This is a genomic window from Candidatus Eisenbacteria bacterium (assembly GCA_016235265.1).
Lineage (GTDB): Bacteria > Eisenbacteria > RBG-16-71-46 > RBG-16-71-46 > JACRLI01 > JACRLI01.
The window spans coordinates 1-49,430 of sequence record JACRLI010000025.1; the positions used below are offsets into that span (position 1 = coordinate 1).

Annotated in this window: 42 protein-coding genes and 1 tRNA gene; 5 read left to right on the forward strand and 38 right to left on the reverse strand. The window is 71.5% G+C overall.

The genetic code is table 11. The annotated features are described in order from the left end of the window. Window positions 1-320: 320 nt before the first annotated feature. The 37 genes from HZB25_13685 to gcvT form a co-directional block, all read right to left on the reverse strand. On the reverse strand, window positions 321-2,132 hold the full coding sequence (locus tag HZB25_13685; GenBank protein MBI5838285.1) for a 30S ribosomal protein S1: 1,812 nt from the start codon (window positions 2,130-2,132) through the stop codon (window positions 321-323). 15 nt (window positions 2,133-2,147) lie between these two features. After that, entirely contained in the window at window positions 2,148-2,840 is a 693-nt protein-coding gene (locus HZB25_13690; protein ID MBI5838286.1) for a 1-acyl-sn-glycerol-3-phosphate acyltransferase, read from the reverse strand. After that, a complete protein-coding gene (locus HZB25_13695; protein ID MBI5838287.1) occupies window positions 2,837-3,532 on the reverse strand; it encodes a (d)CMP kinase in 696 nt (231 codons plus the stop codon). Before HZB25_13695 ends, HZB25_13690 begins: the two co-directional genes overlap by 4 nt. A gap of 14 nt (window positions 3,533-3,546) precedes the next feature. Next, window positions 3,547-4,824 carry a 3-phosphoshikimate 1-carboxyvinyltransferase gene (aroA, locus tag HZB25_13700; protein MBI5838288.1) on the reverse strand — a complete coding sequence of 426 codons (1,278 nt, stop codon included), beginning with the start codon at window positions 4,822-4,824 and terminating at the stop codon, window positions 3,547-3,549. Window positions 4,825-4,832: 8 nt separating this feature from the next. Continuing rightward, window positions 4,833-5,675 (reverse strand): prephenate dehydrogenase/arogenate dehydrogenase family protein, encoded by an 843-nt coding sequence (locus HZB25_13705; GenBank protein MBI5838289.1) that lies wholly within the window; start codon window positions 5,673-5,675, stop codon window positions 4,833-4,835. 25 nt (window positions 5,676-5,700) lie between these two features. Further along, on the reverse strand, window positions 5,701-6,819 hold the full coding sequence (gene hisC, locus HZB25_13710; protein ID MBI5838290.1) for a histidinol-phosphate transaminase: 1,119 nt from the start codon (window positions 6,817-6,819) through the stop codon (window positions 5,701-5,703). A gap of 106 nt (window positions 6,820-6,925) precedes the next feature. Further along, entirely contained in the window at window positions 6,926-7,993 is a 1,068-nt protein-coding gene (locus tag HZB25_13715) for a chorismate mutase (GenBank protein ID MBI5838291.1), read from the reverse strand. Further along, on the reverse strand, window positions 7,977-8,732 hold the full coding sequence (locus HZB25_13720) for an rRNA pseudouridine synthase (protein ID MBI5838292.1): 756 nt from the start codon (window positions 8,730-8,732) through the stop codon (window positions 7,977-7,979). Before HZB25_13720 ends, HZB25_13715 begins: the two co-directional genes overlap by 17 nt. Continuing rightward, window positions 8,713-9,432 carry an SMC-Scp complex subunit ScpB gene (gene scpB, locus HZB25_13725; protein MBI5838293.1) on the reverse strand — a complete coding sequence of 240 codons (720 nt, stop codon included), beginning with the start codon at window positions 9,430-9,432 and terminating at the stop codon, window positions 8,713-8,715. Before scpB ends, HZB25_13720 begins: the two co-directional genes overlap by 20 nt. A gap of 10 nt (window positions 9,433-9,442) precedes the next feature. After that, window positions 9,443-10,159 carry a segregation/condensation protein A gene (locus HZB25_13730; GenBank protein ID MBI5838294.1) on the reverse strand — a complete coding sequence of 239 codons (717 nt, stop codon included), beginning with the start codon at window positions 10,157-10,159 and terminating at the stop codon, window positions 9,443-9,445. A gap of 188 nt (window positions 10,160-10,347) precedes the next feature. After that, on the reverse strand, window positions 10,348-11,391 hold the full coding sequence (trpS, locus tag HZB25_13735; GenBank protein MBI5838295.1) for a tryptophan--tRNA ligase: 1,044 nt from the start codon (window positions 11,389-11,391) through the stop codon (window positions 10,348-10,350). After that, entirely contained in the window at window positions 11,388-12,050 is a 663-nt protein-coding gene (locus HZB25_13740) for a site-2 protease family protein (GenBank protein MBI5838296.1), read from the reverse strand. The genes trpS and HZB25_13740 overlap by 4 nt, the downstream gene beginning before the upstream one ends. A gap of 165 nt (window positions 12,051-12,215) precedes the next feature. Then, complete coding sequence (locus HZB25_13745; GenBank protein MBI5838297.1) at window positions 12,216-14,762, reverse strand: S8 family serine peptidase; 2,547 nt, start codon at window positions 14,760-14,762, stop codon at window positions 12,216-12,218. A gap of 336 nt (window positions 14,763-15,098) precedes the next feature. Beyond that, window positions 15,099-15,174, reverse strand: a tRNA-Ala gene (locus HZB25_13750). A gap of 39 nt (window positions 15,175-15,213) precedes the next feature. Further along, window positions 15,214-15,618 carry a PilZ domain-containing protein gene (locus HZB25_13755; GenBank protein MBI5838298.1) on the reverse strand — a complete coding sequence of 135 codons (405 nt, stop codon included), beginning with the start codon at window positions 15,616-15,618 and terminating at the stop codon, window positions 15,214-15,216. A gap of 33 nt (window positions 15,619-15,651) precedes the next feature. Continuing rightward, window positions 15,652-17,526 carry a VacB/RNase II family 3'-5' exoribonuclease gene (locus HZB25_13760; GenBank protein ID MBI5838299.1) on the reverse strand — a complete coding sequence of 625 codons (1,875 nt, stop codon included), beginning with the start codon at window positions 17,524-17,526 and terminating at the stop codon, window positions 15,652-15,654. A 331-nt stretch (window positions 17,527-17,857) separates the two neighbouring features. Next, complete coding sequence (locus tag HZB25_13765; GenBank protein ID MBI5838300.1) at window positions 17,858-18,148, reverse strand: integration host factor subunit beta; 291 nt, start codon at window positions 18,146-18,148, stop codon at window positions 17,858-17,860. 104 nt (window positions 18,149-18,252) lie between these two features. Beyond that, window positions 18,253-19,173, reverse strand: a complete 921-nt coding sequence (gene sppA / locus HZB25_13770) for a signal peptide peptidase SppA (protein MBI5838301.1) — start codon at window positions 19,171-19,173, stop codon at window positions 18,253-18,255. Next, window positions 19,170-19,439, reverse strand: a complete 270-nt coding sequence (locus HZB25_13775; GenBank protein MBI5838302.1) for a EutN/CcmL family microcompartment protein — start codon at window positions 19,437-19,439, stop codon at window positions 19,170-19,172. Before HZB25_13775 ends, sppA begins: the two co-directional genes overlap by 4 nt. Beyond that, window positions 19,436-20,008 carry a BMC domain-containing protein gene (locus HZB25_13780; protein ID MBI5838303.1) on the reverse strand — a complete coding sequence of 191 codons (573 nt, stop codon included), beginning with the start codon at window positions 20,006-20,008 and terminating at the stop codon, window positions 19,436-19,438. The genes HZB25_13775 and HZB25_13780 overlap by 4 nt, the downstream gene beginning before the upstream one ends. Then, entirely contained in the window at window positions 20,005-21,438 is a 1,434-nt protein-coding gene (locus HZB25_13785) for an aldehyde dehydrogenase EutE (protein ID MBI5838304.1), read from the reverse strand. The genes HZB25_13780 and HZB25_13785 overlap by 4 nt, the downstream gene beginning before the upstream one ends. Before the next feature lie 6 nt (window positions 21,439-21,444). Beyond that, entirely contained in the window at window positions 21,445-21,747 is a 303-nt protein-coding gene (locus HZB25_13790) for a EutN/CcmL family microcompartment protein (GenBank protein MBI5838305.1), read from the reverse strand. Window positions 21,748-21,751: 4 nt separating this feature from the next. After that, window positions 21,752-22,054, reverse strand: coding sequence for an ethanolamine utilization microcompartment protein EutM (gene eutM, locus HZB25_13795; protein MBI5838306.1), 303 nt, complete (start codon window positions 22,052-22,054; stop codon window positions 21,752-21,754). A 47-nt stretch (window positions 22,055-22,101) separates the two neighbouring features. Beyond that, window positions 22,102-22,377 carry a BMC domain-containing protein gene (locus HZB25_13800; GenBank protein ID MBI5838307.1) on the reverse strand — a complete coding sequence of 92 codons (276 nt, stop codon included), beginning with the start codon at window positions 22,375-22,377 and terminating at the stop codon, window positions 22,102-22,104. A 595-nt stretch (window positions 22,378-22,972) separates the two neighbouring features. Then, complete coding sequence (locus tag HZB25_13805) at window positions 22,973-23,815, reverse strand: sugar phosphate isomerase/epimerase (protein ID MBI5838308.1); 843 nt, start codon at window positions 23,813-23,815, stop codon at window positions 22,973-22,975. Further along, a complete protein-coding gene (locus HZB25_13810) occupies window positions 23,812-25,719 on the reverse strand; it encodes a heavy metal translocating P-type ATPase (protein ID MBI5838309.1) in 1,908 nt (635 codons plus the stop codon). The genes HZB25_13805 and HZB25_13810 overlap by 4 nt, the downstream gene beginning before the upstream one ends. Beyond that, window positions 25,716-26,708 carry an ABC transporter ATP-binding protein gene (locus HZB25_13815; GenBank protein MBI5838310.1) on the reverse strand — a complete coding sequence of 331 codons (993 nt, stop codon included), beginning with the start codon at window positions 26,706-26,708 and terminating at the stop codon, window positions 25,716-25,718. Before HZB25_13815 ends, HZB25_13810 begins: the two co-directional genes overlap by 4 nt. Then, entirely contained in the window at window positions 26,705-27,859 is a 1,155-nt protein-coding gene (locus HZB25_13820; GenBank protein ID MBI5838311.1) for an ABC transporter ATP-binding protein, read from the reverse strand. The genes HZB25_13815 and HZB25_13820 overlap by 4 nt, the downstream gene beginning before the upstream one ends. After that, the gene (locus HZB25_13825; GenBank protein ID MBI5838312.1) at window positions 27,856-28,938 is read right to left on the reverse strand and encodes an ABC transporter permease; all 1,083 of its coding nucleotides are present in this window, start codon (window positions 28,936-28,938) and stop codon (window positions 27,856-27,858) included. The genes HZB25_13820 and HZB25_13825 overlap by 4 nt, the downstream gene beginning before the upstream one ends. Beyond that, window positions 28,935-29,903 carry an ABC transporter permease gene (locus tag HZB25_13830; GenBank protein MBI5838313.1) on the reverse strand — a complete coding sequence of 323 codons (969 nt, stop codon included), beginning with the start codon at window positions 29,901-29,903 and terminating at the stop codon, window positions 28,935-28,937. The genes HZB25_13825 and HZB25_13830 overlap by 4 nt, the downstream gene beginning before the upstream one ends. A 25-nt stretch (window positions 29,904-29,928) precedes the next feature. Next, a complete protein-coding gene (locus HZB25_13835) occupies window positions 29,929-31,707 on the reverse strand; it encodes an ABC transporter substrate-binding protein (protein ID MBI5838314.1) in 1,779 nt (592 codons plus the stop codon). A gap of 133 nt (window positions 31,708-31,840) precedes the next feature. Then, window positions 31,841-33,043 carry a DUF4388 domain-containing protein gene (locus HZB25_13840; protein MBI5838315.1) on the reverse strand — a complete coding sequence of 401 codons (1,203 nt, stop codon included), beginning with the start codon at window positions 33,041-33,043 and terminating at the stop codon, window positions 31,841-31,843. Between the two features lies 1 nt (window position 33,044). Continuing rightward, window positions 33,045-34,145 (reverse strand): type IV pilus twitching motility protein PilT, encoded by a 1,101-nt coding sequence (locus HZB25_13845; GenBank protein ID MBI5838316.1) that lies wholly within the window; start codon window positions 34,143-34,145, stop codon window positions 33,045-33,047. A gap of 216 nt (window positions 34,146-34,361) precedes the next feature. Beyond that, window positions 34,362-35,909: an aminomethyl-transferring glycine dehydrogenase subunit GcvPB gene (gene gcvPB, locus HZB25_13850; GenBank protein ID MBI5838317.1), complete on the reverse strand. Its 1,548-nt coding sequence runs from the start codon at window positions 35,907-35,909 to the stop codon at window positions 34,362-34,364. Further along, window positions 35,906-37,222 (reverse strand): aminomethyl-transferring glycine dehydrogenase subunit GcvPA, encoded by a 1,317-nt coding sequence (gene gcvPA / locus HZB25_13855; GenBank protein ID MBI5838318.1) that lies wholly within the window; start codon window positions 37,220-37,222, stop codon window positions 35,906-35,908. Before gcvPA ends, gcvPB begins: the two co-directional genes overlap by 4 nt. Before the next feature lie 35 nt (window positions 37,223-37,257). Then, complete coding sequence (gene gcvH / locus HZB25_13860; protein ID MBI5838319.1) at window positions 37,258-37,647, reverse strand: glycine cleavage system protein GcvH; 390 nt, start codon at window positions 37,645-37,647, stop codon at window positions 37,258-37,260. Window positions 37,648-37,697: 50 nt separating this feature from the next. Next, a complete protein-coding gene (gene gcvT, locus HZB25_13865; GenBank protein ID MBI5838320.1) occupies window positions 37,698-38,795 on the reverse strand; it encodes a glycine cleavage system aminomethyltransferase GcvT in 1,098 nt (365 codons plus the stop codon). 295 nt (window positions 38,796-39,090) lie between these two features. Here gcvT and tdh point away from each other — a divergent pair, with 295 nt between their 5' ends. From tdh to HZB25_13880, 3 genes are all read left to right on the forward strand, one after another. Then, a complete protein-coding gene (gene tdh / locus HZB25_13870) occupies window positions 39,091-40,164 on the forward strand; it encodes an L-threonine 3-dehydrogenase (GenBank protein ID MBI5838321.1) in 1,074 nt (357 codons plus the stop codon). Further along, entirely contained in the window at window positions 40,161-41,372 is a 1,212-nt protein-coding gene (locus HZB25_13875; protein ID MBI5838322.1) for a glycine C-acetyltransferase, read from the forward strand. Before tdh ends, HZB25_13875 begins: the two co-directional genes overlap by 4 nt. A 101-nt stretch (window positions 41,373-41,473) precedes the next feature. After that, window positions 41,474-42,772, forward strand: coding sequence for a hypothetical protein (locus tag HZB25_13880; GenBank protein ID MBI5838323.1), 1,299 nt, complete (start codon window positions 41,474-41,476; stop codon window positions 42,770-42,772). Between the two features lie 75 nt (window positions 42,773-42,847). Here HZB25_13880 and uvrA read toward each other — a convergent pair whose 3' ends face one another. Beyond that, window positions 42,848-45,685: an excinuclease ABC subunit UvrA gene (gene uvrA / locus HZB25_13885; protein ID MBI5838324.1), complete on the reverse strand. Its 2,838-nt coding sequence runs from the start codon at window positions 45,683-45,685 to the stop codon at window positions 42,848-42,850. A gap of 215 nt (window positions 45,686-45,900) precedes the next feature. On the opposite strand from uvrA, the gene HZB25_13890 reads away from it, so the two are divergent. Together HZB25_13890 and HZB25_13895 are read left to right on the forward strand one after the other, a co-directional pair. Then, complete coding sequence (locus HZB25_13890) at window positions 45,901-47,538, forward strand: glycosyltransferase family 39 protein (GenBank protein MBI5838325.1); 1,638 nt, start codon at window positions 45,901-45,903, stop codon at window positions 47,536-47,538. Between the two features lie 53 nt (window positions 47,539-47,591). Continuing rightward, window positions 47,592-49,277 carry a hypothetical protein gene (locus HZB25_13895; GenBank protein MBI5838326.1) on the forward strand — a complete coding sequence of 562 codons (1,686 nt, stop codon included), beginning with the start codon at window positions 47,592-47,594 and terminating at the stop codon, window positions 49,275-49,277. The last annotated feature ends 153 nt before the right edge of the window (window positions 49,278-49,430 follow it).

Genomic DNA, 49,430 nt, shown 5'->3' on the forward strand with positions numbered 1-49,430 from the left:
AGCGCTCAACGGGGCTGCCCCCACCCCCACACCTGCCGGGCTCGCCACCTGACCCTGGCAAAAACTGCGTTCCGAGCCTCACCAGGCCAACAACAAGCCTCGCCACCACTACTCCAACTGGCTTATCGACGGATTACGGGGAAGAGGCCCGGGGATTCGGGGCTCAGGGTGCCTCCCCGGGTGCGTCCCACCGCCCGCATGAAGCGGGACGCGGGCGCAAGAGGCCCGGCGCGGCGCCACGGGACATGCAGTCGGGGGCCGCAGCCTCGCGGCCACGGCCCCCACCGGTGCGTCGGAATGCGGCCCTGATGGACCCCCGCCTACTCTGCCGGCAGGTCCTCGCCGCCCTCGCTGACCACCACCGTCTCCGGAGAGCCGTCGGCGCTGTTCGAGGGGTTGGGCGTGTGGTCCTTCATGAACTGGTCCACCTCGGCCTTGTCCGCGTCCTGGAGATAGGCCTTCGCCGACAGGATGATCCGGCGGCTGGCCACGTCCACGCGGGTGACCTTCAGGCTGAGCGGGTCGCCCGGCTTGAAGGCGTCCGAGGGCTTCTTGAGGTTCTCCACTCCCAGCTGGCCCGAGGGCACGAAGCCCTCGATGTTCTCCCCGAGGTCCACGATCACGCCGCGATCCAGGATGCGGGTGACGTTGCCCTTGAGGATCTGGCCGGGCAGGTACTTGTCCGACAGGTTCGGCCACGGGTCTTCCTCGAGCTGCTTGATGCCCAGGGAGACCCGGCGGTTCTCCTTGTCGATGTTCAGGACCATCACGTCCACCTTGTCGCCCTTCTTGAGCATCTCGGACGGGTGGTTGACGCGGCGGGTCCAGGACATGTCGGAGACGTGCACCAGGCCGTCAATGCCCTCCTCCAGCTCCACGAAGGCGCCGAAGTTGGTCAGGTTCCGGACCTTGCCCGACACGCTCGAGCGCACCGGGTACTTGAGGTCCAGCGTCTGCCACGGATCGGGCTCGATCTGCTTGAGGCCCAGCGAGATCTTCTCGTTCTCCTTGTCCACCTTGAGCACCACGGCCTCGATGATGTCGCCCTGCGAGACCACCTTGCTCGGGTGCCGCACGTGGCGCGTCCAGCTCATCTCGGACACGTGCATCAGGCCCTCGACGCCCTTCTCCAGCTCCACGAAGGCGCCGTAGTCGGTGATCGAGACCACGCGGCCCTTGACCCGCTGCTGGACACTGTACTTCTTGTCCACTTCCTCCCACGGGTACGGCGTGAGCTGCTTGAGGCCGAGCGAGATGCGCTCCTTCTCGGGGTCGAACGAGAGCACCTTGACCTGGATCTTCTGGCCGATCTGCACCACCTCGGAGGGGTGGCCGACGCGGCCCCAGCTCATGTCGGTGATGTGGAGCAGGCCGTCGATGCCGCCGAGGTCCACGAACGCGCCGAAGTCGGTGATGTTCTTCACCACGCCCTCGCGCACCTGGTCCTTCGCCAGCTCGGTGATGATCGCGCTCTTCTGCGCGGCGCGCTCCTCTTCCAGCACGGCGCGGCGGCTCACCACGATGTTCCGGCGGCGCTTGTTCAGCTTGATGATCTTGAACCGGAGCGTCTGGTTCATCAGCTCGTCGATGTTCTGCACCTGCCGCAGGGCGATCTGCGAGCCGGGCAGGAACGCCTCGACGCCGAAGAGGTCCACCACCACGCCGCCCTTGATCTTGCGGATGATGCGGCCCTCGACGACCTCGCCGCGGTCGGCCGCGTCCTTGACGCGATCCCAGACCCGCACGAAGTCGGCGCGCTGCTTGGACAGCACGACCAGGCCTTCCTGGTTCTCCATCTTCTCAAGGTAGACTTCGATGACGTCGCCCACGTTGATCAGGCTGCGGTCCGGGAACTCGTCGATGGAGATGACGCCCTCGGACTTGAATCCGACGTCTACCAGAACTTCCTTCTCGTCCACGCGAAGCACGGTGCCGCGTACGATCTCCCCCTCGTCGATGTCCTTGAGGGATTCCTCGTACAGGCCCATCATCCGGGCCTGCTCCTCGGCCAGGCCTTCGCGGGTGTCGTCGTCATCCACCGCTTCCATCATGCGTACGTGGACGCGCCGGGGACGCTCGCGCGGTGTCTCGTCGCGTTCCTCGGGCTGTAGGGTCTGGGTCTCTTCGACCATGATCGGGTTGCCTCCTCAAGGGTGAACAGGCCCCGGCCTGCCTGGGCCGGGGGCGGAATCTGCTTTTGGCGTCGCCCCGTCCGTGCCGGTTTCGAGGGCCAGCACCTGCTGCTCCAGAAGGGCAATCTGGTCCATTACCGCGCGGCCGATCCGGCGGTGGGCCTCCTTGCGCTCCAGGTTGAGCAACTCGGGATCCGGTTCCAGCGGCGGGCCAAAAGCGACCGTTATCTTACTCCTTCGCAGGGTGCAATTCAACATCCGATTCGAATTCCGCACATACGCCGGCACGATGGGAACCCCGCTCCCCAGAGCGAGATAGCCGATCCCCCCCTTGGGCGGCTTGAGCCGGCCGGTCCGATTGCGGCCGCCCTCGGGAAAGATCACGAGGCTGCCCCCGGCCCGCAAAACCTCCAGCGCCCCGTTGAGACCGGTCAGATCGGTGCTCCCGCGGTTGATGGGCACGGCGTTGACGCTGCGGATCAGCCGCCCGAAGACCGGGATCTCGAACAGCTTCTGCTTGGCGAAGTAATGCAACTCGATGTGCGAGGCCACCCCCAGGATCGGCGGCTCAAAGAACGAGAAGTGATTGCTGGCCATGATGAAGTTGCGCCCCCGCGGCAGGTGCTCGCGGCCGATCACCCGCATCGGGCCGATGCCCCGCAGGATCCAGCGGGCCAGCGCCAGGATGAACCGGTACCAGGGCCTCACGGGCCCTTCCCCTCCCCGCCGGGCCAGGGTCCCCACGCATCCGGCCAGCGCGCGCGCACGGCCGCGAGCACCCGCTGCACCTGGGCGTCGAAGCTCAGGCCGGTGGTGTCGATGCGCGCGGCGTCGTCGGCGGCGCGCAGCGGGCCGTCGGCGCGGCCCTCGTCCGAGGCGTCCCGCTCGGCGATGGCGCACTTCACCTTTTCCAGCTCGGCGGGCGTGGGCACCAGGCCCTGCTGCCGGATGCGACGCCGGGCCCGCTCGGCCAGGTCGGCGTCCAGGAACACCTTGATGGGCGTGTCGGGGCACACCACGGTGCCGATGTCGCGGCCTTCCATGACCACCGAGCCGGAGCCTTCCGCCAGGCGGCGCTGGGCGCCGACCATGCGGGTGCGCACCCGGCCGTGCGAGGCCACCACGGAGGCGGCCCTCGAGGCCTCGGGGCTGCGGATGTCCACGCTGACGTCCTCCCCGTCCAGCAGCAGCCGGCCCGCGGGGTCGAAGCGCAGGCTCACCCTCTCGAGCAGCTCCACCAGGCCGGGTTCCGATTCCAGCGGCACCCCGGCACGCGCGGCGGCCACCGCCAGCGCGCGGTACATTGCGCCGGTGTCCACGTAGGCGAACCCGAGCCGTTCCGCCACGGCGCGCGCGGTGGAGCTCTTGCCGGCCCCGGCCGGGCCGTCAATGGCCAGCACGCGCTGCGGGCCGTTCACGGCTGCCACTCCCGCAGCGTGCCGAGGAAGGTGGGATCCGAGGTAAGGACCGCCCCGATGTCCTCGATGCACACGTCGCCCCCGGCCGCCAGCCCCGCCACCGCGAAGCTCATCACGATCCTGTGGTCGCCGTGGCTCTCCACGGAGCCCCCGCCGAAGGGGCGGCCGCCGTTGCCGCGCACGGTCCAGCCGTCCGCCCGGGTCTCCACGTGCGTGCCCAGCGCGCGCAGTCCCGCCGCGGTGGTCTCGATCCGGTCGCTCTCCTTGACCCGGAGCTCCTCCGCGCCGCGCACCGTGGATTCGCCCCATGCGGCCGCCTGGGCCACCCCGAGCGCCGGCAGCTCGTCGAGCAGCGCGGGCACCTCGGGGGGCTCGATGTCCGCGGCGCGCAGCGCCGAAGCGCGCACCCGCACGCAGCCGCGGGGCTCGCCGTCCCCGGCGTCCACCTCGATTTCCAGGTCCGCCCCCATGCGCTCCAGCACGCGCAACGCGCCGATGCGGGTGGGATTGAGGCACACGTCCTCGATCTCGATCTCCGCGCCCGGCACGATCAGCGCGGCCACCACCCAGAAGAGCGCCGCGGAGGGGTCCCGCGGGACGCGGAACCGCGCGCCGGCCAGGCGCGCGCCGCCCCTCACCGCGGACACCAGGCCATGGCGTTCCACGGGCACTCCCCAGTGCGGCAGCATCCGCTCGGTGTGGTCGCGCGACAGCGCCGGTTCGGTGACGCGCGTCACTCCCTGCGCGCGCAGACCCGCCAGCAGCACGCAGGACTTCACCTGGGCGCTGGCCACCGGGGACGTGTACTCGATGCCGGCCAGGCCGCCGCCTTCCACGACCAGGGGCGGCAGGCGGTCGCCGTCGCGCGCCGAGACGCGCGCCCCCATGCGCCGCAGCGGTTCCACCACGCGGGCCACCGGTCGGCGCGAGAGCGAGGCGTCGCCGGAGTACTCCGCGCGGATGGGAAAACCGGCGAACGCGCCGGCCAGCACGCGCATCGTGGTGCCGGAGTTCCCGCAGTCCACGCGCAGGTCGAGCCCGGAGGGATCCTTCTCGATCCCGGTCACCAGCCAGCCATCCTCGGAGCGCTCGTAGCGCGCCCCCAGCTGCTCCAGGGCGGTGCGCGTGCGGGCGCAGTCCTCGCCGGGATTCACCCCGGAGAGGCGGCTCTGGCCCGCGGCGAGCCCGGCCAGCAGGAACGCGCGGTGCGAGATGGACTTGTCCCCGGGCGGATGCACCGTCCCTCGGAACGGTCTTCCCGGGTGGACGCGCAGGCGATCGGTCACGGGCAGAGGTCCTCCAGCGCACGCAGCGCTCGTTCCGGGTCCGGGTCATCGAAGCAGTCGGCGAGCGCGGCGGCGCCGCCCGCCACGCGCCGCAGCGCCGCGGCCACGTGGTCGCGGTTCGCGGTCAGGATGTCGGCCCACAGACCGGGAGAGCTGCGGGCCAGGCGGGCCAGCTCGCGGGCCACCGGGCCGCCCTGCGCGGGCACCAGGCCTTCGCGGCCCCAGTCGTTCCGGAGCAGCCAGGCCAGCAGCTGCGGGAGATGGCTGAGGGAAGCGGCCATGCGGTCGTGGGCGTCCGGATCCGCGCGGAACGTCACGGCCCCCAGCGCGTCCACCAGGGGCTCGAGTTCCGGCAGCGGTCCGGCCGGGGCGCACAGGTACCACGGCGCGCCGGCGAAGAGGTCCGCGCGTGCCGCGGCCGGGCCGCTGGACTCGGAGCCGGCCATGGGATGGCCGCCCACGAAGCGCGCCCCGCCGCGGGCGGCGAACAGCCGCGCGCCGGTCGCGCAGATGGCCCGCTTCACGCTGCCGGTGTCGGTGATCAGGAGCGTGGCGGGCGCGCCGGCCAGATCCTCCAGCATCCGGACGTTGGCGGACGGCGGCGCGGCGAGGAACAGCACGTCCACCGAGGCGGAGAGCTCGCGCGGCCCGTCGCACAGCCGGTCGGCGGCCCCGCGGTCCCGGGCCACGGAGCGCGCGACGTCGTCGGGATCAAAGCCCAGCACCCGCACCCCGGCCTGGCGCAGCCCCAGGCCGATCGAGGCTCCGATCAGGCCGAGGCCGGCCACGCCCACGCGGAGGTCCTGGATGGGGCGCGCGGCGAGGCGGGGATCGCTCATCACCGGGCTCCGCCGAGAACCAAGGTCAGCGCGCCGCGACGGGCCGCAGCACGTCGCGGAACGCGCTCACCAGGCGTTCCGTCTCTTCCATCGTGCCGCTGGTGACGCGCAGGTATTCGGGGGACAGGCCGAACGCCACCATGTTGCGGACGATAATCCCGCGCCGCTCCAGCTCCGCCTGGACGGGCCGTGAATCCGCCGGCAGCTTTACCAGCACGAAGTTCGCCTGCGTGGGAGTGACCTCCACCCCCAGGGACTCCATGCACTCCACGATCCGGGTCAGGGAAGCCTGGTTCAGCGCCACGGCGCGGCGCACGTGGTCCTGGTCGCGCAGGGCCGCCGTCGCGGCCGCCTGCGCGGGCGTGTTCACGTTGAAGGGCAGACGGGCGCGGTTGTAGTAGTCCACCAGCGCCGGCGGGGCGATCATGTAGGAGGCTCGGAATCCCGCCAGCGAGTAGGCCTTCGAAAAGGTGCGCAACTCGGCCACCGGCCGGCCGGCCCGCACGTACTTCAGAATGTCGGGGAAGTCGGGCCGGGTGGCGTACTCGGCGTAGGCGTGGTCGAACACCACCAGCACGTCCTCGCCGATGCCTTCCATGAAGCGGTCCACCTCGTCATGGCCCAGGGACGTGCCCGTGGGATTGTCGGGATTGCAGATGAACACCAGCCGGGTGCGCGGGGTCATGGCCGCGCGCATCGCCCGGAGGTCGTGACCCAGGTTGCGCGGCGGGACCGCGACCGGGGTGGCGCCCACCGAAAGCGCGGACATCCGGTACAGCAGGAACGACGGCGGGTGCGTGAACACCACCTCGTGCCCCTCGCCGCAGGTGAGCATCGCCGAGAGGTAGATGCTCTCCGAGGAGCCGTTGAAGGCCGCGAAGTGGCTCTCCGGCAGTCCCCAGTGCCGGGCCAGTTCGCGGCGCAGGTAGTAGCAGCCGGCATCCCCGTAGCGGTTGGCCGAGCGCATGCAGTCGCGCACGGCCTGGAGGGCCAGCGGTGAGGGGCCCGCGGGGTTCTCGTTCGACGCGAACTTGAGGGCGCCCTCGATCCCGAGCTCGCGCTCGAGCTCCTCGATGGGCTTGCCCGGGGTGTATGGCTGGATGGCCCGGATCCCCGGGCGGATCAGCTGGTCGAAGGCAGGCATTTCCCCTCCTCGTCCTCTCCGGTGTCTGCGACCGAAGTCCCAAGCTACCACGGCCGAGCGGGGCCGTCAAAACGGCCCTGGACCGCGGCTGGGGGCCGTCGTCCCTTCAGCGGGTGACGGAACGGGGAAAGGAACCGAGGACCTTGAAGAAGGCGGTGCCGCGCTGCACCGCGGTGAGCGCGGTCTTGAGCGGCTCCTCCTGGTGGTGGCCGTCGGCTTCGAGGTAGAAGAGGTGGTCCCACGACCAGCGCGCGTTGGCGCGGTTTTCGAGCCACACCAGGTTGATCCCGGTGGATGCGAAGCAGCCCAGCAGCCCGTGCAGGAAGCCGGGGCGGTTGTCGAGGGCCACCAGCAGCGCGGTCTTCTCCTCCGCGGCCCGCTTGGCGGGCTCGATGCCCAGGATCAGGTAGCGGCGCGCGGCTCCGGGCACGTCGTCCAGCGCCTCGGCGATGACCTCCAGCCCGGCCAGCTCGCCCAGGATGCGGGTGCCGACCGCCGCGGCGCCCGGGCTGCGGGCCGCCAGCCGCGCCGCCTCCAGGCCGTTGCGCACCGCCACGCGCTCCACTCCCGGGTGCATCAGGTCGAGGTGGCGGCGGCAGTGGGTGAAGGAGTAGGGGTCCCCGATCAGGCGCGCCACCGGCCCCGCCGAGCCGGCCAGCAGGCAGTGGCTGTTCTCCACCAGGAACTCGCCCACCACCGGGAACGGGGAATTGAGCAGCAGGTCGAAGGCTTCGAAGCCGGGGTCTTCGCCGGACGGCGTGATCGGGAAACAGCCGAAGTCCGCGGAGCGGGCCTGCAGGGTGCCGAGCAGGGCGTCGGCGTCGGTCATGGGGGCGCAGAAGGCGGAGCTGCCGAAGCGCGACGCGGCGGCCTCGTGGCCGAACCCGCCCTCCTCCCCCAGGAAGGCGACCCGCGTGGGCGCTTCGAGCGCGCGGGACGCGGAGATGATCTCCCGGAAGATGGCTTCGAGCGAGCGGGCGGGGAGGCGGCCCGCGCCGAGCGCCACGGCACGGGAGATCACCGTCTCCTCGCGGCCCGGGTCGAACACCGCCGAGCCCTCGGCCGCCTTCAGCGCCCCGATGCGGCCGGCCACGTCGGCGCGCTGCGCCAGCAGCGAGACCAGGTCGCGGTCAATGCGGTCGATCTGCGCGCGGAGGTCAGTGAGCTCGTCCATGGGTCCCCTGTCTCGGGCCGCGGCGCGGGCGCGCCGGCTCGCGTTGCATCAAACGTTCGAGGTCCAGGGGGCCCAGCTCGCGCCACTCCCCGGGCTGCAGCCGGCCCAGCAGCAGCCCGCCGATGCGCACCCGCTTGAGGCGTTCCACCGGCAGGCCCACGGCCGCGCACATCTCGCGGATCTCCCGCTTGCGGCCCTCGAGCAGCACCACCGAGAGCCGCCGCGGCCCGGTCTGCTCCACGCGCTCCGGTCGCACCGGCCCCAGGGCCTGCGTGCGCACGCCGCGTCGGAGGCGGTCCACCGCGACCTCTTCCACGTCCGCGCCCACGGTGACGCGGTACTCTTTTTCCACGCGGTTTCGCGGATGGGTGAGCCGCAGCGCCAGGTCGCCGTCGTTGGTGAGCAGCAGCAGCCCTTCGCTGAGCAGGTCCAGGCGGCCCACTGGAAACAGGCGCTCGCGCCGGTTCGGGAGCAGGTCGAGCACCGTCTCGCGACCTTCGGGATCGTCCACCGTGGAGACGTAGCCCGGCGGCTTGTACACCATCACAGTCACCTTGGAGGCGGGCCGGCGCAGCGCGCGCCCGTCCACCGTGACCCGGTCGCGGGCCGGGTCCACCTTCTGCCCCAGTTCCGCCGGCCGGCCGTTCACCTGCACCCGGCCTTCGCGGATCAGCTCGTCGGCCTTGCGCCGGGCGGCGACGCCGCACTCGGCGAGGTACTTACCGAGCCTTGTCTCCATCGGAGCCGCCCCCCGGGGCGCCGCTGGGCTCCTCCCAGGCGGCCTCCAGTTCGTCGAGTTCGGCCGCAGTCATGCCCTCGGCGTCGCCGGACGAAGGCGGCCCGGACGCCGCCGAGGTCCCGGGGGTGTCCGCCGCGGCTTCCGCCTCCAATCCGTCGAACAGGCCCGCTTCGAGCCCCTCGCGGTCCTTCAGGAGTTCGGCCAGTTCCTCGGGCTTGGGCAGATCGGTGAGGTCGTTGATGCCGAAATAGACCAGGAACTCCTGGGTGGTCCCGTACAGGAGCGGGCGGCCCACGGTGTGGGCCCGGCCGCGAATGCCCACGAGATTGCGCTCCAGCAGGTGTGCCAGCACTCCCGAGGAGTCCACACCGCGGATACCCTCGATGTCGGCCTTGGTCACCGGCTGGCGGTACGCCACGATGGCCAGCGTCTCCAGTGCGGCGCGCGAGAGGCGCGCCTTGCGCCGCCCGCGGAGCATGCGCTGCACGTACGGCGCGTACTCCGGGCGCGACACGATCTGCCAGCCGCCGGCGACCTGCACCAGGGTCACGCCACGGCCCGCGCCCTCCAGCTCCGCGCGGAGCTGCTCGAGGAGCCCCCCCACCTCGGGGGCGGCGAGCGGCGCCAGGGCCTCGGCCAGCGCCTCGAGCGTGAGCGGCTGAGGCGCCGCGAACAGCAGCGCTTCCAGGGCGGGCAGCAGCCCGGAAGGCTCATCCCCCCGCGGGCTGGGGTCCCGCGGCTCGTGCGGGTTGGATCCAGATGTCGCCAAACGATTCCTCCTGCTCGGCCATGATCTCGCCGAGCTTCATCAATTCCAGGAGCGCCATGAAGGTCACGATCATCTCCAGCCTGCGCCGGCAGCGGGCCAGCAGCTCGGTGAAGCGAATCCGCCCCCGGCCGGTGATCTCCTGCCGGATGCGCTCCATGCAGTCCTCGATGTAGATCGCCGGCGCCTGCACTTCGTAGACCGCCGCCTCCACCGACGCGCGCAGCTGCACCTGCCGGAATACGTCCAGCAGGTCGAACAGGCTCACCGGGCGCAGCGGCAGCGGCTCGCTGCGATCCAGGCTCTCGGGCAGCCCCCGCTCGTAGAGGCAGCGGCGCTCCTCCTCGCGCTCCCGGAGCCGGCCGGCCACCTCCTTGTACTTGCGGTACTCGAGCAGTTGTTGCACCAGCGCTTCGCGAGGGTCGCCCTCCTCCTCCTCCTCGAGCGGCGTGACCGGGAGCAGCATCTTCACCTTGATGCGCATCAGCGTCGCCGCCATGACCAGGAACTCGCCGGCCACGTCGAGGTTGAGCGCGCGCATCAGGTCCAGGTATCGAAGGTACTGCTCGGTGATGCGCGCGATCGGAATGTCATAGATGTCCACCTCGTCGCGCTTGATGAGGTGGAGCAGCAGGTCGAGCGGGCCCTCGAAGCCCTGGATCCGGACCTGGTAGCCGGCCTGCTCGGGCGCGCCGGCGCCGGCCGGCGTGGATGCGCCGGTCCCGGGCGATCCGGGCGCGGTGGCCCCGGGCGATCCGGGCGCGGAGGTCCCGCGAGCTTCGGGCGAAGAGGTCCCGGGCGCCTCGGGGGCGTCAGGCGCGGCGGAGGGAAGGTCGTTCACGGGATCGCTCATGGCAGGTGCATCGCTTCCCGCACCTCGGCCAGGGTGGCCTCGGCCACCCGGCGGGCGCGCGCCTCTCCGTCCTGCAGCACGTCCTCGACGTATCCCGGGCGGGCCATGATGGCCGCGTGGCGCTCGCGGATGGGTGCCAGGGCCTCCGCCAGCTTTCCGGCCAGGTACTTCTTGTCCTTCACGCAGCCCAGCGCGCCCGCGCGGCACTGCGTGGCGATGCTCTCCGCCTCCGCGGAGTTGAACTTGCGATGGTACTCCCACACCACGCAGCCCCGGTGCAGCGGACGGCCTTCGCTGTCCAGTTCCGAGGGATCCTCCTCGGGACGGCCGGGATCGGTGAGCCGGGCCTTCCGGGGGTCGGTGTAGGCCATCTTCATCCTGGCCTCGATCTCCTCCGGGGAGTCGGTGAGGTGGATGGTGTTGCCCACCGACTTGCTCATGCGATTGCCCTCCAGCCCCCGCAGTCGCGCGAACGCGGTCAGCTTGGCCTCGGGCTCCGGAAAGATGGGCTCCCGCCCCGCGCAGTAGACGTGGTTGAAGCGGCGGGCGATCTCGCGGGTGAGCTCCACGTGCGGCACCTGGTCCTCGCCCACCGGCACCACGTTGGCCTTGTAGATGAGGATGTCCGCAGCCTGCAGCACCGGGTAGCCGAGGTGGCCGTAGCTGATCACCTGGTCGTCGATGTGCAGGTCCCGCGCCTGCTCCTTGAGCGAGGGGTTGCGCTCGAGCCGCGCCTTGGTCACCAGCATCGAGAACAGCAGGTGAAGCTCCGCGTGCTCCTTGATCTTCGACTGGCGGAACACCGGCGTCTGCACGGGATCAATGCCCGCGGCCAGCCAGTCGGCCACCATGGCGTGCGTGTCCGCGGCCAGCCTGGATGTGTCCTCGTATCCGGTGGTGAGCATGTGCCAGTCGGCCACCATGTGAAAGTTCTCGTACTGGCCCTGGAGCGCCACCCAGTTCTCGAGCGCGCCCACGTAATTGCCCAGGTGCATGCGGCCCGTGGGGCGCATACCGGAGAGGATGCGCCCGCGGCTCACGAGAGCCTCCAGTTGCCGGAGGGATCGGCCCACCGGAGCAGCGAGCCGCCCAGCACCCGCGTGGGGAAGGCGATGAGCCAGGTGCGGACCTGCGGAACGGCCATGATCAACGCGAGCACCCCGAATTGAATGTAGATGTTTTCGTGCAGCAGGGCGTCCCGCAGCGGCGGCGCCAGGAACGCCAGCACCTTCGAGCCGTCCAGGGCCGGCAGCGGGAGGAAATTGAACACCATCAGCATGCTGTTCACCAGCACGCCGTAGGCGAGCATGAACCGCGCCCGCCGCGCCCACCGTCCCAGGCCCAGCACCGGGGACACCACGCGCATGAGCCCGGCGCACGCCACGGCCAGCGCCAGGTTGGTGAGCGGCCCCGCGATCGCGACCACCATCATCACGAACGGCGTAAGCGCCGGGCTCACCTCGACGGGCTTCGCCCAGGCGATGAAGAACGGCGAGCGGATCAGGATCAGGAACGTCGGGATCAGCACCGAGCCCCACAGGTCGATGTGCGGAAACGGGTTCAGCGTCAGCCGGCCGGCGTCGAGCGCGGTCGGGTCCCCGTACACCAGGGCCATGTAGCCGTGCATGATCTCGTGGAGGATCACGGAATACAAAAGAACCGGCCCCACCAGGAGCCAGCGTCGAAGCGCGTCCTTCAATGATCCTCCGAGGGGCCCCGGGCCCGTGCCCGAGGCGCCGTCACTATACGGGCCTGCGCGCGCGCGTTCAAGCAGCGAATGAACCGGGGCGCATGCGACGGGCGCGGCCGCACGTGGCAGCCGCGCCCGAAGACTCACGCCGGCGGCGCCACGGCGCCGCGGAAATCAGTGCACCAGCACCAGGCGGCGCTCGGCGGACTGCGAACCCGCGCGCAGGCGGTAGAAGTACACGCCCGAGGCGGCGCCGCGGCCGTCCCAGGTGGCCTCGTGGGCGCCGGCGCTCATGCGGCCCTGGGCCAGCGTGGCCACGCGGCGACCGGCCAGGTCGAACACCGCCAGGTCCACCGGCCCGGCGGCCGGCAGGATGAACCGGATGCTGGCGCGCCCCGGAGTGGGATTCGGCCGGCTGCGGCCCAGCGCGAAGGCCGCGCTCCCTCCCGCTTCCACGTCCACGATGTGGGCGTTGGAGTCCGAGATGTCGGCGGCGAAGTTCTTCGCGGTGTCCCACGCGGTGACCCGGGCGCGCACCTGGCCGTGGGCGGTGACCGGCACGGTCCAGGGCTGCGAGCCGGTGTTGGCCACGCCGTGCGCCAGGGTGGTCCAGCTTCCGCCGCCGTCCTCGGACACCTCGATCTTCACGGTGTCCACCTGGATGCTGTCCACGGCCGTCCACGTGATGTTGTGCGACGAGCCGCCGACCCAGTTCTCCCCGCCCACCGGCGAGGTGACGTTCACCACCGGGGGCGTGTGGTCCAGCGATGCGAACACGTCCAGCTTGCCCCAGCCCCAGATGGAATTCGGCACCGCGCCGGTGAAGCCGTCGCGGCGGGTGTGGGGCTCGAACGACGCCTTGATCAGGCTGGGCGTGACGCCGGTGCGGTACTCCAGGAACAGCGCCACCGCCCCGGCCACCAGCGGGCTGGAGAAGCTGGTGCCCTGGTTGATCTCGTGCACGCCGTCGTCCACGTCCCCGCACACGCCGATGGCGCCCGACTGGTCGGAGTGCGTGGTCGCGATCCCGAAGCCCGGCGCGCTGATCTCGGGCTTGAGCACCCCGTCCCGGCGCGGCCCGTTGCTCGAGAACGAGGCGATGGCGTTCATCGGCGGGCTGGAGGTGTAGGCGCAGGTGCCGCCCTGGGCGCACGAGAACCACGACGGCTTGGTGGTGTGCGCCGCCACGGTGAAGACGCTGTCGGCGTCGCCGGGGCCGCCGACGAGCGTGCTGTTGTCCAGCCCGGTGACCACCTGGGGCGCCGCGCCGAGGCTGCCCAGCGAGTACACGTACATCCAGATATCCACGCGGGAGGCCAGCGGGCTGCCGGTGTTGGTGACCACGTCGATCTCCCAGGTGCCGTTCTTGGGCGGCCGCGCGGCGAGGGAGTCATACAGTTGGATCTCGAACTGGCGGTCCCGGGAGGTCCCGCCGAAGCCCTGGTTGGCCACCTGGTTGACCACGAAGATCTTGCCGTCGACGGTGTTGCTCTCCTTCATCTGCCCCAGGCCCACGGACACGGTGTCGGTGGCCGCCGGGCCTTTCACGCGGATGGTCAGCGACACCGTGGGGTCGTACCAGCCGGCGATCAGGATGTAGTCGTTGAACGTGCCGCCGCGCGCGGTGTAGGCGGGCACGCTGACGGTGAACTTGTCCACGCCCACGGTGTTGGAGGTGGTGGTGAGCTTGCCGTGGATCTTGCTGTTGTTGCTGTTGCCCGCGGACGCGACGATGATCTTGTTCACTCCGGAGAGGGCGCCCACGCCCGTGGAGAATGCGTCGGAACCGTCGTGGGGGCCGGAGTGGCCGCCCAGCGAGAGGTTGCACACCGCCGGCCGGCCCAGCGCCGCGGCCTTCTGGAACACGTAGTTGACGCCGTCGATGATCCCGGTGTCGGTGAAGTTCGTCTTCACCTGGATGATGCTCGCCTCGGGGGCCATGCCCACGTAGCGGTACCCGGGCTGGGAGCAGCCGGTCTCGCTGCCGTTGCCGGCGGCCGTGCCGCACACGTTGGTGCCGTGGCCGTCCAGGTCCATTTGGCGGATGGAACCGGGGGTGTTGTCGATGTCGTTCTTGGTCCACTCGCTGCCGTAGGTGAAGGTCGAGGGGTTGGGGCCGACCAGGTCCGTCTGGTCCCAGATGTAGAGAATGCGCGTCTTGCCGGTCACCGGGTCCTGAAAGTCCGGCTTGTTGAAGTCGATGCCCGAGTCCACGTCGCCGATGATCACGTTCCTGCCGGTGTGGCCGGGGTAGACCGGCGGGCTGCCGCTGGGGGTGCCGTGCTCGAGATCGCCGCGGGTGTCGGTCATCGCGGCGTTGAGGTGCGGCTCCATGTAGCGCTCCAGCCGGGCGTTGCGGAGGCCGGAGACCAGCATGAGGTTCCTCACCTCGTCGGGGCGCACGCGCGCCGTGAACAGGTGACCCACCTGGGTGTTGACGCGGATCCCGCTGGCTTCCAGTTCGGAGCGGGAGCCGTCGAACTCGAACAGGACGCCGAACTCGGTGGGGCGCACGTAGTCCGGAGTCACGCGCGGCCCCTTGAGGCCCAGCGTGGCGACGGGCGCGGGCAGCGGGCGGTTGGCCAGCGGGATTTCTCCGCCCTCGGCGACCGCGCGCAACCCGGGCTCGAGGTCGGAGAGCTTGCGCACCTGCGCCTGGGAGCTGACGGGCTGGACGAGCAGGGCGGCGAAGGTGAGGAATAGAATGGACCGCAGTCGCATGGGTAGGCCTCCGGCTGGGCGGCTCCCGGGACAGCCCCGGTCGCCAATCCTCGATGGTGGTTCCGCGCGTTGTTCCCAAGCCGGGCGCTTCCTGCCGCAGGGGGGTTCAGCTGCGCGGGAAGGCGACGGCTTCACATTAGCATAACTATATACCAAAACGCGACTTCTGTCAATCCCGATGGGCCTCGGAGGGCTCAATCCCGGCCTTCCCCGCACTCTTCGATGGGGATGGGCGCCCCGGGGATCCCGCCCGCAAATGAAAAAGCGCCCGGCTGGGCCGGGCGCTGCGGGGCGCGGGCCGCGAAACGCGGCATGGTCATCCGCACGAAAATAAAATGGTGGAGCTGAGGAGGATCGAACTCCTGACCTCATGACTGCCAGTCATGCGCTCTCCCAACTGAGCTACAGCCCCACGACAGTCCGGAATTCTAGTCCGGGCGGACCCTCCGCGTCAACCGTTGCCGGTGGTTCCCGGCCGCAGCAGCTTCCACAGCACGTACTCGTTGACCATTCCCTGGGTCTCGTCGTCCAGGTTCTGGAACGCGCACGCCAGGTCGTAGACCACCGCCCCCCGCGCGGGCTTGGCCGACTTCTCGCAGCGCACCACCACCGCCTCGCAGTGCAGCACCTGCGTGGCCTTGTTGGCGCCGAACTTGGGCAGCTGGATGCTCAGGTCGAGCACGGTCAGCACCGGGAGCGCCGCCTTGACCAGGCAGTACACGCCGCCGGTGCTGATGTTCAAGCTCTCGGCCACCTGCGGGCCGCCCTTGGCGCCGCGCTCGCTGATCTGCAGCGCCAGCCTGGCCTCGACGCGAGGGTTCCGGCGGCGATCGCTGCGGGCATCGGACTTGGTCATGCGACTCCTTTCCAGGCTCACGCGGGCCGCGGCCTACTGGGGGCGGGGACGCCGGCCGCGCGCGCCGCGCCCCGCCGGGGCCGCCAGCGGCTCGGCGGGCGCGAACTCGAGCTGCCGCGCTTCAAGATCGGCGCGCACCAGGCGCACCGTGAGCTCGTCACCGAGCCGCACCACGGCCCCGGTGCGCCGGCCGCGCACCAGGGCCCGCTCCGGTTCCCAGACGAAGTGGTCCTCGTGCAGGCCGGCAAACCGTACCATGCCTTCCACCGGGAAATCCACCAGCTCCACGAAGAAGCCGCTGCGGATCATCCCGGTCACCACGGCGGGGAAATCCTCCCCCACCCGCGGCTCCATGAAGCGCACGCACTTCACCGTCACCGCCTCCCGTTCCGCGTTCATGGAGCGGATCTCGGTCTCGGTGCACTGATCGCCCATGGCCGCGTAGTCCTCGGAGTCGTCGGAGGGCTCGCCGGCGATCCAGCGATGCACCTGGCGGTGGTTGGCCAGGTCGGGGTAGCGGCGGATGGGCGAGGTGAAGTGCGCGTAGCGGCTCACCGCCAGGCCGTAGTGCCCCACGTCGTCCGGCGAATAGCGCGCCTTCGACAGGGAGCGCAGCAGCAGCGTCTGGATCAGCTTCCGCTTCACCTCGGAGGACTGCCGCAGGTTCACGTGGCGCACCCAGTCCTCGCCCCGCCGCCGGCGGTCGGGCAGGTGCAGCCCGAGCGCCTCGGCGAGTTGCGCGAACTCGGCCAGGCGGGCCTCGAGCGGTTCCTCGTGGATCCGGTACAGGAAACGGAAGTTCCGCTCCGCGGCTTCCAGGCCCACGGTGCGGTTCGCCAGGATCATGCACTCCTCCACCAGCTGGTGCGAGCCGCGCTGGCGGTGGCGGTGCAGCTCGAGGGGCGCGCCGGACGGATCGAGGGTGACCCGGGTCTCGGGCAGGTCCAGGTCCAGTGAGCCCTGGGCCAGCCGCGCGGCCTTCAGCAGCGAGGTGACCTTCGACAGTCCTTCGAGGAGTCGGCGCAGATCTTCCGGGGCGGGCTCGTCCCCCTGGAGGATGCGCTCCGCCTGTTCGTAGGAGAGCCGGTGGTCGCTGCGGATCACGCTGGCCACGATGCGATGCCGCTGGGGCCGGCCCTGGCCGTCCACGCGCACGAGCACGCTCAGGGCCAGGCGGTTCACGCCCGGCTTGAGGCTGCACACGTTGGAGGACAACGCCTCCGGCAGCATCGGCAGCACCATGTCCGGCAGGTAGGTGCTGTTGCCGCGGCGCAGCGCCTCCTCGTCCAGCGCGGTGCCCGGGCGCACGTAGCTGGCCACGTCGGCGATGTGCACCCCCAGCTCCCACGAGCTCCCGTGGGCCACCAGGGACAGTGCGTCGTCGTGGTCCTTGGCGTCGGGCGGGTCGATGGTGACCGTCAGCGGCTCGCGCAGGTCGGTGCGCCCCCTCGGCACGCCCCGGGGGGGGACCGCGGCGCGCTCCGCCTGCTCCAGCGCGTCGGGCGGGAACTCCAGGGGCAGCCCGGCGTCCAGTGCGACCATGAGACTGTCCCAGCGGGGCTCGTCGGCGCGGCCGAGGCGCTCCACCACGCGGGCGCGCGCGGGATCGCCGCGGCGCACCGGCGGCATGCGCACCACGGAGAGCTGGTCGCCCGGGGACAGCCCGGCGGGGTCCTCGAAGACCATCGCATCGGCGGTGTCCGCGCGGTAGGGACGGAACTCCAGCCCGCCGCGGCGGCGCACCACCTGGCCCAGCAGCGGGCGGGTGCGGCGCTCCACGATGCGGCGCACCCGTGCGGCGTCCTGGCCGCGGCGGTGGGCCACGGCCTCCAGCTCCACCAGGTCGCCGGGGAGCGCCTGGTTCAGGTCGTCCCGCTCCAGGAATACGCGGGTGCCCTGCCGGAGCACGAAGGCGCGTCCGTCGCGGGTGAACTCGAGCTCCGCGATCCAGCGCGCGCGCCCCCTCCGATCGACGCTGGGGCGCCTTCGGGCGGGGGCCGGTGACCTCGTGCGGCGGGACATCCTTGAGGTGGGCCGCAGGTGTGGGAATTCGGGCCGACAGGCGCACCCGGGCGGGCCGCGGCGGGAGCCGCGACCCGGCCCGGTGCTAGGCCTGCCAGGTCCGCTTCTTGTGGCGGTTCTTGCGACTGCGCTTCTTGCGCTTGTGCGTGGCGATCTTCTTTCGCTTGCGCTTCTTTCCGCAACCCATGCAGGCTTCCTTCGGTTGAGGTAGACGGGACTACGAACCGGTCGAGTTTCCGAGGACCAGGTTCTTCAGGTCGTGCGAAGGCTTGAAGACGGGCACCACCTTGGCCGGCACCATGACTTCCTCGCCGCTCCGGGGGTTGCGCGCGCGGCGGGCCTTCTTCTCGCGCACCTTGAAGGTGCCGAAGCCGCGGATTTCGATGTGCTTGCCGTCGCTGAGGGCCTTGCTCACGACTTCGAGAAGGTCATCCACGATCTGGGCAATCTGGCTCTTCGGGATGCTGACTTTCCTGCCGATCTCTTCGACCAGGTCCGCTTTGGTCATGAACTCCTCCATAAACCCCGGCACGGCCGACCGGAGGCCAATCGCGGGTCGGAACTTCGGATTGGCCAGCAGTTTAGCCGGAAACGCATCCGGCTGCAAGCATCTCAGAAAAGCCGGTACTCGAGTCGGGCGGGAGGCGGCTGTTCCATGAGCAGTCGCGAACTCCCCTGCCGGTCGGGCTCCAGGAAGCGACGGAGCAGGTCGAACAGCGGGTTGGGACGGTCCTCGTGGGTCACGAGCGTGGGCCTGCCGGAGATGCGGGCCATGACGGCCGCGCAGTCGATCGCCGCCTGGAGATCCCCGAGGTGATCCACCAGCCCGGCGCCCAGGGCCTGGCGCCCGGTCATGGGCCGGCCGTCGGCGATGGCCCGCACCTTCGCCTCGTCCATGCCCCGCCCGTCGGCGACCGCCTCCACGAACTGCTCGTAGGCGTCGTCCACCAGCGACTGCAGCGACTTGCGCCCCTCGGGGCTCAGGTCGCGCCAGCTGCTGCCCACGTCCTTGACCGGGCCGCTCTTCACGATCTCCCATTTCACGCCCACCTTGCGCATCAGCTCGGCGGCGGTCGGAAAGTCCATGATCACCCCGATGCTGCCGGTCACCGTGCCCGGGTTGGCGAAGACGGTGTCCCCGGCGCAGGCGATGTAGTAGCCGCCGGAGGCGCACACCTCGCCCATGGAGACCACCACCGGCTTGTCGTTGTCGCGCAGGCGCAGGACCGCCTCGTACACCTCCTGGGAGGGCGCCACCGACCCGCCGGGGCTGTCGATGCGCAGCACCACGGCCCGGATGGAGCTGTCGTCGTTGTAGCGGTTCAGCTCCTCCACCAGGTCGCGCGTGTCCCGGATCACCCCGGTGATCTCCACCAGCGCCACGCGCCGGGTGAAGGACGGCATGTTGTGCGCGTCGGGCCGCAGCATCCAGCCGGCGGCCAGGGCCACCACGGTGATCACCGCGAAGGTGCCCGCCACGAACAGCATGCACCCCGCCAGGTAGTTCTTTCCGCGTCCGGCCGTCCCGCTCACGGCGCCCTCCGCACTTCATCCACCAGCCCCACGACGGCGGCGTCCACGGCGTGCTCCTTGCCCGGCAGCGCGTGGGCGGCCTCGCGGCTCTTCACGAAGAAGCACCGCTGGCCGGGAGCCGCGCTCACCAGGTCCACCGCCACCAGGGCGCGCCCCACGGACTTGCCCTTCTCGTCACACGGCTCGATCAGCAGCAGCCGCTGCCCCACCAGGGAGGGCACCTTGGTGGTGGCCACCACGGTCCCGATCACCGTCGCCAGGTTCACGATCCGATCGCCTCCGCCAGGAAGTCCTTGTGCGGCCGCGGCAGCACCTGTGCCGCGACGAACTGCTGCGAGCGGGCCGCCTCGCGCTCCGCGGCCTCGGCCGCCGCATTCACATCGCTCACCGTTCCGGTGAACGTGAAGTATGCCTTGCCGCCCAGGCCGTTGGCCAGCCGCAGCTCATGGAGCGTCACCGGGGCGGTCTTCAGCGCCTTGTCCGCGGCGCGCACGCCGGAGGCCGCCGAGGCGGTTTCGACGATCCCCAGCGCCTGCCGCGGCGGCCGCGGGGCCGTCCCGGCGATCGCGGGCAGCACGCCCGGGTGCAGGTTGGGGATGAACAGCGAGTCCACCAGCGTCTCCCCCGCGGCGGCCAGGCCCATGCGCAGGGCGGCGTCCACGTCGGCCACGCTGCCGGAGACCACGGCCCAGTAGCGGCCGGGGCTGATGGGCTCCGCGCGCAGCAGGCGCACGTGCGCCGCCTTCACCATCTCGTCGGCGGCGTGATGGCCGCGGGCGACGCTGGTGGTCTCCAGCGCGCCGAGCGCGGGCGCCGCACGGTCGGGCGCGCTCATACGATCCGGAAGGAATCCACCAGCGTGCAGCGGCGGATCCGGGTGAACGTGCGCGCGGTGGTGAGCCCCTCGCCGGTGGGCGTGGAGATGGTGAAGCTGGTCGGGCCCTCCCCGCCGAAGCCCAGGCCCGCGAAGTTGGGGCCGTTCTTCACGAAGATGGAACAGTCCACCGCGCGGGCCATGTCCGAGAGCTTCTCCACGTCGCGCGAGTGCATGCAGGCGGTGTGGCGGAAGCCGTGCTCGGCCTCCACGGCCATGCGGATGCAGGCGTCCACGTCCGGCAGACGCACCACCGGGAACACCGGCATCAACTGCTCGCTCCACACCAGCGGATGGTCCGCCGGCACCTCCACCATCACCAGCCGGTGGTCCTTTTCCGGCTCGAGGCCCAGGGCGCGCAGGAACACGTTGGCGTCCTTGCCGATGAACTTGCGGTTCATGTCGGCGTGCTTGCGCGGCCCGCGGGTGCGCTCGAAGATCAGCGACTCCAGTTTCGAGAGCAGGTAGGGCTTCAGCTCGAAGGCGCCCGCCTGCACCATGGCGGCCTTCAGTTGGTCCGCCACGGAGGCCACCACGAAGCACTCCTTCTCGGCGGTGCAGATGATGTTGTTGTCGATGGAGGCGCCCGCCACGATGTCGCGTCCGGCCCGCTCGATGTTCGCGGTGGCGTCCACCACCACCGGCGGGTTGCCCGGCCCGGCGCACACCGCGCGCTTGCCCGAGTTCATGGCCGCCTTCACCACTCCCGGCCCGCCGGTCACCACCAGCAACCGGATGCCCGGGTGGCGCATCAGCGCCTCGGTCTTCTGCAGGCTGCCCTGGCTCAGGCCCACCACCGTGTTGGGCGGGCCGCCGGCCTCCACCACCGCGCGGTCCACGATCTCGATGGCCTTGAGGCTCACCTTTTCGGCGGCGGGATGCGGGGCGAACACCACCGTGTTGCCCCCCGAGAGCATGCTGATGCTGTTGTTGATGACCGTCTCGGAGGGGTTGGTGGAGGGCGTGATGGAGCCGATGACTCCGAAGGGTGCGCGCTCGATCAGGGTGAGGCCGTGGTCACCGCTGTAGACGGCGGGCTCCACGTCCTCCGGCCCGGGTGTCAGTTCGGTGACGATGGAGTTCTTGGTGATCTTGTCGCTGACCCGCCCGAAGCCGGTCTCTTCGACGGCCATCTCCGCGAGCATCCGCCAGGCCTGGCGCGAAGCCTCGCGCACCGCGCCGATGGCCTTGCGCCGCCACTGCAGGCCCAGCGCCCGCATGGCCGGCCCGGCGGCCGCCGACGCCGCCACCGCCGCGTCCAGGTCCGAGAAGGCGGCGCGGCCCTCGAGGCGCACCGTGCCCCGCGGAACCTGGGCTGCGGCCCCCGGCTCGGGCTGCTCGAGGCGCGTCATCACCTCCTGGACCAGCTGCTGGATCCGCGTGGCGTCCATGGAAGGCTACGCCCGGGACGTGCTCTTGGCGAAGCGGGTCTGTCCCCCGACCTCGAAGGAATCCACGATGGCCATGATGACGCAGTCCACCGGCTTGTCGCGGGTGACGTCCGTCAGGCGGGCGGAACTGCCCGAGGCGCACAGCACGATCTCGCCCGTGCCGGCCTGCACCGCGTCCACCGCCACCACCACCCCGCCGGTCGGCTTGAGGTCCAGCCCCACCTCCCGCACCAGGAGCAGCTTGAGCGTCTGCAGCCGCTCCTCCTTGCGGGTGGAGACCACGGTGCCGATGACCTCGCCCAGGATCATCGGACTACTTCTTCCCGGTGTCGGCGCCGGCCTTGCCGATGGGAAGCGCGTCTTCCAGCTGCGTGTGCGGGCGCGGGATGACATGGACGCTGACCAGCTCGCCCACCTTGGCGGCCGCCGCGCCGCCAGCCTCGGTGGCCGCGCGCACCGCGGCCACGTCGCCTCGCACCAGCGCCGTCACGTAGCCGCCACCGATCTTCTCGTAGCCCACCAGCTTGACCCGGGCCGCCTTCACCATGGCGTCCGAGGCCTCCACCATGGCGACGAAGCCACGGGTCTCGATCATTCCCAGGGCGTCTTCCTGCATCGTCCCTCCGAGCGGGTTCATGGAAACAAGAAAACCGCGCCGGACGCTCAACTCTTGAGGATCGTGCCCTCGAGTTGCGCGTGCGGCGCGGGGATCACATGCGCGGCGACCAGGTCGCCGATCTTCTGGGCTGCGGCGCTGCCCGCGGAAACCGCCGCGCGGACCGCCCCCACGTCTCCCCGGACGCAGGTGGTGACGAAACCGCCGCCGATGATCTCGTACTGGGCGAGCCGGACGTTGGCGGTCTTGACCATCGCGTCGGTGGCATCCACCAGCCCCACGAACGTGCGGGTCTCAATCATTCCCAGCGCCTGTGCGGCCAACCGGACATCCTTTCCATCAGGCGGGGCCGCGCGAAGCGGCCCCGGCCCGGCCGCGGCCCGAGGGCGCGCCGGGGGAGCCAAACGTAGGTGAGAAAAGACTATACAACCGACTGCAAAGTAACAGAAGGGCTCGGCAAGCGTCAACTCGGGTGCAGGGTCGGGGGATGGAACCACGGGTTGGGGCCGTGTGCGGGGCGGGCGGCGGGCAGGGGCGGGACTTCGGCCGCGGCGACGGCCCCCCAGAAAGGTCGGCGGCGGGTGCCTTTTCCGGCACCCGCCGCCACCTAGCGCCGTGAGGCGCGCGGGGAATCAGGGGGTTCCCCACCGTCGCCGTGCGCTGGGTGCCGTGAAACTCTCTCTAGGTTTGGTGGGATCAGCCCACGACCCGGCGAGTCACTTGCGCAGCAGGGAACCTGCTCCCTGCTTTCGCAACGCGCGTGCCACGGGTGGGATGGGCGCAAGTGGCTGCGGTTGGGCCCGCCGGGGTGTGCGGGGCCGCGGAGGACGAGGCGAATCGCCATGCGGGGGGCCGAAACCGGGCACGGTGCATCGCCCCGGAGGCGGCGAGGCGGTCCGGGATCGGGCCGGGTCGCGCCTATTCGGCGCGTTTCTCCGCCGGCGAGGGAATTTGCCCCAGGGGCCTGGGGAGGCCCGCGAGGATCCGGCCGAGCCGGCGGCGGCCGCGCAACTGCGCGTCGAGTCCCAGGGCCTCATCGGTCACCAGGCCGGCAAATCCGGTCTCCGCCAGGGCCCGCACCAGGCTCACCCAGTCCACCGACCCCTCGCCCACGGCGCGGTGCTCATCGCCCTGGCCGGAGTTGTCGTGGACGTGCACGTGCCACACGCGCGGGCCCAGTTCGCGCACCAGCAACGCGGCCGGGATGCCGCTGCTGTGCGCATGGCCGACGTCCACGGTGTAACCCAGCCACGGGGAGTCCACGGCGTCGTGCACCGCCCTCAGCCATCGGGTGTCGCGGGCGGCCCGGAACCCCGGCATGTTCTCCAGGCCGATGCGCACGCGCAGCCGCCCCGCGCGCTCGGCGAAGTGGTGGAAGCTCTCCAGCTCCCGGGAACGCAGGGCCCGCCGCTCCCCCTCCGGCAGCGCCTGCCACGCGAGTGTGCCCACCAGGGCCGGGTGCATCACCACCAGCTCCGCTCCCAGCGTCGCGGCCACCTCCAGCGCGGCGTGGTACAGCCGGCAGCTCTCCCGGCGCAGCGCGCGGTCCGCGGCCGCCACGTCCAGGCGGCGGAACGGCGCGTGCAGCGAGTAGCTGAGCCCGTGGGTGGACTTGAGGCGGGCCAGGTTCCGCAGATCCGCCGGGCTCGCCGGCAGCGCGGGGTCCGGGCAGGCCAGCTCGAACGCGCGGGAGTGCGGCAGGCCGGCCCGCACGGCGGCGGGCCAGTCGGAGCGCCGCACGGTGGAGAGCGAGAGCCTCACGCGTGTCCTCCCGCGGCGTGCGCCGGGACTTCGGACCCGCCCGGCCGGCGCTCGGGGCCACCGGCCCGCAGCAACCGCAGGCCGTTGAGCACCACCAGCAGCGTGGAGCCCTCGTGGCCCACCACGCCCAGGGGCAGCGTCATCCAGCCGAGGAAGTTGAGGCCCACCAGCCCCGCCATCACGCCCACCGAGATCAGCACGTTCTGGCGCACCACGCGGCCCGCGCGCCGCCCCAGGTCCACCAGTTCGGGCAGGCGCTCGATGCGATCGGACATCAGCACCACGTCCGCGGTCTCCAGCGCCACGTCGGTGCCGCGACCGCCCATGGCGATGCCCACGTCGGCGGCGGCCAGGGCCGGGGCGTCGTTCACGCCGTCCCCCACCATGCCCACCAGCCCGTGCCGGCGCCGCAGTTCGCGCACCGCGTTCACCTTGTCTTCGGGCAGCAGCTCCGACATCACCTCGTCCACCCCCAGGCGTCTCCCGATGGCCTCGCCCACCACGCGGTGGTCGCCGGTGAGCATCACCACGTGCTTCACGCCCATGCCGCGCAGGTCGCCGATGGCCTGCGCGGATTTCTCGCGGGGCTCGTCGGCCATGGCCAGGACTCCCAGCGGCCGCTCGTCAGCCACCAGCACCGTGGTGTGGCCGTCCGCCTCCAGGCGCTCCTTGAGCGAGACCAGCTCCTGGGGGAAGAGCATGCACTCGCTGTCCATGAACCGCTGTGTGCCCACGAGCACGCGACGGCCGTGCACCCGGGCTTCCACGCCCCGGCCGGCGTGGGCCAGGACCTCCGTGGCCTCAGCGGGCTGGTGGCCCAGCGCCTCCAGCACCGCGTGCGCCACGGGGTGCTCGGAGCGCTTCTCCGCCGCCGAGGCGAGCTCCAGGAGCTCCTCGCGGGTGCGTCCCGGCGCGGGCACCGCCTCGGTGAGGCACATGTGGCCGGAGGTGAGCGTGCCGGTCTTGTCGAGGGCGATTACCCGGAGCTTGCCCACCGCTTCGAGGCTGCCCCCGCCCTTGAACAGGATGCCCCTGCGGGCTGCCGCGGCGATGCCCGAGAGGATGGTGGCGGGCGTGGAGATGACCAGCGCGCAGGGCGAGGCCACCACCAGGGTCACCATGGCCCGGTAGTACGCGTCATGGAAATGGTGCCGGAAGACCAGCGGCAGCCCCAGCAGCGTGACCGCCACCGCCGCCAGGACCGCGCCGGCGTAGTACTGCCCGAAGCGGTCGATGAAGCGCTGCGTGGGCGCCTTCTCCGCCTGCGCGTGCTCCACCAGCTCGATGATGCGGGCCAGCCGGGTGTGGCCCGCGGCGGTGGTCACGGAGAACTCCAGGGAGCCCGGGCCGTTGATGGTGCCCGCGTAGACCGGATCGCCCGGGCCCTTGGGCACCGGCACGGATTCGCCGGTCATGGCGGACTCGTCCACGCAGGTGGTTCCCTCCGCCACCGTGCCGTCGGCGGCGAGGCGCTCACCGGGCCGCACCCGGACGCGGTCGCCGGGGGCCAGCTCGCCCGCCGGGACGGACTCCTCCCGGCCGTCGCGGACCACGCAGGCCACCTCGGGCCGCAGGCGCATCAGGGCGCGGATGGCGTTGCGGGTGCGTTCGAGGGCGAAGAACTGAAGCGTGTTGGAGAGCGAGAACAGCATCAGCAGCATCGCCCCTTCCTGGAGCCGGTTGATGCTCGCCGCGCCCGCGGCCGCCAGCAGCATCAGGAAGTTCACGTCGAAGACGCGCCGGCGCAGCGAGGCCAGCGTCTCCACCACGCCCTGGGCTCCGCCGGCGACGCAGGCGATGCCGTAGAGGACGTTGCCCACCCAGTCGGCCAGGTGCAGCGCGGGCAGGTGCGCCAGCATGCCCGCCACGGTGAACAGGGCGCACAGCGCCGGGGCCAGGATCACGGGGCTCCGGTTCCGCCCGGTCCCAGGAGCAGGCAGCTGGCCAGGTGCCCGGGACGGATCTCGGCCAGCCGGGGCACGTCCGTCCGGCAGCGCTCCACGGCCACCGGGCAGCGGGTGTGGAACGGGCATCCGGGCGGCGGCGCCGCCGGGCTGGGCGGGTCGCCCAGCACCGCGGCGGGCGGCCTGCGGTGCGCGGGGTCGGGGCTGGGGATGGAAGCCAGCAGCGCCCGGGTGTACGGGTGCAGCGGCCGCGCATAGATGTCGGCGGCCGGGGCCAGCTCCACGATGCGGCCCAGGTACATCACCGCCACGCGGTCGCTCACGTGGCGGACCACCGCCAGGTCGTGCGCCACGAACAGCGTGGTCAGCCGGAGGCGGCGGCGCAGGTCCTGGAACAGGTTCAACACCTGCGCCTGGATGCTCACGTCCAGCGCCGAGACGGGCTCATCGCACACCAGGAAGTCGGGGCCCACGGCCAGCGCCCGGGCGATGCCGATGCGCTGGCGCTGCCCGCCCGAGAACTCGTGCGGATAGCGCCGGGCGTGGTCGGGCGAGAGGCCCACCAGTTCCAGGAGCTCCGCCACGCGATCGCGCGCGGCCTGCCCCGACGCCAGGCGGTGGATCGAAAGTGCCTCGTGGATCATCGAGCCGACCGTGAGCCGGGGGTTGAGCGAGCCGTACGGATCCTGGAACACGATTTGCATGCGCCGGCGCAGCGCGCGCAGTTCCGCTCGCCCCAGCCCCAGGACGTCGGTGCCGTCGAAGCGCACGCTCCCCGAAGTCGCGGGCAACAGCCTCAGGATCAGCCGCCCGGTGGTGGTCTTGCCGCACCCGGACTCCCCCACCAGGCCCAGGGTCTCCCCGCGGAGCACGTCGAAGCTAACGCCGTCCACGGCGCGGACGTGGCCGGACACGCGGCCAAACACGCCGCTGCGCACCGGGTAGTGCTTGTGCAGGTCGCGCACTTCGAGCAGCGGGGTGGGGGTCATCGCGCGCTCTCCCCCGGCTCGCCGGCAGGTGCTGCGGCCGCGCCGCCGGTCCGCGGGGGCGGCGCCACGGCGCCGGAGCCGGCGGCACTCGAGGCTGCGGGCGCCGGAGTGGCCGCCAGCAGTTCGCGCCGCACGTCGGAGGCGGCCACATCGTCCGTGCGCCAGCAGCGCGCCAGGTGACCGGGGGACACCGGCGCCAGCGGAGGCTCCTCCGCGCGGCAGACCTCCACCGCGAAGGGGCAGCGCGGGTGGAAGCGGCACCCGGAGGGGTAGCGCGCCGGGTCCGGGACGCCGCCCGGGATGGCGTGCAGGCGCTCGCGGGGCGCGTCGAGCCGCGGGATCGCCGCCAGCAGTCCCAGTGTGTACGGATGCCGCGGGTCCGCGAAGGCGTCGGCGACGGCACAGCGCTCCACGATCCGGCCCGCGTACATCACCGCCACCTCGCGCGCCACCTCCGCGACCACGCCCAGGTCGTGGGTGATCATCAGCATGCTCATGCCCCGCTCTCGCTGCAGGGTGCCGAGCAGGTCCAGGATCTGCGCCTGGATGGTGACGTCGAGCGCGGTGGTGGGCTCGTCGGCCATGAGCAGCGCCGGCCCGCACGCGAGTGCCATGGCGATCATCACCCGCTGGCGCATCCCCCCGGAGAGCTGGTGCGGGTACTCCCCCACGCGCTGGCCCGGGGCGGGGATGCCCACCGTCCGGAACAACTCCACCGCGGCGTCGCGCGCCTGGCGGCGCCCTGCGGCGCGGTGCACCCGGAGCACTTCGGCCACCTGTTCCCCGCACGTGAGCACCGGGTTGAGCGAGGTCATGGGCTCCTGGAAGATCATCGCGATCTCGTTGCCGCGCACCTTTCGCAACTCCCCTTCGGGGAGCGACAGCAGGTCGCGGCCGCGGAAGCGCACCTGCCCGGACTCCACCCGCGCCGGCGGCGAGGGCAGCAGCCGCAGCACCGAGAGGGCGGTCACGCTCTTGCCGCATCCGGATTCGCCCACCAGGCCCAGGGTGGAGCCCGCGGAGATCTCCAGCGAGATGCCGTCCACGGCGCGCACCACGCCGTCGTCGGTGTGGAACCAGGTGCGCAGGTCGTCGATCTCCAGCAGCGTGGCCTCGCGCGGAGCGGGCCCGGCGGCGGGCGTGGCGCTCACGCGCGGCCTCCCGAAGCCCGGCGCGGGTCCAGCGCGTCGCGCAGCCCGTCGCCGAGGAAGTTGAACGACATCACCGCGAGGAAGATGGCCACCCCGGGCGAGAGCACCCACGGGTAGCTGCGCATGTACGAGAGATTCTGCGCCTGACGCAGCATGTTCCCCCACGAGGCGTGGGGCTCCTGGATGCCCACGCCGAGGTACGAGAGCGCCACTTCGCCCAGGATGTAGCCGGGCACCGAGACCGTGGCTGCGACCACCAGGTAGGACGCGGTGTTGGGCAGGATGTGCCGCACCAGGATCCGCAGCGGGCCCGCGCCCAGCGCCCGCGCGGCGACCACGAAGTCCCGCTCGCGCAGGCCCAGCACCATCCCGCGGATCACCCGCGCCAGGCCCGCCCAGTAGACGCACGCGAGCAGCAGCACCGTGAGCATGTACACCTGGACCGAGGGCAGCGCCACCGGAAACACCGCCCGCAGCGCCAGCACCAGGTACAGCGCGGGCACCGAGAGCACCACTTCCGCGAGGCGCATCAGCCCGCCGTCCACGGGGCCCCCGCAGTAGCCGGCCACGCCCCCCACCAGCGAGCCCAGGACCAGGCTGATGCACACTCCCAGGATGCCCACCGACAGCGACACCCGCGCCCCGTGCAGCAGGCGCGCCAGCTGGTCGCGGCCGTACGCGTCGGTGCCCAGCGGGGCGAGCCGCGCGGGCGGCTCCACCGTGGCCAGGTGCCGGCGCGAGGCGATCAGCCCCAGCCAGCGGTAGGGCTCACCCGTGGAGAACCAGCGAATGGGAAAGCGCCGCCCCGGGACTTCCCGGTAGCGGAAGTCCCCCGCCGCCCCGTAGCTCAGCTCGGTGGCCCACACGTAGGGAGCCACCCATCGGCCGGCCGCGTCGCGGACATGCACGCGCGACGGCGGCTGGAACGGGTGCTCGGGATCCTCCACGTCCCACGGGCCGGGCGAGAGAAACTCCGCCCCCAGCGCCGCGAGGTACATCGCCACCAGCAGCAGCCCGCAGGCCACGGCGGCGCGGTTGCGGCGCAGCTCGCGCCAGGCCCGGGACGCGTCGCCGCTCATTCGAGCGCGATCCGGGGGTCCGAAAGCGCCAGGAGCAGGTCCGCCAGCAGGTTGCCCAGCACCAGCACCGCGGACGCCAGCAGCACCGAGCCCATCACCACGTACAGGTCTCGCTGGAACAGCGCGGTGACCGTGAGCCGTCCCAGACCCGGCCAGCTCATCACCACCTCCACCAGGAACGAGCCGGCGAGCAGGAAGCCCAGGGTGTAGCCGAACAGCGTGATCAGCGGGTTGAGCGCATTGCGCAGCGCGTGGCGGCCCACCACCGCGGCCTCCGGCACGCCCTTGGCGCGCGCGGTGGTCACGTAGTCGGCCTGCAGCACCTCGAGCATGCTGGCGCGCACCTGGCGCATGCGGGCCGCCATGGGCGCCAGGCCCACCGCCAGCGCGGGCAGCGCCAGGTGATGCAGCACGTCGAGCGCCTGGCGCCACCACGGGAAGGTGTCGAAGTCGAGGCTCCGCATTCCCCCCACCGGGAACCAGCCGGTGGAGGCCGCCAGCAGCAGCAGCAGCAGGGCCAGGAAGACCTCGGGCACGCTCAGCCCGGCGAAGGCCACGAAGGAGCACAGCCGGTCCTGCCAGCGGTTGCGGCGCACGGCCGAGAGCACGCCCAACGGCAACGCCAGTCCCCACGCCACCACCGCTCCCGCCCCGGCCAGCAGCAACGTGTTGCCCAGCCCCTGGCCCAGGACTTCGAACACCGGACGGTGGTAGGCGAAGGAGTATCCGAAATCGAACCGCAGGAAGATGTTGCGGAGGTACACCAGGTACTGGACGGGCAGCGGGCGGTCCAGCCCGAAGCGCGCGCGCATGGCATCCACCGCCTCGGGGCTCACCATGGGGTCCGCGCGCATGGCGTCCAGGTAGTCGCCCGGCGCGAGGTGCATGAGCGTGAAGGTGACCAGCGACACGCCCAGCAGCAGCGGGACCAGGTGCAGCAGCCGTTTCAGGACGTAGGTGCGCATGCGCGACGCCGCCGGGGCCCGGCCGCTACTTCAGGAAGATCCGGGAGGAGTTCCACAGCACCCGGTGCGGGATGAGCGCCGGGCGCAGGTTGCCGAACTTGTTCCGCGCCACCACGTACGCCCGCTCGGAAGGCAGGTACACGATCACCGCCTGGTCGGTGACGATCTCCTGCACCCGGTCCCACAGCCGCTTCCGCCGGGCCTGGTCCTCCACCCGCGACAGTTCGTCCATGAGCGAGTCGCACTCCGCCTCCCAGGCCGTCATGGGCCGGGGCTGGTCGCTGTACCAGAAGTGGTTCTTCCCGCGGCTCTTCCAGACGTTCTGCCCCAGCGCGGGATCGGGCGGCACGCCGCCCGCGAAGCCCAGCAGCAGCGCCTCGAAGTCCTTCGAATCGCGGATGCGCCCGATGAGCTGGTTGAAGTCCAGCGGCGTGACCACCAGGTCGATGCCCACCTGCCGCAGGTCGCTCTTGAGCAGGTTGCACAGGCTCACCCGGACGTTGTTGTCCGCGTTGGTGATGATGCTGAACTGCACCTTGTTGCCCTCGGGGTCCTCCAGCCAGCCGTCGTGGTTGCGGTCCTCGAAGCCCTCGCGCTGGAGCAGGCGCCGGGCGCGTTCGGTGTCGTGGCTGTACTGCTTCACGTCCGGGTCATACCACTTCTTGTTCCCCCGCGTGCTGGGCCCCCAGTTCGGGGAGGCCTGGCCCTGGTAGGCCAGCCGCACCATCTTGCCCTGGTCCGCCGCCATGGCCACCGCGCGACGGAAATTGAGGTTGCTGAACCAGCGGTACTTCACCGGGTCCGCGCACGGGGTCCGCAGGTCGGCCTTGAGGTTCAGGTTGAACCCGAAGAACACCGTCGCCAGGCTCACGCCCAGGTCGTGGACCACGTACCGGCCCTGGGCCTCCCCGGCCTTGAGACGCGGGAAGTCCAGGGAACGGGGCACGTCAATGGCGTCGATCTCCCCCTGCTCGAACTTCAGCAACTCGGCGTTCTGGTCCGGCACCACCAGCCACACGATTTCGTCCAGGTACGGCAGCCGGCGACCCCGCCGGTCGGACTCGTACCAGTACGGGTTGGGCTCCAGCACCACGCGCTCGCCGGGCGCGAACTGCTTCAGCCGCCACGGCCCGCTGGTGACCAGGTCCTCGGGCCGCGTGTTGATGCCGTAGGCGCTCTCGAACTTCCCCTCCCGGAAGGCGGATTCCAGGCGCGCCCGGGGCATGATGTTCACCGCCCCGATCACGTCCAGGAACACCCCGTAGCTGTCGGCCAGCCGGAACACCACGGTGGAATCGTCGGGGGCGCTGAGCTGGAACTTCTGGCCCCGAACCTTCACCAGCTCCGCGGTGGACGGATGCACCCTGGGGTCGTACACCACGTCGAAGGAGAACAGCACGTCCGCGGAGGTGATCGGGGTGCCGTCCGAGAAGAACGCGTGGCGCAGGTGCATGGTCCACGTGCGTCCGTCCCGGGAGCGCTCCCAGGACTTGGCGATGCCCGGCTCGGCGCGCTGGAGCTCGTTGTTGTAGGTGATCAGCTGCTCGTACAGCCGGTTGGTGACGTCGGTGCTGGAGACCTCGTTCGCGGTGATGCCGTTGAAGGTGCGGGGACCGTTGCGGGAGGCCAGCACGATGCGGCCGCCGAAGCGGCCCAGCTCGGCGTCCACCACCTTGTGATCGGGCGGGAGGGGCGCCGCGTCGCGCGGGCGCTCCCGGGCGCCCAGTGCGGCGAAGGCCAGCAGCACGCAGACCGCGAGGCGCGCGACCCGGCGCGCTGCGGCTCCTCCGATCCGTGGCATCATTGAACGCTCCTCTCGGTGTGGGCTCACCCGGGCGCGTCGCGCCACCCGGAACGGGTCCCGGCAGCGAGTATAGGAACGGTCTGTCGTGGTGTCAAAACTCGCCGGGAAGCGGCGGCGAGGCCCGGAGGCGAGGCTAGGCGGCGCGGGCCAGCCGGGGCAGGCGGACATGGACACGGCCCTCGCCGTCCAGCGAGAGTTCGAGGCGGGCCGCGTCGGGGCCCAGCCCCGGCCCCACGGCGAGCACCGCGATGCCACGGGCGATCAGTTCGTCCAGGCCCGAGAGTTCGCAGCCGGGCCCGTCCCAGATGACCAGGTCCGCCCGCAGGCAGGCGGCCAGGGGCGCGAACTGGGCCGGCTCGATGGCGCCGCCGGGAAGGTACTGGAGGGGAAGATCCAGGTTGAACAGCCGTGCCACCGGTTCGGGACTGCCCCACGCCACGGTGAGGCCGCGCTCGAACGCCACGCGTGCGGCCGCGGCCAGGAACAGGCTCTTGCCGCACCCGCGCGGGCCGGCCACTTCGGTGAGCGGCGCGGCCAGCAGTGCCGGCCATCCCAGGTCGTCCGGCAGGCACACCCGGTCAGGTTCCGGGGCCGAGGTGTGCAGCGCGCGCACCAGCAGCATGGGTCCGGAGACATCCTCACCGTAGACCACGCGGAAGGGGGTGCCCGACGGGGAACGCGGCAGGGCCCCCTGGCCCGGGGCGAGCACCGCGCCCGGGGGCGAAAGCAGCCGCAGCAGCTCGTCGAACTGCCCCTCTCCCATTGGCTCCTGGCCCAGGCGCACCCAGCCACCGGCCTGCCGCGCCAGCGAGGGTCGCCCCGGCCGCAGCAGCATCTCGGCGCCGTGAACGCTGGCCAGCTGCTCCAGCAGGGCGCTGGCCTGCTCCTGCCGGCTGGCGCCGGGCGAGCGCCGGGCGTCGTGCGCGATCCGGGCGAAGGCCTGCCGCAGCGCGTCGTGCGACTTCAGGCGCTCCACGCGGGAGTCTTCGCCGCCGCGGGAGGAGCCGGCCTCGTCCTGCTCGCGCGCCACGTCCAGCAGGAAGCTCTGGGTCGCCTCCTCGATCACCCGCGAGGCCGACACCGGGCCGGACTGGAACTGGAAGCGGGCGTCCTTCCACAGGAACAGGCTGCGCACGGCACGCTCGCCCTCGCGCTGGCGCTCGTCGAGCCCGTTGATGATCCGGCCGCCCTCGAAATACAGGTAGCCGCGGCCGAGCTCGCCCTCCAGGCGCAGCGTGCCGCTCACGGAGTTCATGCTGAGGGTCTGGCACAGCTCGAAGAGCGAGAGGAGGCCGAGGTCTCCCGAAAGCTCGTGCGTCTGCGGCCGGGGAGCCATCTCAGGCGGCCTTCTTCTGGGCGGTGGTCGCGGGCGTCGCCGGGGCGCCGGCCGCGGCGCGCTCCACCGTCTCGCGGTTCACGGCGAAGGGCACGGCGTCCTCGGCCAGCACTCGTCCCTCGCGCACCAGCGCGGCGAGCGCGTCGTCCATGAGCTGCATGCCCTCCCGCTTGCTGGTCTGCATCACCGAGGGGATCTGGAAGGTCTTGCGGTCGCGCACCAGCGCCGCGATGGCCGGGTTGCCGATCAGGATCTCCAGGGCCGCCAGGCGCCCGGTTCCGTCGGCCTTCTTCACCAGGCGCTGGGCGACCACGCCCTGCAGCGAGTCCCCGAGCATGCTGCGAATCTGCTGCTGCTGCTCCACCGGGAAGGCGTCGATGATGCGGTCCACGGTCTGTGCGGCGCTGGGCGTGTGCAGCGTGCCGAACACCAGTGTGCCGGTCTGGGCGGCGGTGACCGCCAGCTCCATGGTCTCCAGGTCGCGCATCTCGCCCACCAGGATCACGTTGGGGTCCTCGCGCAGCGCCGCACGCAGGGCCGAGGCGAAGCTGGGCGTGTGCCGGCCCACCTCGCGCTGGTTCACCAGGCAGCCCTTGTTGGCGTGCACGAACTCCACCGGGTCCTCCACGGTGATGATGTGCTGCCGCCGGCTCTGGTTGATGTGGTCGATCATCGCCGCCAGCGTGGTGCTCTTGCCGGTGCCCGGCGGGCCGGTGACCACCACCAGGCCCTTGGAGCGCTCGGTGAGGCCCAGCACGTGCGGGGGCAGGCCCAGCTGCTCGGCGCTCAGGATCGAGGTGGGCAGCATGCGAAACGCCGCCGCGAGTCCGTTGCGCTGCCGGTAGATGTTGGCGCGCATGCGCACCACTCCGGGGACCTCGTAGGAAAAGTCCACCGAGTTCTCGGTGTCGAACTCCGCCCGCACGTCGGGCCGCATGATCTCGAAGAGCAGATCCTCCACCAGCTCGGGAGCCAGGACCTGCTGTTCGACCGGCTGCAGCTCGCCATTGAGGCGGATCATGGGCGGCGCGCCCGCGGCCACGTGAAGGTCGGAGGCGCCCTGTTCCTGGATCAGCCGAAAGATCTCGTCAATGCGGGGCATGGGCTCTCCGGGCAGCGGCCGGGCCGGGATTGCAACGCCGTGGGCGCAATTCCCGGGGTACGCGGACGGGGCCGGACGACCCCGACCTTCCCGGTATCGGCGCCGGAGAGCCGGAATGTTAGGCGGGCTTGAGTTCGGAGAGGCTGCCGCGTGGGCAAACCGGCCCGTACCGCGGGCCCGTGGCGGATCGGTCTGTCCGCCGGGGCCGCCCGCCCCCTACGGGGCGGACGGGCTCCAGCGCACGGTGAGCTCCCGGGCGGCACGGCCCTCGTCGAGCCGGCCCACGGGGGTGGTGTAGGGCGCGCCCAGCACCGTCTGCGGGGAGCGCTCCACCTCGGAGGCGATGCGCTCCATCGCCGCGATGAAATGGTCCAGCGTGCGCTTCTCCTCCGTCTCGGTGGGCTCGATCATGATGGCCTCCTCGACGATGAGCGGGAAGTACACGGTCGGGGCGTGCACGCCGAAGTCGAGCAGGCGCTTGGCGATGTCCAGCACGCGCACGCCCCTCTTCTTCTGCTCCACGCCGCTCAGCACGAATTCGTGCATGCTGGTGGACGGGTACGGCAGCAGGTAGGTCTTCTGCAGGTGGGCCCGCAGGTAGTTGGCGTTCAGGATGGCGCGGCGGGACATGGCCTTCAGCCCCTCGCTGCCCAGCATGCGCATGTACGCGTAGGACCGCACGAACACGCCGAACTGGCCCAGGAAGCCGTGAATCCTCCCCACGCTCCCCGGGGCCTCGGCCGGGCCCACCAGGTGATAGCGGTCCCCGCGCTTCTCCACCTTGGGCACCGGCAGGAACGGCGCCAGCATCGCACGCACCGCGATGGGGCCCGCGCCCGGCCCGCCGCCGCCGTGCGGCTGGGTGAAGGTCTTGTGCAGATTGATGTGCGTGATGTCGAAGCCCATGTCGCCGGGGCGGGCCAGGCCCACCAGGGCGTTCAGGTTGGCGCCGTCCATGTACAGCAGCGCGCCGGCTCCGTGGACCAGGTCGGCGATCTCCCGGATGTTGGTCTCGAACAGCCCCAGCGTGTTGGGGTTGGTGATCATCAGCGCCGCCACGTCCTCGTCCAGCGCGGCCCTGAGCGCGGCGGGGTCCACCTCGCCGCGCGGGTTCGACTTGATCTCCACCACCTCGTAGCCCACCAGCGCCACGCTGGCCGGGTTGGTCCCGTGCGCCGAGTCCGGCACCAGCACCTTGCGGCGCGGGCGTCCCCTGGACTCGTGGTAGGCCCGCGTGACCAGCAGGCCGAGCAGTTCCCCGTGCGCGCCGGCCGCCGGCTGCAGCGACACCGCGTCCAGGCCGGTGATCTCCTTCAGCGTCTCCGAGATCTCGTGCATCAGGCGCAACGCCCCCTGCAGCCCGGCCTCGGGGGTCATGGGGTGGGCGTGCTGGAAACCAGGCAGCGCCGCCAGCTCGTCGTTGATCTTGGGGTTGTACTTCATGGTGCAGGAGCCCAAGGGGTAGAAGCCCTTGTCGATGTTGTGGTTCATGGACGAGATGCGCGTGAAATGACGCGTCACGGTGGCCTCGCCCACGTCCGGGATGGCCGGCGGCACCAGCCTCAGCGCGGCCTTCGGAAGGTATGAGGCCAGCGGGCTGGCGGGCACATCCAGCGGCGGCAGCGGCACGCCACGGTTGCCCTCGGCGTGGAATTCGAAGATCAGCGGCTCGTCGTGGAACAGCCGCGGGTCATCCCCCCACGCGGCGTCGGCGGCCTGCGGGTCCGGGACGGTGCCCGGCGCGCCGGTGTGCGTGGCGCTCATGGGCGCCCCCTTCCCCACTTCGCCAGGCCCGAGGCCCAGCGGTCGATGTCTTCCCGGGTGCGGGTCTCGGTCACCGCCACCAGCAGCTCATGGGTGCGCGTGGCATCCCAGCGCGACAGCGGGATGCCGGCCAGCACACCGTCCGCGAGCGCGTCGGCCACCAGGGCGTCGGCGGGCGCCTGGGTGGTGAGCACGAACTCCTGCACGAACGGTCCGGGGTAGCGCAGGCGCGCCGCGCCCGAGGCGGCCGCCCGCTCCGCGGCGTAGTGTGCCTTGTGCGCAGAGTGCTCCGCCACCTCGCGCAGCCCGGTGCGCCCCAGCAGACAGCAGTAGATGGTGGCCGCCGTGGCGATGAGCGTCTCGTTGGTGCAGATGTTGGAGGTGGCCCTGGCGCGGCGGATGTGCTGCTCTCGGGTCTGGAGCGTCAGGACGAAGCCGCGGCGGCCGCGCGTGTCCCTGGTCACCCCGGCGATGCGCCCGGGCAGGCGGCGGACGTGCTCCATGGTGGAGGCCATGAAGCCCACCACGGGACCGCCCAGGTTCTGACCCACGCCCAGCGCCTGGGCCTCGCCCACCGCCAGGTCGGCGCCGCAGTCCCCGGCGCTGCGGAGCACGTTCGCCATCACCGGGTCCACCACCGCCACTTTGAGCGCGCCGGTGCCCCGGGCCGCCGCGAAGATCTCCTCCAGCGGCTCCACCAGCCCGTACACGTTGGGCTGCGGCACCAGCACGCAGCAGGCCTTCGACAGCGCCGCCGGGTCCAGCCTGGTCACGTCGGTGACGCCGTCCTTTTCCGGGAGCAGCTCCACCTTAAGGCCCGCGGAGCGCCCGTACGTCTCGATGATCTGGCGGTGGTGCGGGTGGATGCCGGGTGACGCCAGCACCAGCCCGCGGCCGTTGACGCCGCGCGAGAGCAGCGCGGCTTCCGCGCAGGCGGTGCCCCCGTCGTAGAGCGAGGCGTTGGCCACCGGCAGTCCGGTCAGCTCGCACATGATGGTCTGGAACTCGAAGATGGCCATCAGGGTGCCCTGCGCCACCTCGGCCTGGTACGGCGTGTAGGCGGTGTAGAACTCCGAGCGGAACAGCAGGTGGGGCAGCGCCGCCGGGATGTAGCGTTCGTAGATGCCGCCGCCCAGGAAGGACACGTGGGTGCCGGCGTGCGCGTTGGCGGCGGCCATGGCGCCGAACTCCCGGCGAAGCTCGAGCTCCGAGGAGCCCGGGGGCAGCGCGAGGGGGCGCTTCAGCTGCAGCGCGGGCGGGATGGCGTCGTCGATCAGCCGGTCGAGGCTGGCCACGCCGATGTCGGCCAGCATGGCCTTCTCATCGGCCGGGCTGGTGCTGAAGTAGTTCACAGGCTCTGTCCGATCAGCGCCGCGTAGGCCTTCGCTTCGAGCAGGTCCTTGCCCTGGTCGGGCCCGGAGGGGCGGATCTTCACGAACCAGCCGTCGCCGTAGGCGTCGCGGTTCACCACCCCGGGGTCGGCGCCCAGGGCTTCGTTCACCGCCGTGATGGTGCCCGACACCGGGGCGTACATGTCGCTCACGGTCTTGACCGCTTCGACGGTCCCAAACGTCGCTCCGGCAACGACCTCCGCGCCGACCTTCGGAAGTTCCACGAATACCACGTCGCCCAGCTCGCCCTGTGCGTAGTCGGTCAGCCCCACCACCCACTCACCGCCCTCGAGCCGCGCCCACTCGTGCTCCTTGGTGTACTTGAGTTCCTGCCTGATGGTGCTCACCTGGTTCCCCCCGTCCCTTGCATTGGGTGTCCTGCCCGGCCGGGCCGGGCCTACTTGTGTGTCGCCTCGGTGTAGAAGGGCTTGCGGACGATCTTCGCCGGCGATTCCGTGCCGCGCTGGCGCACGGCGATCTCGGTGCCCAGCTTCGAGTGCGCGGCGGGCACATAACCCATCCCGATGCCCTTGCGCAGGGTGGGGCTGAACGTGCCGCTGGTCACCGGCCCCAGCACCGCTCCCCCGGCCGCCAGCTCCGAACCGTGCCGCGGAATGGCGCGGTCCAACATCTCGAACGCCACCAGCTTGCGGGGCACGCCCGCGTCGCGCTGCGCGCGCATGGGGGCGCCGCCGAGGAACTCGCCCTTGTCCAGGCGCACCGTCCACTGCAGGCCGGCCTCCAGCGGCGTGGTGGTCTCGTCAATGTCGTTGCCGTAGAGGCAGTAGTTCATCTCCAGCCGCAGGGTGTCGCGCGCCCCCAGGCCCACGGGCCCGATGCCGTGCGCGGCACCCACGCCGAGCACCTTCTCCCAGATCCATTTCGCGTGCTGCGGATGGAAGTAGATCTCGAAGCCGTCCTCGCCGGTGTAGCCGGTGCGCGAGAAGATGCTCGGCACCGCCCACAGGTCCAGCTCGGCGAAGCGGTAGAACGGCAGCTGCAGCGCCGCCTCGGCCACGTGGCCGCGGAACAGGGCCTCGGCCTTGGGCCCCTGCACCGCGAGCTGGGCCCACGCCGGGCTCTCGTCCGCCACCTTCACGCCGGCGACGCCGTGCGCCTGCGCCTGCACCCACTTCACGTCCTTGGGGGTGTTGGCCGCGTTCACCACCAGCAGGTAGCCGTGCTCGCGCTTGTACACCAGGAGGTCGTCCACGATGCCACCCGCGGGCAGGCACATGGGCGTGTACACCACCTTGCCCACGTCCATGCCGCGGATGTCGCAGGGCAGCAGCCGGTCGAGAAACGCCTCGGCGCCGGGCCCGGTGACGGAAATCTCGCCCATGTGGGAAACGTCGAACAGGCCCACGTCGCGCCGCACGCGCTCGTGCTCCTGGAGGATGCCCTGGTACTGGATGGGCATGAGCCAACCGGCGAAGTCGACGATCTTCGCCCCCGCTTCGCGGTGCTGGTCGATGAAGGGGGTTGTCTGAGGCACGCAGATCCTTTCGTTGCCGGGGCTTGTGAGGATGGGTACTCGCAATGTAGGACCGGTGCCGCGCACTGTCAAGGCGACGGGCCGCGGTTGCCGGCCCGCGATGGCCCGCAGCCTGCGCCGGGCACGCGGTTCCGTGGTCGCCGCTTCGTGAGCGTTGACCCGCTCCGAAGGGCGTTCCTATAATGGCTCGTTCCCCGGAGGCGACCATCTACCTTCTTGGCCGGGATGCGGTTGGCCCGGCCCTGGGAGTCGCATGACGACGCAATCGACTGTCTCCAAGGCGGCCGCGCCCGCCATCCCGAAGACCATGCGGGCGCTGGTCAAGCCCGGTCCCCGCGCCGGCGCCGAGCTGCGCACCGTGGAAGTGCCCTCCCCCGGTCCGCGCGACGTGCTGGTGCGCGTGCTGGCCGCCTCCGTCTGCGGCACCGACCTGCACATCTACAGCTGGGACGAGTGGGCCGCCAGCCGCTTCAAGGCGCCCATGACGTTCGGCCACGAGTTCTGCGGCGAGATCGTCCAGTGCGGCTCCGAGGTGGAGAACGTGAAGGTGGGCGACTATGTCACCGCCGAGACGCACGTGATCTGCCACACCTGTTACCAGTGCCGCACCGGCCAGGGCCACGTGTGCGAGAACGTGTCCATCCTGGGGGTGGACCGCCCCGGAATCTTCGCCGACTACGCGGTGATCCCCGCGGAGAACGCGTGGGTCACCGACCGGCGCTTCCCGCCCGAGATCGCCACGCTGCAGGAGCCCTTCGGCAACGCGGTGCACACCTCGCTCACCGGCCGGCTGACGGCCAAGAGCGTGCTGGTGAGCGGCTGCGGCCCGCTGGGGCTGTTCTGCGTGGCGTTGTCGAAGTTCGCGGGCGCCTCGCACGTGTTCGCCACGGAGACCCAGCCGCTGCGCCGCGACCTGGCGAAGAAGGTCGGGGCCACGGCGGTGTTCGACCCGATGACCCAGGACGTGGTGGCCGAGGTGCACCAGCTCACCGGTGGGGCGGGCGTGGACGTGCTGCTGGAGACCGCGGGAGCGCCCGCGGCCATCGAGTCGGGCTTCAAGTGCCTCAAGTACGCCGGACGGGCCTCCCTGATCGGCCTGCCCAGCAAACCCTTCCCGTTCGACTTCACCAACCAGGTGATCTTCAAGGGCGCCACGGTGATCGGCATCTCCGGGAGGGAGATGTTCGAGACCTGGTATTCCACCCGCGCGCTGCTGGAGGGCGGGCTGGACCTCTCGCCGATCATCACCCACAAGCTGCCGCTGGAGGAGTTCGAGAAGGCCTTCCAGCTCATCGCCTCGGGCCAGTGCGGCAAGATCGTGTTCAAGGTCGCGCCCCCCGAGGCCGGCGGCATCCGGGAGAGTCGATGACCGCCACCGGCGGATTCCAGGGCAATCGCCGGTTCGAAGACCAGCTGGGCGGCGAACTGGATGCGCTCAGATCCCAGGGGCTGTACCGGAAGCTGCGGGTGCTGGAGGGCGGGCAGGAGGCCGAATGCACCTTCGACGGCCGCCGCGTGATCAACCTCTCCTCCAACAACTACCTCGGGCTCACCACGCACCCGAAGCTGCGCGCGGCGGCGCTGGAGTTCGTGCAGCGGCTGGGGGTGGGCTCCGGCTCGGTGCGCACCATCGCCGGAACCATGAAGGACCACATGGAGCTGGAGCGCCGCCTCGCGGCGTTCAAGCACACCGAGGCCTGCGTGGTGTTCCAGTCGGGTTTCACCGCCAACGCCGGCACGGTCTCCGCGGTGCTGGGCAAGGACGACCTGATCATCAGCGACTCGCTCAACCACGCCAGCATCATTGACGGCTGCCGGCTGAGCAAGGCGCCGATCAAGGTCTTCCCCCACAAGGACGTGGAGGCCGCCAAGCAGATCCTCGAGGAGCACCGCCACCACCCGGGGCGCAAGCTGCTGATCACCGACGGGGTGTTCTCCATGGACGGCGACATCGGCGCGCTGCCGGAGCTGTGCGAGCTGGCGAGGCACTACGATTGCATCATGATGGTGGATGACGCCCACGCCAGCGGCGTGCTGGGCCGCAACGGGCGCGGCACCGTGGACCACTTCGACCTGCACGGCAGAGTGGACATCCAGGTGGGCACGCTGTCCAAGGCGGTGGGCGCGCTGGGGGGCTACGTGGCGGGCTCGAAGCGGCTGATCGAGTACCTGTACCACCGTGCGCGGCCCTTCCTGTTCTCCACCTCCCACCCGCCGGCGGTGGTGGGCGCGTGCCTGGCGGCGCTCGACGTGCTGGAGAACGAGCCCCGGCTCATCGAGACGCTGTGGGACAACACGCGCTACTTCAAGGCCGGCCTGAAGCGGCTGGGATTCGACACCGGGCTGAGCGAGACCCCCATCACGCCGGTGATCGCCGGGGACACCGAGCTGGGCATGCGCCTCTCGGACGAACTGTTCGCCGAGGGAGTGTTCGCGCAGGGCATCGGCTTCCCCACCGTGGCCCGGGACAAGGCCCGGGTGCGGACCATCGTGACCGCCACGCACACCAGGGAGCAGCTCGACCGCGCGCTGGCGGCGTTCGAGAAAGTGGGACGGAAGCTGGGGCTGATCGCGTAGAGCTCGGCGTGGAGGCCCCGCCTGCGAGGCGGGGCTTTCCGTACCCGGAGGAATGGCGGATGAAGGCACGGTCGCGACGGGGCTCCCGTCTCCGAGGTTGGGTGTGGCTGGTCGCCGCGGCTGTCGCGGGCGCCGGGCTGCCCGGCGGCGCCGCGGCGCAGGCCGGCTTCCCCGTCACCTTTCTGGACCCTTCGCCGCGATCCAGGGCGATGGGCGGCACCGGGGTGGCCGTGCCAGGGGCCGACGCCTTCGGGCCGCACCTCAACCCCGCGCACCTTTCCGACGCGAAGGGACTCACCTGGGCCCGCTCCCGTACGCGCCTGGTGCCGCGACTCGCGGACGATGTCGAGCTCCGTTCGGATGCCCTGACGCTGGGGGCCGCGGACGTGGGCCTGAGCCTGGGCGGCCGCCCGTTCAATTCCCTGGGCGGCACGGTGCTGGACTACGGCGCGGTGCCGGCCCTGGGTGAGAACGGGATGGACACCACCGGTCTCCGGCGCAGCTACGAGGAAGTCCGTGATTTCGGCCTCGCCTTCCGGGTGTTCTCCACGGCGCGGGGGCTTGCCGGCCTCGCGGGTTGGAAGCTCCCTCCCATCCACCGCTACGCGGACCTGGCGATCGGTTGGCGCTGGAAGAGGTTCCATTCCACGGTGCCCCTGGTCTACCCGTGGCCGCCACCGGATTCGGTGCAGGGCACGGCGCGCGATTTCGGCCTGCGCCTGCGCGTGAGCCCGGTGCACGACCTCGCCGGCGAGGTGCGGGACGGCCGCGAGTCGGACGGCGGGCGGCTGCGCGCGATCGGGGGCGTCGCGGTGGACCTGTACGCCGGTGTGAGTTGGACCAATTCGCACGGCGACACGGTGCTCGCGACCCGCTTCGCCCCCGAGCCCGGCGTGGTTCCGACCGCGTTGCGGCGCACCGGTTACGGGCTCCGCGTCACGACGGGGCTCCCGGCCTTCCTGCAGGCGGACGAGTTCGGCGAGTCCCCGGGCCTGGCCCGGTGGCTGGGCCCCACGTTCACGTTCACGGTGGCGGGTGAAGTCGTTTCGCAGCGGCACCGCCCCGCGATCATGACCTTCGTGGGGCGGCCCGATCCGGTGTACGAGCGGAGCGCCACGGGCTGGGGCGCCGAGCTGACCGCGCTGGGAGTGCTGGCGCTGCGCGCCGGCCACATGGACGAGTCCGCTTCGATGGGCGTCACCGGCGGCACGTGGGGCTTCGGGTTGAACCTGCACTACGCGGACGCCGTGGCGGTGCGCTACGACCGGGCGTCCTACCCCCTGCCGTACTTCGCGGAGCCCGGCGAGGCCGCCGGCGGCGCGCGCATGCGCGCCCATCCGTGGAGCTGGCGCGTGGACGTGAATCCCTACGGGGTGCTGAAGGTCCTCCTGGGCGAGTAGGCCGGGCGCGAACGCCGGACCTGCAGGAACGCCCGGGCCAGGCATTCATGCCTGACCCACAGCAACTCGCCCGGTCTACAGCGCCTCGCGCAACGCCGCCCCGGTGTGGGATGCCTTGACCTTCGCCACCTGCTCGGGGGTGCCTTCCGCCACCAGGGTGCCGCCGCCGTCGCCGCCTTCGGGACCCAGGTCCAGGATCCAGTCCGCGGACTTGATCACGTCCACGTTGTGCTCGATCACCACCACCGTGTTGCCCTTCTCCACCAGCTGGTGCAGCACGCCCAGCAGCATCTTCACGTCCTCGAAGTGCAGGCCGGTGGTGGGCTCATCCAGCAGGTAGAGGGTGCGGCCGGTGCTCACGCGGGAGAGCTCCGTGGCCAGCTTCACGCGCTGCGCCTCGCCCCCCGAGAGCGTGGTGGCCGGCTGTCCCAGGTGCAGGTAGCCCAGGCCCACCTCGTGCAGGGTGCGCAGTTTGCGGTGCACCGTCGGGATGGGCTTGAGGAAATCCATCGCCTCCTCCACGGTCATTTCCAGGACGTCGGCGACGCTGCGGCCCTTGTACAGCACCTCCAGCGTCTCGCGGTTGTAGCGGCGGCCGCGGCACACGTCGCAGCGCACGTAGACGTCCGGGAGGAAGTGCATCTCGATCTTCTTCACCCCGTCGCCCTCGCAGGCCTCGCAGCGTCCGCCCTTCACGTTGAAGGAGAAACGGCCCGGGCCGTAGCCGCGCGCCCGCGACTCCGGCAGCATGGAGAACAGGTCGCGGATGGGCCCGAAGGTGCCGGTGTAGGTGGCCGCGTTGGAACGCGGCGTGCGCCCGATGGGCGACTGGTCCACGTCCACCACCTTGTCCACGTGCTCCAGGCCCTCGATGCGGTCGTGGCGCCCGGGGGTCACCTGGGCCGCGTGGAAGTGATGCGCCAGGGAGTGAAACAGCACCTCGTTCACCAGCGTGCTCTTGCCCGAGCCGCTGACGCCGGTCACCACCACCAGCCGGCCCAGGGGGAAGTCCACCGTCAGGCGCTTGAGGTTGTTCTCGGCCGCCCCCACCACCCGCAGCCGCTGGCCGCTGCCCGGGCGGCGCTCCGCGGGCACCTGGATCTCGCGGCGGCCCGAGAGGTACTGGCCGGTCAGGGAGTCCGCGGTGGCCATCACCTGCTTCGGCGAGCCCTGCGCCACGATGCGTCCCCCCAGGCGTCCGGCGCCGGGGCCCAGGTCCACGATGTGGTCGGCCGCCAGCATGGTGTCCTTGTCGTGCTCCACCACGATCACGGTGTTGCCCAGGTCGCGGAGTGCCAGCAGCGTGCGCAGCAGTTTCTGGTTGTCGCGGTGGTGCAGTCCGATGCTGGGCTCGTCCAGGATGTACAGCACGCCCATGAGCCGCGAGCCGATCTGGGTGGCCAGCCGGATGCGCTGCGCCTCCCCGCCGGCCAGCGTGCCCGCGGGTCGGTCCAGCGTCAGATAGCCCAGGCCCACGTCCAGCAGGAAGCTCAGGCGCTGCGAGACCTCCTTGAGGATGGGCCCGGCGATGACCAGCTCGCGGGGGCCGAACCGGAGCCCCCGGGTCACGTCCAGGGCGCGCTCCACGGACATCGAGGTGAACTCCGCGATGTTGAGTTCCCCGATGCGCACCGCCAGCACCTCCGGCTTCAGCCGGCGCCCGGAGCAGGCCGGGCACGGCTGGTCGGTCATGTAGCCGCGCACGAACTCCCGCACCCGGTCCGAAGAGGAATCCTCGTAGCGGCGCATCAGGTTGGGGATCACGCCCTCGAACTTGCCGTGGTGCTCGTACTTCGACTTCTCCGACTGCACCTTGAATCGGAACTCCTGCCTGCCCGCGCCATACAGGAAGATCTTCCGGTGCTCGGCGGTGAGCTTGCGCCAGGGAGTGTCCATCCGGATCTTCAGGTGCTTCGCCACCGTGGCCAGCAGGCTCTGGTACCACCCGCCCATGATCTTCGACCACGGCTCCAACGCGCCATCCTCCAGCGAGACGTCCGGGTCCGGCACCACGCGGCCCGGGTCGATGTCCAGGTGCGTGCCCAGCCCGCCGCACGCGGGGCAGGCGCCGAAGGGGCTGTTGAAGGAGAAGCTGCGGGGCTCCAGCGCCGGGAAGCTGACGCCGCACCGCGGGCAGGCGGCCTGTTCCGACATCAGCCGCGGCTGTTTCTCCCCCGCGACCTCCACCTGGGCCAGTCCCCCGGCCAGCCGCGCCGCGGTCTCCAGCGAATCCGCCAGCCGCCGCGCCTCCTCCCGGGACACCACGATCCGGTCCACCAATACCTCGATGGTGTGCCACTTCTGCTTGTTGAGCGCGGGCGGCTCCTCGATCTCCACCAGCTGGCCATCCACCCGGGCGCGCAGGAAGCCCTGGCGGTGCAGCGCCAGCATCTCCTTCCGGTATTCCCCCTTGCGCCGCCGGACCACCGGGGCGAGCACGCTGAGCCTGGTGCCGTCGGCCAGCGCCAGCAGGCGGTCCACCATCTCCTGGACCGTCTGGCGTTCGATGGCCGAGCCGCAGGTGGGGCAGTGCTGCCGGCCCACGCGGGAGTACAGCAGCCGGAGATAGTCGTAGATCTCGGTGACGGTGGCGACGGTGGAGCGCGGGTTGTTGCCCGCGTTGCGCTGCTCGATGGCGATGGCAGGGGAGAGCCCCTCGACGCGGTCCACGTCGGGCTTCTCCATCTGTCCCAGGAACTGGCGGGCGTACGCCGAGAGCGACTCCACGTAGCGGCGCTGGCCCTCGGCGTACAGGGTGTCGAAGGCCAGCGAGGACTTGCCGGAGCCCGAAACGCCGGTGATCACGATCAACCGGTCGCGGGGCAGGTCGAGGTCGAGATTCTGGAGATTGTGCTCGCGCGCGCCACGCAGCAGGATCTTCGGGCCCGGCGCGGGCTCGTGCTCGGAAGGCATGGTCTGGCTCACCTGGGAAGAAGTGTCGTCGGAGGAACCCGGACGGACACCGGCATGGTAAGGCCCCGGCGGCGAGTCCGCAACCCATGCGGCGGGCATGGTGCCGGGGGCCGGCGCGGCCGCGGGCCCTCCCGGTTGGATGCAGTCCGCCCGCTCCGGGCCCGGTTCGCTCTGCGTTGTTGAGGAGCGGGCCTTTCCGCGCCTATACTGCCGCCATGCGATTCGTGAAGGCCCTCGCGCTGGGTGCCGCCTTCTTCGCGCTGTGCTGGCTGGTGGGCGGATGGGGGCTGCCGTCCGCGGAGCGCGCCGCGTTCTACCCGGGTGACGCCCCGGTGCATTACGCGCGCTCCGGCGCTCCGGGCGCGTACGTGACCGGGCCGGCCAAGTCCTTCCACCCCGACGAGGCATCCATCCTGGGGGCGCTGGCCGCCATGCGGCCGTCGGCGCGCGACTTCAACCCGCACTTCTTCAACTACCCCAGCCTGCACATCTACGCCGTGGGCGGGGCGCTGGCGCTGGCGCAGAACCGCCGCTGGATCCCCGCCTCGAGGGACGCCGCGCACTACCTGGCCTCCCCCGCGGATGCCGCGAAGCTGTACCGCACGGGGCGGGCCGTGAGCGCCCTCTGGGCGGCCGTCCTGCTGATGGCGCTCTACTTCGCCTCCGAGGCGGGCCTGGCCGCCGCGCTGATCCTGGCGTGCGCGCCACTGTTCCTGGCCTGCGCCGCGAGCATGACCGTGGACATGGCCGCGGCCAGCCTGGCCACGGTGGCCGCGCTGGCGGCGGCCCGATCGCGCGCCCCGGGCCGCTGGCATGCGCTCGGGCTGGGCCTTCTGGCCGGGCTGGCCGCTTCCGCCAAGTACCCCGCCGCAATCGCGTTCCTGCCGGTGGCCTACGCCTGCGTGGGCCCGGCCCAGCGAGCTCGCGACCGCGCCGGGTCGCTGATGACCGCCACGGTGGGCGCCCTGGGCGGCTTCCTGGCGGGCACGCCCTATGCGCTCCTCTCGCCCGCCGAGTTCCTGGCGGGAGTGCGGGCGGAGTGGGGACATGGCTCCGCCGCCCACGGCTACCAGTTCATGGACGCGGGGCCCGCGTGGCGCTTCCACCTGGACCACACCTTCCTCTCCGGCTGCGGGCTGCCCTTCACGCTCTTCCTGGTCGGAATGCTCGGCTGCCTGCTGGACTTCAACGCGCGGCGGCAGGCGTTGTTCCTGTTCAGCGCCGCGTGGGTGGCCCTGCTGCTCTCCGCGAACCTGCACTTCGCCCGCTACGCCCTGCCGGCGCTGCCGGTGGCCGCGCTGCTGGCCGCCGAGGGCTGGGCCCTGCTGCTGGCGCGGCTGGGCGCGGACCGCGGACCGATGTCGGGAATCCTGGCGGCGCTCCCGATCCTGCCCCAGGGGGCCCTCGCGCTGGCGTATGTGCTGGTGATGCTCGGGCCCGATCCCCGGCTCCTGGCGGCAAGGGCCATCGCGGGCTGGCCGGCCGGGACGCGCGTGCACCTGCTGGAGCCGCCGTACTTCACCACCCCTCCCATGGACCTCTCGCGCCTGGATGTGCGCGTGGGCCCGCTGGACCTCGATACGCTCCGAACCTATGCCCCGCAGGCCGTGGTGGCATCGGAGTTCGAGCTGCGGGACCTGGCGCGGCTGGGATCCAGGTTGCCGTCGCAGTCCCGGGCCGCGACCGCGCTGCTCACGCCCCGGGACACGCTGCGGGCCGGGGCGGAGGCATGGGTCGGCACGGAGTTCGCCCGCCCCGCCACGCTGGCCGGCTGGTCGGCCCCCACGCGCGCCGAGCCCCAGGAGCTGGTGATGCTGCATCCCACCATCTACGTATGGCGCCGGCTCTATTGAACTCGCCGCCCGGCGGACCGGCGCGTCCCGGGGCCGGTCAGACCGTGCCGCGCGTGGGCGAATCGGAGGTCCGTCCCTTCGATCCGCGCAGCTGGCCCCGGGAGCTGTGGCTGGTGCTCGCTGCCGCACTGCTGCTGCGCCTCCCGGGCATCCACTACGGGCTGCCCTCGCTCTTCTACCACCACGACGAGCCGCAGATCGTGCTCCGCGCCCTGCGCTTCGGCACCGGGGACTTCAATCCCCACGCTTTCCGCTGGCCCGGCACGTGGCACATGGACCTGATGTTCCTGTGCTACGTGGCGCTGTTCGCGGCCGGCCGGCTGGCCGGCGCGTGGCAGGGGGCCGCCGAGTTCGCGGCGCAGTACTTCGCGGATCCGTCCGTCTTCTACCTGGTCGGACGCGGCGTCTCGCTGCTGCTCGGCCTGGCCACGGTGCCCCTCATGTGGGCGCTGGCGGCGCGGGCTGCCGGCCCGCGCGCGGCGCCGTGGGCGGCCTTGATGCTGGCGGTCAACTGGCTCCACGCGGACATGTCGCGGGTGACCGTTCCCACCGTGCCGATGTGCTTCTGGAGCACCCTGGCGCTGTACGCGATGTCGGCCCCGCCGCCCTTCCGCACCCGTCGCAGCCTGGGGTTGGGGCTGGCGTGCGGGTTCTCGGCGGCGTGTCTGTACTACGGCGGATGGACGCTGCTGGCGTGGCCGGGCATCCTGGCGGCCCGGGAGGGCGGCGGCTGGGTGCGGCGCCTCCGGGCGGCGATCGGTGCGCCGTTCTGGCTGGCTGTCGCGGGGGCGGCGGGTGGATTCCTGCTGGCGTGTCCGTGGGCGGTGCTGGACGCCCGTGCATTCCTGCACGACCTGGTGTTCGTGAACGCCCAGTACGCCACCTGGCAGGGCGCGGTGCCGCGCGTGCTCCTGCCGCTGGTGAATGTCTACGAAGTCACCTGCCTGGTGCTCCCGGAGCTGCTGGGCTGGCCCGCGTGGCTGCTGGCGCCCGCCGGGGCGGTGGTGGCGTGGCGGAGCGGGTCGGCCTGGGCGCGCGGGGCGCTGGTCTTCGCGGCCGCCTTCGCCGCGCTGCTGCTGCTGTCGCGCTACCAGATGCCGCGCTACGCCATGCCGCTGCTCCCGCTGGCGTGCGTCTACGCGGGTGCGGCCCTGGCGGCGCTGCCGCCCCGTCGCGGCTTGCTGCCCGCCGTCGCGGCGCTGGCGTTGGGCTGGTGTCTGGTTGATTCGGGGCGCGTGGCCCTCGACCGCACCCGGCCGGACACCCGGGAGCTGGCCAAGGCCTGGGTGGAAGCGCACCTCGCCCCCGGCTCGCGGATCGTGCTGGACGCCCTGCACCACCGCAACACCTTCACTGCCCCCCTGGACATGACCCCGGGCAACGTGCGCGACAGGCTGGCGCGGCTGGCCTCCGGCCCCGCGGCGTATGGCTCCGCGGAGGCCTATCGCCTGTACTACGAGCACCTGCTGCGGCACCCGGGGCCGCGCCCCTACGACCAGGAGTGGACCGAGGCCGGGGAGCGCATCCGCTCCCTCGAGGAATACCGGCTCCAGGGCTTCCGCTACGCGATGGTGTCCAGCCTGGTGTACGCCGGCTACCGGCACCACGGAGAGTGGGAGGCCAACGCCCCCGGCCGCTTCTACGGCGGCCTGGAGCGCGGGGCGCGGCTGCTCGCGGAGTTTCCCGGCGACCGCTTCCTCCATCCCGGGCCCACCATCCGGATCTACGAACTGAGATAGCCGCGGCGGCGGGATCGGGTAGCCGGGGGCCGCAAGGCCCCCAGCTCCCACACCACCGTACGTGCCGTTCGGCATACGGCGGTTCAGTTAGAGTGCATGAGGTGTTGATGCTCGCCAAGGAAGCTCAGGAGCCCGTAGGTGGCCAGTTGGGCG

What these genes read in the sequence shown, in the direction of transcription:
- hisC (MBI5838290.1), bottom strand. Translation starts at nt 6,819, where the DNA reads ATGCCTGCCTTCGACCAGCTGATCCGCCCGGGGATCCGGGCCATCCAG.
- HZB25_13830 (MBI5838313.1), bottom strand. Translation starts at nt 29,903, where the DNA reads ATGCGCACCTACGTCCTGAAACGGCTGCTGCACCTGGTCCCGCTGCTG.
- HZB25_13875 (MBI5838322.1), top strand. Translation starts at nt 40,161, where the DNA reads ATGACCGCCACCGGCGGATTCCAGGGCAATCGCCGGTTCGAAGACCAG.
- gcvPB (MBI5838317.1), bottom strand. Translation starts at nt 35,909, where the DNA reads ATGAGCGCCACGCACACCGGCGCGCCGGGCACCGTCCCGGACCCGCAG.
- HZB25_13780 (MBI5838303.1), bottom strand. Translation starts at nt 20,008, where the DNA reads ATGAGCGCGCCCGACCGTGCGGCGCCCGCGCTCGGCGCGCTGGAGACC.
- HZB25_13890 (MBI5838325.1), top strand. Translation starts at nt 45,901, where the DNA reads ATGCGATTCGTGAAGGCCCTCGCGCTGGGTGCCGCCTTCTTCGCGCTG.
- HZB25_13755 (MBI5838298.1), bottom strand. Translation starts at nt 15,618, where the DNA reads ATGACCAAGTCCGATGCCCGCAGCGATCGCCGCCGGAACCCTCGCGTC.
- HZB25_13790 (MBI5838305.1), bottom strand. Translation starts at nt 21,747, where the DNA reads ATGATCCTGGGCGAGGTCATCGGCACCGTGGTCTCCACCCGCAAGGAG.
- HZB25_13840 (MBI5838315.1), bottom strand. Translation starts at nt 33,043, where the DNA reads ATGGCTCCCCGGCCGCAGACGCACGAGCTTTCGGGAGACCTCGGCCTC.
- HZB25_13715 (MBI5838291.1), bottom strand. Translation starts at nt 7,993, where the DNA reads ATGGACGAGCTCACTGACCTCCGCGCGCAGATCGACCGCATTGACCGC.
- HZB25_13845 (MBI5838316.1), bottom strand. Translation starts at nt 34,145, where the DNA reads ATGCCCCGCATTGACGAGATCTTTCGGCTGATCCAGGAACAGGGCGCC.
- uvrA (MBI5838324.1), bottom strand. Translation starts at nt 45,685, where the DNA reads ATGCCTTCCGAGCACGAGCCCGCGCCGGGCCCGAAGATCCTGCTGCGT.
- HZB25_13815 (MBI5838310.1), bottom strand. Translation starts at nt 26,708, where the DNA reads ATGACCCCCACCCCGCTGCTCGAAGTGCGCGACCTGCACAAGCACTAC.
- HZB25_13765 (MBI5838300.1), bottom strand. Translation starts at nt 18,148, where the DNA reads ATGACCAAAGCGGACCTGGTCGAAGAGATCGGCAGGAAAGTCAGCATC.
- eutM (MBI5838306.1), bottom strand. Translation starts at nt 22,054, where the DNA reads ATGCAGGAAGACGCCCTGGGAATGATCGAGACCCGTGGCTTCGTCGCC.
- HZB25_13825 (MBI5838312.1), bottom strand. Translation starts at nt 28,938, where the DNA reads ATGAGCGGCGACGCGTCCCGGGCCTGGCGCGAGCTGCGCCGCAACCGC.
- gcvPA (MBI5838318.1), bottom strand. Translation starts at nt 37,222, where the DNA reads ATGCTGGCCGACATCGGCGTGGCCAGCCTCGACCGGCTGATCGACGAC.
- HZB25_13785 (MBI5838304.1), bottom strand. Translation starts at nt 21,438, where the DNA reads ATGGACGCCACGCGGATCCAGCAGCTGGTCCAGGAGGTGATGACGCGC.
- HZB25_13720 (MBI5838292.1), bottom strand. Translation starts at nt 8,732, where the DNA reads ATGGAGACAAGGCTCGGTAAGTACCTCGCCGAGTGCGGCGTCGCCGCC.
- HZB25_13835 (MBI5838314.1), bottom strand. Translation starts at nt 31,707, where the DNA reads ATGATGCCACGGATCGGAGGAGCCGCAGCGCGCCGGGTCGCGCGCCTC.
- HZB25_13685 (MBI5838285.1), bottom strand. Translation starts at nt 2,132, where the DNA reads ATGGTCGAAGAGACCCAGACCCTACAGCCCGAGGAACGCGACGAGACA.
- HZB25_13705 (MBI5838289.1), bottom strand. Translation starts at nt 5,675, where the DNA reads ATGAGCGATCCCCGCCTCGCCGCGCGCCCCATCCAGGACCTCCGCGTG.
- HZB25_13745 (MBI5838297.1), bottom strand. Translation starts at nt 14,762, where the DNA reads ATGCGACTGCGGTCCATTCTATTCCTCACCTTCGCCGCCCTGCTCGTC.